Genomic DNA, 56,865 nt, shown 5'->3' with positions numbered 1-56,865 from the left:
CCCTGAGCGCCGTCCCGCTCACCGTGATGGGCGGCCAGGCCGGCATCCTGCAGGGCGAGCGCCGCTGGCTGCCGCTGGGGATGGTCTACCTCGGCATGGGCGTCCCGCGGGTGCTCGTCGGCACCCTGTGCCTCCTGGTCTCCCCCACCGAGACCGCGGCGATGCTCGGCGTGATGATCGCGATGTTCGTGCCGGCGGTCATCGGGTACGTCGCCCTGCGCCGCCCGCGCGAGGCGGGCAGCCACAGCGAGGCGCACACGCGGCGCCCCGTGGCCCGCGAGGCGGTCACCGCCTCGCTGGCCCTGCTGGCCTTCTTCGTGCTCTCCAACGCCGACATCGTGGTGGCCCGCAACGTCCTCGACGACCACGACGCCGGGCTCTACGCCGCCGGGCTGATCCTGACCAAGGCGGTGCTGTTCCTGCCCCAGTTCGTGGTGGTCGTGGCGTTCCCGTCGATGTCGACGGTCGAGGAGCGTCGCCTGGCCCTGCTGCGCAGCCTGGGCCTGGTCGCTGCCCTCGGGGTGGTCGCCACGCTGGGCGCCTGGCTGCTCAGCGGGCTGGCCATGGTCTTCGTCGGGGGCCAGGAGTACGCCGACGTGCAGTCGCGGCTGTGGCTCTTCGCGGTGGTCGGCACCCTGCTGGCGATGCTGCAGCTGCTGGTCTACTCGGTCCTCGCGCGCCGGGGCACCCGCTCGGCGTACCTGGTGTGGCTGGCGGTGCTCGTGCTGGTCGCCGCGGCGGCCGCCACCGCCTCGTTGAGCGCGCTGGTGCTCGTGGTGATCGCCGTCGACGCGACCCTCTTCACCGCCCTGCTGGTGCTGAGCCTGCACCGCCTGCGCGACCCGGCCTGAATCTCGCGCCGACCCGGCCCCAGCTTCGCGTCGAGCCGGCCCGGATCGGCGCCGTCGGTCAGTGCGCGGCCTCGTGCCAGCTGCGCCCGGTGCCGACCGACACGTCGAGCGGGACCGTCAGCTCGGCGGCGGCGCCCATCTCGGCGCGCACCAGCGCCTCGAGGGGCTCGCGCTCACCGGGGGCCACCTCGAGCACCAGCTCGTCGTGGACCTGCAGCAGCATCCGCGAGGAGAGCGACGACTCGTCGATGGCGCGCTGCACGCGCAGCATGGCGATCTTGATCAGGTCGGCGGCCGAGCCCTGGATCGGGGCGTTGAGAGCCATCCGCTCGGCCATCTCGCGGCGCTGGCGGTTGTCGCTGGTCAGGTCGGGCAGGTAGCGGCGGCGTCCCTCGATCGTCTCGGTGTAGCCGGTGCGCCGGGCCTCGTCGACGATCCCGCCCAAGTAGTCACGGATGCCGCCGAAGGTCTCGAAGTACTCGTCCATCAGCCCCCTGGCCTCGGCCGGCTCGATGCCCAGCTGCTGGCCCAGGCCGAAGGCCGAGAGACCGTAGGCCAGGCCGTAGTTCATCGCCTTGATCTTGGCCCGCTCCTCGGTGCCGACCTGCTCGGCCGGGATGTCGAAGACCCGGGCGGCGGTGATCGAGTGGAAGTCGCTGCCGGAGCGGAACGCCTCGATGAGCAGCGCGTCCTCGGAGAGGTGCGCCATGATCCGCATCTCGATCTGGCTGTAGTCGGCCGTCATCAGCGACTCGTGCCCCTCGCCCACCACGAAGGCCTCGCGGATGCGCCGGCCCTCCTCGGTGCGCACCGGGATGTTCTGCAGGTTGGGGTCGGTGCTGGACAGGCGCCCGGTGGCGGCGATGGTCTGGTTGAAGGTGGTGTGGATGCGACCGTCGGAGGCCACGGTCTTGAGCAGGCCCTCGATGGTCTGGCGCAGCCGGATGACGTCGCGGTGGCGCAGCAGGTGCAGCAGGAACGGGTGCTCGGTCTTGACGTAGAGCGCCTGCAGCGCGTCGGCGTCGGTGGTGTAGCCGGTCTTGGTGCGCTTGGTCTTCGGCATCGCGAGCTCGTCGAAGAGCACCACCTGCAGCTGCTTGGGCGAGCCGAGGTTGATCTCCTTGCCGATCACGGCGTACGCCGCGTCGGCGGCCGCGCGCACCTCGTCACCGAAGTGCGACTCCAGGGACTCGAGGTGCTCGGTGTCGACCGCGATGCCGGTCGTCTCCATGCGGGCCAACAGGTGCACCAGCGGGAGCTCGACGTGGGCGAGCAGCTCGGTGCCCCCGTGCTCGGCGACGGCGCCGTCGAGCGCCTCGGCCAGGTCGAGCACGGCACGCGCGTGCAGCATCGCGGTGCGCGCCGCCGAGTCGCCGGCACCCTCCAGACCGGAGTCGAGACCGGCGTCGAGGCTGTCGAGGCTGAGCTGGCCGTCGTCGCCGCCGCCCTGCTTGAGCTCGCGCTTGAGGTAGCGCAGCGTCAGGTCCGCCAGGTCGTAGGAGCGCTGGTCGGGGCGCACCAGGTAGGCGGCCAGGGCGGTGTCGGACTGCAGGCCCTCGAGCCGCCAGCCGCGCGCCGCCAGCGCCAGCATCGGGCCCTTGGCGTCGTGCAGCACCTTGGGGCGGTCGGGGTCGGCGAGCCAGGCCGCGACCGCGGCGTCGTCGTCGGGGGTGATCTCGGCGGCGTCGAACCAGGCCGCGGTGCCGTCGTCGGCGGCCAGCGCGAGCGAGTGCACCTCGCCCGTGCCCGCTCGCCAGGTGCCCTGCACGGTGACACCGACACGCTCCACGGCGTGCTGGGCGAGCCACGCGGCCACCTCGCCGGGAGCCAGCCGGGCGCCCTCGAGCTCGAAGCCGGAGCCGTCGACGACCTCCTCGGAGGTCAGCGTCTCGAAGAGCCGGTCGCGCAGCACCCGGAACTCCAGGCCGTCGAAGAGGGTGTGCACCTCCTGGCGGTCCCAGGGACGCAGCGCCAGGTCGGCGGGGCGCAGCTCGAGGTCGAGGTCGCGCACGAGGGCGTTGAGGCGCCGGTTGCGCATCACCTCGCCCAGGTGCTCGCGCAGCGCCTCGCCCTTCTTGCCGGTGATCTTGTCGGCGTGGGTGATGACGTTGTCGAGGCCGTCGTAGGTGTTGATCCACCGCGCCGCGAAGCCCTGGCCCACACCGGGCACGCCCGGGAGGTTGTCGGAGGTCTCCCCCACGATCGCGGCCAGCTCGGGGTAGCGCGCGGGCGGCACGCCGTACTTGGTCTCGACCGCCTCGGGGGTCATCCGGGCCAGGTCGGAGACGCCCCGCATCGGGTAGAGCACCGTGGAGCGCTCCGTCACCAGCTGCAGCGAGTCGCGGTCGCCGGTGAGGATCAGCACCTCCATCTCGGGGTCCTCGGCGAGGGCCTGGGTCACGAGGGTGGCGATGATGTCGTCGGCCTCGTAGCCCTCCTTCTTCAGGAAGGGGATGCGCAGCGCGTCGAGGACCTCCTCGATCAGCGGCAGCTGGCTGGAGAACTCCCCGGGCGTCTTCTGGCGCTTGGCCTTGTACTCGGAGTACTCGGCCATCCGGAACGTCTGGCGCGAGACGTCGAAGGCCACGCCCACGTGGGTCGGCTGCTCGTCGCGCAGCACGTTGATGAGCATCGAGGTGAAGCCGTAGACGGCGTTGGTGTGCTGGCCCGTGGTGGTGGAGAAGTTCTCGACCGGCAGCGCGAAGAAGGCCCGGTAGGCCAACGAGTGGCCGTCGAGCAGGAGCAGCCGCGGGCGGGTGGGGGCAGTCGTCTCGGGCACGCAGCGACCCTAACCGTTGGCGCCGACGACGCCTCGCTAGGTTGAGCCCATGAGCGAGATGGACGTGGAGCAGTACGTCGCCGCGATGCCGCAGGGCATGGGCGCACTGAACGAGAAGATGGGTGTCGAGCTGCTCGAGGTCTCCAGCGAGCGGGTGGTGGCCACGATGCCCGTCGAGGGCAACACCCAGCCCTACGGCCTGCTCCACGGCGGCGCCTCGGTGGTGCTGGCCGAGACGCTCGGCTCGATCGGCTCCGCGGTGCACGCCCACCCCGACCGGGTCGCGGTGGGCGTCGACATCAACGCCACCCACCACCGCTCGGCCACCAGCGGGACGGTGACCGGCGTCGCCACCCCCGCGCACCTGGGGCGCACGAGCGCCACCTGGGAGGTGGTGATCACCGACGAGCGCGGCAAGCGGGTGTGCACCTCGCGGATCACCTGCTCGCTGGTGCCCCGCGAGCGCGTGGGGCTCTAGCCGGCGCTCTGCTGGCGACGCAGCGAGCGTCGCGCCGCGAGCATCTGCCCGCGCGCCGAGCGGGGGCGCTCGGAGACCGGCCGCTGCGCCTCGACCTTCGCACGCACCGACGGCGTGGCCGCGACCCGCAGCACCGCCTGGGGGCGCAGGGCGAGCCGGGCCATGAACCGGTTGGCATCGCGCGAGGACGCGGAGGCCGCGGTCATCACGTGCGAGATGCCGAGGTCCTCCGCCCAGGCGACGGCCGCCTCGACCAGCGTGCGGCCGACGCCGTGCCGGCGCAGGTCGGGCACCACGGTCGGCGTGTAGCACTGGACCACGGGCTCGAGGTTGATCGGGCTCAGCGTCGCCACGCGCAGCAGCACCGCGCCGGCCGGCCGGCCGTCGTGCTCGGCGACCAGCAACCGCTGCTCCGACGAGAGCGCGGCCTCCTTGATCACCTGCTCGAGGTCGGCGACCTGCTCCTCGCGGTCGCAGCGGCGAAGGTGCTCGCTCCAGAGGTCGGCCAGGAACAGCGCGTCCTGCTCGCCCGCGCACCGCAGGCTCACCGAGCTCCGACTCATCGCGTGCGCCTTTCGGACCCCCAGCAGTGGTGCGCCCGCGTGGGCGCGTCCGTCCGGGCGAGACTACGCTCCTGCGCGCCGTGCTGTCGCATGGTCGAGACCACCTTTACCTCGCCCTCCGGGGCCGGACATCCTCGAGGAACCGTGAGCCCGCTGCTGCTGTCCCCGCCCCCGATGCTGGTGCCCGGTGTCGGCACGGCCGTCAACGTCACCACGGTGCTGCTCGGCTGCCTGCTGGGCGTGCTGCTGGGCCACCGCCTGCCCGAGCGCACCCGCGAGCTGGTCACCGACGGGCTCGGGCTGGTGACCCTGCTGATCGCGGCCACCGCCGCCGTCGAGGTGCTCTCACCGACGCTGGCCGACGAGGTCGGCGACAGCGCACCCATGCTGATCGTGCTGGGCTCGGTGCTGCTGGGCGGCATCACCGGGTCCCTGCTGCGTCTCGAGCAGCGCGTCGAGGGCCTGGGCCGGTTCCTGCAGCGCCGCCTGGCCGGCGGCGCCGGCTCGGTCGACCGCCAGCGCTTCGTCGAGGGCTTCGTCGTCGCCTCGCTGGTCTTCTGCACCGGACCGCTGACCATCCTGGGCTCGCTCAACGACGGCCTCGGCAACGGCGCCGACCAGCTGTTCCTCAAGTCCACGCTCGACGGCTTCGCCGCGATCGCCTTCGCCGCGTCCTTCGGGTGGGGGGTCGCGGCCTCGGTGCTGACCATCGTGGTCGTGCAGGGCGGCCTGACGCTGGCCGGCCTCGGCCTGGGCGACCTGCTGCCGGAGGCCCACCTGGCCGCGGTCACCGCGGTGGGCGGACTGGTGCTCGTCGGGGTCGCGCTGCGGCTGCTTCGGATCCGCGAGGTCGCGGTCTCCGACCTGCTGCCGGCGCTCGTGGTCGCCCCCCTGCTGGTGCAGCTGGTCGCCGTCCTCCGGTGACGGAGTTCCCGCGATCACGTCACGATTCGGCAACGCTCCCCCGGTGTGCCGCGTCTCACACCCCCTGAGGTCTACCGTGACCGTGCTACGCCAGACCTCCGGGGGTCGGGCACCGGTGAAGGCACCAACACCTGAGGAAAGGGTTCACCACGTGAATCGATCGACCACATCCCACTGGGTCAAGCTCATGGCCGGCACCGCCGCGCTCGGCCTGGTGCTGACCGCCTGCGGTTCGGAGGACTCCGAGCCCGAGGCCACTGACAACGAGCCCACCAGCGAGTCGAGCGAGTCGCCGGCGCCCGCCGACGACGAGTTCACCAACGACGAGTGCGCCGACGGCTCCTCGAACGCCGACACGTTCAAGGCCGGCGGCATCCTGCCGCTGACCGGCAACCTCGCGTTCCTCGGCCCGCCCGAGGTCGCCGGCGTCGGCATGGCCGTCTCCGACATCAACGCCGCCGGCGGCGTCAACGGCGCCCAGGCGTGCCACCAGATCGAGGACTCCGGTGACACCACCGACCTGTCCATCAGCACCGCCTCGGCGCGCAAGCTGATCCAGGACGAGGCCTCGGTCGTCATCGGCGCCGCGTCCTCCAGCGTCTCGCTGAACTTCGTGGACCGCCTCACCGCCGCCAAGGTCACCCAGGTCTCCCCCGCGAACACCGCGGTCGACCTGAGCGGCTACAGCGACTTCTACTTCCGCACCGCCCCGCCGGACGGCATCCAGGGCAACGCCCTCGGTTCGCTGATCTCCTCCGACGGCTTCCAGAAGATCGCCTTCATCGTCTTCTCCGACACCTACGGCACCGGCCTGCGTGACGTGGTCCAGGAGACCGTCGAGGCCGGCGGTGGCGAGTGCACCTACGGCTGCAAGGGCGACGGCGACGAGTTCCCGGCCGGTCAGACGACCTTCTCCTCCGAGGTCTCGGCTGCCACCAACTCCAACCCCGACGCCATCGTGATCCTCGCGTTCGACGAGACGAAGGCCATCGTGCCCGAGCTCGCCTCGACCGGGTGGGACATGTCGGCGACGTACTTCTCCGACGGCAACACCGCCGACTACTCGGAGGACTTCGAGTCGGGCACCCTGACCGGCGCCCAGGGCACCATCCCCGGTGCCGACGCGGCCCAGGACTTCAAGGACCGCCTGATCGCCTGGAACGAGTTCGCCTTCGGTGACGGCCTGACCGACTTCGCCTACGCGGCCGAGTCGTACGACGCCACCATCCTCGCGGCCCTGGCCGCCTACAAGGGCGGTGCGACCGACTCCGAGACGGTGCAGCAGAACTTCGCTGCGGTCTCCGGCGCCACCGACGGCGAGGAGTGCACCTCCTACGCCGACTGCACCGCCATGCTCGACGAGGGCAACGAGATCCGCTACGTCGGTCCCTCGGGCATCGGTCCCATCGACGAGGAGAACGACCCGTCCTCCGCGTTCGTCGGGATCTACACCTTCAACGACGACAACAAGAACGAGCTGACCGCCACGGTCGAGGGCCAGAAGCAGTCCTGACCCCCTGACGCTCGTCGACGAGGGCCCCGCACCGATCCTGGTGCGGGGCCCTTCGCCGTTCCCCCGGGGCGCGACGAGACGGTGGACGGGCGTCGCCTCGGACGACCACCGGCACACGCTGCCACCGGCACACGCTGTCACCCGGACATGCGTACGGCCCCGGACCACCAGGTCCGGGGCCGTGCGGCGTACGTCGCGCAGGTGGCGGCGTGGCTACTCCTTGCCGACCTCCTTGGCCAGCGTGCCCAGGTAGAGCTCGATGACCTTGGGGTCGTTGGCCAGCTCACGACCGCCGCCGGTGTAGGCGTCGCGTCCCTGGTCGAGGACGTAGCCGCGGTCGCAGACCTGCAGGCAGCGACGGGCGTTCTGCTCGACCATCACCACGCACACGCCGGTCTTGTTGATCTGGCGGGTGCGGATGAACGTCTCGTCCTGGCGCACCGGCGAGAGGCCGGCCGACGGCTCGTCGAGCAGCAGCACGGACGGCTCCATCATCAGCGCGCGAGCCATCGCCAGCGACTGACGCTCACCGCCCGACAGCGCACCGGCGCTGCGGTCCTTGCGCTCGTGCAGGTTGGGGAACAGGTCCCACATCGCGTCGAGGCGCTCCCGCAGCTTCTTGGGACGCAGGAAGAGCCCCATCCGCAGGTTCTCCTGGATGGACAGCGACGGGAAGACGTTCTCCGTCTGCGGCACGAAGCCCACGCCCATCTGGACCAGCTGGTTGGCGCGCATGTTGGTGATGTCGCGCTCACCCAGGTGCACGCTGCCGGAGTGGATCTTCACCAGCCCGAACATCGCCTTGAGCAGGGTGGACTTGCCGGCACCGTTGGGGCCGATGATGCCGATCATCTCGCCGGGGTAGGCGGTCAGGCTGCACCCGTTGAGGATGTTGACGCCCGGCAGGTAGCCGGCGACCAGGTCCTTGGCCTCGACCACGGGCCGCGAGCCGGCCGGGACGCCCGGCGGCAGCTCGGCGTTCGTCTGGGTGGTCATCGCTTCCCCTTCTCCGCGTCCCGTCGGGCCGCCTCTTCCTCGTCGGCCTCGTGGTGCAGCTCCTTGACGACCTCGTCGCTGAGCAGGTCGTCGTCACCCAGGTCGGTGTCGTGGTGCGCACCGAGGTAGGCGTCGATCACCGCGGGGTTGGCCATCACGGTGTCGGCCGGGCCCTCGGCGACGATGCGGCCCTCGGCCATCACCACGACCCAGTCGGAGATGTGCTGCACGACGTGCATGTCGTGCTCGACGAAGAGCACGGTCATGCCCTCGTCGCGCAGGCTCTGGATGTGGCCGAGCAGCGACTGGGTCAGCGCCGGGTTCACCCCGGCCATCGGCTCGTCGAGCATGATCATGGTCGGGTCGGTCATCAGCGCCCGGGCCATCTCGAGGAGCTTGCGCTGGCCGCCGGAGAGGCTGCCCGCGTAGTCGTCCTTCTTCTCCAGCAGCTTGAAGCGGGCCAGCAGCTCCTCGGCCTTGGCCCGCACCTCGCCCTCCTGGGAGTGCCACAGCGGCCTGAACATGGCCTTGGCCAGGCTCTCGCCGGTCTGGTCCTTGGCGCCCAGCATCATGTTGTCCATCACCGTCATCCGGCTCAGCGCCTTGGTGAGCTGGAAGGTGCGCACCATGCCGGCCTTGGCCACCTTGGGCGCCGAGGTCTTGTCGAGCTTGGCCCCGTTGAAGGACCAGTGCGCGCCCTTGCCGGCCGACGACGGCTTGTCGAAGCCCGTGATGAGGTTGAAGAACGTCGTCTTGCCGGCACCGTTGGGCCCGATCAGCGCGGTGATGAGGCCGCGCTGGACCTCGAGGTGCTCGACGTCGACGGCCGTGATGCCACCGAAGTGCCGGGTGATGCGGTCGACGGTCAGGATCGGCTCGGGCTTGGCCGCTCCCGGCTCCTGGACCACGCCCGCCATCAGTGCGCGACGCGCGGCGGGGTCGGCCAGGTCGCCCTGGCCGGCGGTCGTCGTGGTCCCGCTCGGGGTGCTCGGGGTCGTGGGCTCAGACATGGAAACGCAGCTCTCTCTTGTTGCCGAGGATGCCTTGTGGTCGGAAGATCACCAACAGGACCAGTGCCACGCCGACGACGACGTAGGAGAACTGCTCGGTCTGCTGGGTGCTCATGATGCTGTTGGGCACGTAGGCGCCGGACAGCTCGCGGACCAGGATGCGGGCGGAGAAGAAGATGATCGAGCCGAGCACCGGGCCGAAGATCGTGGCGGCGCCACCGAGCAGCAGCGCGGTGTAGGCGAAGAAGGTCAGCTGGCGCCCCATCGAGTCGGCCTGCACGGAGCCGGTCAGCACGTAGACCATGCCGCCGAGGGCGCCGAACATGCCACCGATGATCAGGGCCTGCATCTTGATGGCGAAGACGTTCTTGCCGAGGCTGCGCATCGCCTCCTCGTCCTCGCGGATGCCGCGCAGGAGTCGGCCCCAGGGGCTGCGCACCAGCAGGAAGACGATGACGCAGGAGACGCCCACCAGGGACCAGGCCACCACCCGGACCCACCAGCCGTCCACGCTGGTGCGCGGCTCGCTCTGGGGGAAGGAGAAGAACAGCGCCAGGAACAGCACGACGCTGAGCGCGGCGATCACGAGCTTGGGCGTGGCCGTCGTGCCCACCTTCGGCGGCTCGCCGTCGGCCGCCTTGGCCCGCTTGGCCACCACGACGATGCCCGCGATCGCGGCCACGGCGACCAGGAGGCCGACCACGCGCAGCGCAGCGCCACCGCCGGCGTCGAGGTAGTTCACCGGCAGCAGGTCGAAGCTGCCGCTGCCGAAGAACGACAGGTCCATGAACGGACCCTGGTAGTCCTTGCCGAAGATGCCCTGCGAGCCTCCGGTGAAGTCCTCGAAGGCGGCCAGACGACCGGTGTAGCGGATGATCTCCGCCGCCGAGATCGTCACGATGGCCAGGTAGTCGCCTCGTAGCTTCAGCGTGGGCAGACCCAGGATCAGCGAGAACAGCACCGAGACGACGAGCCCGATGAGCACGGCGACGGCCAGCGGGATGTCGTAGGTGATCGAGATGGCCATGCCGTAGGCCCCGAGCAGCATGTAGCCGGCCTGGCCGATGTTGAGCAGGCCGGTGAAGCCGAAGTGGATGTTGAGGCCGATGACGGCGATGGCGACCGCCGCGGTGTCGGGCGAGATGGCCTCGCCGACCACGGCGTCGAGGATTCCGAGGAACTCGTTCATCTGCAGGCTCCTTCTCAGCCGACTCGGACGGCGCGTCCGAGCAGGCCCTGGGGCCTGACCATCAGCAGCAGGATGAGGATGACCAGCGCCACCGCGTACTTGAGGTCACCGGGAGCGCCCAGCGGACCGGCGAGCTCCACGACGAGACCGATGATGATGGCGCCGACGAAGGCACCGAAGGCGGTGCCCAGGCCGCCCAGCGTCACGGCCGCGAAGAGCAGCAGCAGGATCTGCATGCCGGTGTCCCAGCGGATGCCGTTGCTGACCACCAGCGCGTAGAAGACGCCGCCGAGACCGGCCAGTGCCGTGGCTGCGATCCACACGAGGCGGATGATGCGGTCGACGTCGATGCCCGAGGCCGCCGCCAGCGCGGGGTTGTCGGAGACCGCGCGGGTGGCCTGGCCGACCCGGGTGCGCAGCAGCACGAAGCCGACGGCAGCGATCGCGACCAGCGCGACGCCCATCGCCACGAAGGACATGTCGGTCATCCGGACGGGGCCGATCTCGACCACGTCGAAGGTGCGCACGACGACCTTCTGCTGCGAGGCGCCGACGAAGAACTGGAAGGCGTACTGCGCCGCGAGCGCCAGACCGATCGTCACGATCATCATCTGGGTCAGGCCCAGTCCACGCCGTCGCAGTGGTTGCCACATCAGCCGGTCCTGCACGTAGCCCGTCGCGCCGCAGATGATGGTGGTGAGCAGGATGCCCACCCACAGGTTCATGCCCGCGACGTTGACCAGGCCGTAGGCGACCATGCCGCCCAGCGTCACCTGCTCGGCGTGGGAGAAGCTGGACAGGCCGGTGGTGCCGTAGATCAGGGAGAGTCCGACCGAGGCGAGCGCGAGCAGCAGCCCCAGCCGCAGGCCCTGCGCGACGCTCTGGACGATCTGCTCGCCGAACCCGGCGCCGTCGGCGTCGTAGTCGACCGAGCGGACCTCCAGGTCGGGGGCCACGGTGCGGCCGAGCTTGACCGGCACGCGGATGCTGCCGTCGTCCTCCTGGAACCGCGGCGCCGGCGGGATGATCTCGACGTCGTCGGGCAGCGACTCGGGGTCGACGAAGAGGAAGTAGTCGCCCGCCTCGTCCACCTGGAAGCTGTACTTGCCGTCGGGACCGGTGGTGAGCGCGTCGACCTCGGTGCCGGCGTCGTCGCGCAGCACCACGTCGGCGCCCTCGACCGGGTTGGTCCGGTTGCCGACGGTGCCGCTGACGCAGGCGGTCTGGCCGGGCTGCGCCAGGCAGAGGGTCGCCACGCCGGCGCTCGCCGGCGAGGCACCGAGGCCCAGAGCGAGGAGCGGGGCCAGCAGCATGCCCAAGAGGGCACCGACCACGGACGTTCGTCGTCGTAGGCCAGGTGGCCTGGGGCAAGCCTTCACGTGCGATCTCCTCTCGCGCGCCCGGCTGGGCGCCGCCCGGCAGTCTAGGGGCACAGTGAGACCTACCTCACCACAACGGCGTCAACTTCTCGTCGCGTCGTGGCGGGCTTTACCGGCTCGTGACCGAGCCGAGACCAAGAGAGGTGCTCAGCCACCCTGCGGCGACGAGTCCTCGCCGTCGCCGGCGGCGGATCCGGCGACGCCGTGCTCGACGACGCCGTCGGCGACCTGGCGCATCGAGAGCCGCAGGTCCATCGCGGTCTTCTGGATCCAGCGGAAGGCCTCGGGCTCCGAGACCCCCAGCTCGCGCTGCAGCACGCTCTTGGCGCGGTCGACGCTCTTGCGGGTCTCGAGCCGGTCGGTCAGCCCGGCCACCTCGGTCTCCAGCGCCTGCACCTCGGCGAACCGGCTCAGCGCCATCTCGATCGCCGGCACCAGGTCGGTGTGGCTGAACGGCTTGACCAGGTAGGCCATCGCGCCGGCGTCGCGGGCGCGCTCGACCAGCTCTCGCTGGGAGAAGGCCGTCAGCACGATGACCGGCGCGATCCGCTGGCCCGCGATCGCCTCGGCCGCCGCGATCCCGTCGAGGACCGGCATCTTGACGTCGAGGATCACCAGGTCGGGCCGGTGCTCCTGCGCCAGGCGTACGGCGCTCTCGCCGTCGCCGGCCTGGCCCACGACGTCGAAGCCCTCCTCGGCGAGCATCTCGGCGAGGTCCATGCGGATCAGCACCTCGTCCTCGGCGATGACGACGGTGCGGGAGGTCGCGGTCGGGTCAGTCACCCGCCCAGGCTAGCGACGCTCCCGCGTCGCCGCCCGTTCAGGGAGTCGGCTACCCTGACCGCGGCCCAGGCCGGGTTGGCGGAACGGCATACGCGGTGGTCTCAAACACCACTGTCCGCAAGGACTTGTGGGTTCGAATCCCACACCCGGCACCGAGTTCTCGGCCCTGCCATCTCTCGATCCACCGACTGTCGGTGGCAGCGTCCAGCATGAGCGGCATGACGCACGTCCGCCCCGAGAGCACCGTGCGCAGCGCCCTGGCCGCCGGTGCGGCCGGGGTCCCGGATCGGGAGAACGCCCTCATGCACGGGGTCGCCCTCTCCACCATCCGACGCTGGAGGCGGCTGTACCAGCAGGAGGGACGGGCACGCGGGCAGGACCACACGACGGCCCGGTGCCCTCGCTGCGACGGGGGCCGGCTCCACGAGCCGGCCTACGCCGAGCTCCTCGGCTGGTACCTCGGCGACGGGCACATCAGCGCAGGACGTCGAGGAGTCTGGAACCTGCACGTCTTCAACGACGTGAGCTACCCGGATCTCAACGACCGGATCGCCCTGCTGATGACCCTGGTGAAGCCGGGAGGGCGTCCGCACGTGCGGCTCAAGCCCGGGTGCGTCGTGACGACGGTCTCCTGGAAGCACTGGCCGTGCCTGTTCCCACAGCACGGTCCCGGCAAGAAGCACCACCGCGAGATCGCCCTGACCGACTGGCAGCACGACATCGTCGCCCGACGACCGGCGGCCCTCCTGGCGGGCCTGTTCCACTCCGACGGCTGCCGCGTCGCCAACTGGACCCACAAGCTCGTGGCCGGTGAGCTGAAGCGCTACGACTACCCGCGCTGGCAGTTCAGCAACAGGTCGGAGGACATCCTGGGTCTCTGCTGCTGGGCGCTCGACCTGGCGGGCGTGGCGTGGCGCCGGTCGGGGCCGAGCACCGTGAGCGTCTCGACACGCGCCGGGGTCGCCCGGCTCGACGAGCTGGTCGGGCCGAAGACCTGACCGGGGCGGGGCTCAGCCACGGCGGTAGGCCGGGGCCACCTCGTTGATGGCGTCGCCCATCTGGTGGATCCGCAGCGCGTTGGTGGACCCGGGGATGCCCGGGGGCGCACCGGCGATGATCACGACCAGGTCACCCTCGGCGACCCGACCGATCTTCAGCAGCTGCTCGTCGACCTGGCGCACCATCTCGTCGGTGTGCTCGACCTCGACGGTGCGGAACGTCTCCACGCCCCAGGTCAGGGAGAGCTGGGAGCGCACGATGTTCTCGGGCGTGAAGGCCAGCAGGGGCACCCGCCCCCGCAGCCGCGCCATCCGCCGGGCGGTGTCGCCGCTGGTGGTGAAGGCGACGACGTACTTCGCGTCGACGCGCTCCGCGACCTCCGCGGCCGCCTTGGCGATCACGCCGGAGCGCGTGTGCGGGTCCCAGTCGATGGTGGCCACGCCGGAGCCGTTGCTGGCCAGGGCGTGGTTCTCGGTGGAGGTGATGATGCGCGCCATCGTCTCGACGGTGGTGACCGGGTGGTCACCGACGCTGGTCTCGCCCGACAGCATCACCGCGTCGGCGCCGTCGAGCACCGCGTTGGCCACGTCGGAGGCCTCGGCCCGCGTCGGCGCCGGAGCGCTGATCATCGACTCCAGCATCTGGGTGGCGACGATGACGGGCTTGGCGTTGAGCCGCGCCTGCTCGATGATCCGCTTCTGCAGGAAGGGGACGTCCTCGAGGGGGCACTCCACACCCAGGTCACCCCGGGCGACCATGAAGCCGTCGAAGGCCGCGATGATCTCGTCGAGGTTGTCCATCGCCTGCGGCTTCTCGATCTTGGCGATGACGGGGACGAGCACGCCCTCCTCGCGCATGACCGCGCGCACGTCCTCGGCGTCGGCGGCGTCGCGCACGAACGAGAGCGCGACGAAGTCGACGCTGAGGCGCAGCGCGAAGCGCAGGTCCTCGATGTCCTTCTCGGACAGGGCCGGCACGGAGACCGCGACGCCGGGCAGGTTGATGCCCTTGTTGTTGCTGACCTTGCCGCCCACGACGACCCTGCAGCGCACGTCGGTCTCGTCGACCTCGAGCACCTCGAGGCGCACCCGCCCGTCGTCGATCAGCAGCGGGTCGCCCGGGGCCACGTCACCGGGCAGGCCCTTGTACGTCGTCCCGCAGATCTCGCCGTCGCCCGGCACGTCGCGCGTGGTGATCGTCCACTCCGCACCGACCTCGAGCCGCGCCGAGCCCTCGGCGAAGGTCTCGAGCCGGATCTTCGGGCCCTGGAGGTCGGCGAAGATCCCGACGCCGTGGCCGGTCTCGTCGGCGGCCTCGCGCACCAGGCGGTAGGTCTCGGCGTGGTCGGCGTGGCTGCCGTGGCTCATGTTGAGTCGGGCGACGTCCATGCCGGCGCTGACGAGGGCACGGATGCTCTCGCGCGAGGACGTGACGGGACCGAGGGTGCAGACGATCTTGGCTCTACGCACGCGCTCACCCTACCTGGACGTTGGAACGTTCAAACAGGGGTCACCGCAGCGCCGTCCCGTCGGGCCGGAAGCCAGCCCGACGGGACGCGCCTCAGGCCATCAGCGGGCGGTCGGTCGGCTTGACCGGCGCGGGGAGCGCGGTCTCCCCGGTCAGGTAGGCGTCGACGTACGACGCCGCAGCGCGGCCCTCGGCGATCGCCCACACGATGAGCGACTGGCCGCGACCGCAGTCGCCGGCCACGAAGACCCCCGGGCGTGAGGAGGCGTACGACGCGTCGCGCCGCACGTTGCCCCGCTCGTCGAGCTCGAGGTCGAGCTGCTCGACCAGGCCCTCGCGCTCGGGGCCGGTGAAGCCCATCGCGAAGAGCACCAGGTCGGCCGGGATCTCGCGGCTGCTGCCCTCGACCTCGGTCGGGCGCCCGTCCTCCAGGACGACGTCGACGAGCTCGAGGGCGCGCACGTGGCCGTCCTCGTCGCCGATGAAGCGCTTGGTGGACACGGCGTAGACCCGCTCCCCCGCCTCCTCGTGGGCCGAGGAGACCCGGAAGGTCATCGGGTAGGTCGGCCACGGCTGGCCCTCCGGGCGGGTGCCCGGCGGCTCCGGCATGATCTCGAGCTGGGTGATCGAGGCGGCCTTCTGGCGCGTCGAGGTGCCCAGGCAGTCGGCGCCGGTGTCGCCGCCGCCGATGATGACCACGTGCTTGCCCTCGGCGGTGACCTGGCCCTCCACGCTCTCGCCGACCGCGACGCGGTTGGCCTGCGGCAGGAAGTCCATGGCCTGGTGGATGCCGTCCAGCTCACGGCCCTCGACGCCGAGGTCGCGGGCCACGGTCGAGCCGGTGGCCAGCACGACGGCGTCGTACCGGTCGGCCAGGCGCTGCCCGGTCAGGTCGCCACCGACGTCGACGCCGGCGCGGAAGACCGTGCCCTCGCGGCGCATCTGGTCCAGCCGCCGGTCGAGGTGCTTCTTCTCCATCTTGAACTCGGGGATGCCGTAGCGCAGCAGCCCGCCGATCTTGTCGGCGCGCTCGTAGACCGCCACGGTGTGCCCGGCCCGCGTCAGCTGCTGGGCGGCGGCCAGGCCGGCGGGGCCCGAGCCGATCACCGCCACGGTGCGGCCCGAGAGCCACTCCGGCGGCTGGGGCCGCACGGTGCCGGACTCCCACGCCTTGTCGATGATCGAGACCTCGACGTTCTTGATGGTCACCGGGTCCTGGTTGATGCCCAGCACGCAGGCGGTCTCGCAGGGCGCCGGGCAGAGCCGACCGGTGAACTCGGGGAAGTTGTTCGTGGCGTGCAGCCGCTCGATCGCCCCCTCCCAGTCGTCGCGCCAGACCAGGTCGTTCCACTCGGGGATGATGTTGCCCAGCGGGCAGCCCTGGTGGCAGAACGGGATGCCGCAGTCCATGCAGCGTCCGGCCTGCGGGGTGATGATCGGCAGCAGGGCACGGCCGACGCCGTCGGGGTAGACCTCGTTCCAGTCCCCCACCCGCTCCTCGACCGGACGACGGGCCGCGACCTTGCGACCCTCCTTCAGAAAGCCCTTGGGGTCAGCCATGGAGCGCCTCCATCATCGCGTGAGCGGTCTCGTTCTCGTCGAGCCCGTCGGCCTCGGCCTTCGCCTTGGCCTCCAGGGAGATGCGGTAGTCGCGCGGCATCACCTCGGTGAAGCGGGCCAGCGACTGCGACCAGTCGGCCAGCAGCGCCTCGGCGACCTCCGAACCGGTCTCCTCGAGGTGGCTGCGCACCAGCGCCTCGAGCTCCTCGGCGGCCTCGCCCTCGACGGGCACCAGCTCGACGAGCTCACGGTTGACCCGCGCCTCGTCGAGGTCGAGCACCCAGGCCACGCCGCCGGACATGCCGGCCGCGACGTTGCGGCCGGTGGGGCCCAGGACGACCAGGCGGCCGCCGGTCATGTACTCCGCGGCGTGGTCGCCCACGCCCTCGGTGACCACCCGCGCGCCGGAGTTGCGCACGCAGCAGCGCTCGCCGACCCCGCCCCGGATGAAGACCGAGCCCGACGTCGCACCGTAGGCGATCGTGTTGCCGGCAATGGTCTGCTCGGAGGCGGTGAAGGTCGCGGCCCGGTCGGGGCGCACCACGATGCGCCCGCCCGAGAGGCCCTTGCCGACGTAGTCGTTGGCGTCGCCCTCGAGTCGCAGGGTGATGCCCTGCGGCACGAAGGCGCCGAAGGACTGCCCCGCCGAGCCGAGGAAGGTCAGGTCGATGGTGCCGTCGGGCAGGCCCTCGCCGCCGTAGCGCTTGGTGACCTCGTGGCCCAGGATCGTGCCCACCGTGCGGTGCACGTTGCGCACCGCGACCTGGGCCCGCACCGGCTCGCCGCTCTCGAGGGCCGGCTGGGCCAGCGGCACCAGCTCGGTCACGTCGAGCGACCTCTCCAGCCCGTGGTCCTGGCTCTTGGTGCAGCGCAGGTCCTGGTCGGGGAAGGCCGAGGCGTCGGGGCGGTGCAGGATCGGGCTCAGGTCGAGGCCCGCGGCCTTCCAGTGCTCCACCGCCGGGGCCACGTCGAGCACGTCGACCTGGCCGATCGCCTCGTCGAGGCTGCGGAACCCGAGCTCGGCGAGGAGCTCACGCACCTCCTCGGCGATGTAGGTGAAGAAGTTGACGATGTACTCGGCCTTGCCCGAGAACCGCTCGCGCAGCACCGGGTTCTGCGTGGCCACGCCCACCGGGCAGGTGTCGAGGTGGCAGACCCGCATCATGATGCAGCCCGAGACCACCAGCGGCGCGGTGGCGAAGCCGTACTCCTCGGCGCCGAGCAGCGCCGCGACGACCACGTCACGACCGGTCTTGAGCTGGCCGTCGGTCTGCACGACGATGCGGTCGCGCAGCCCGTTGAGCAGCAGCGTCTGCTGGGTCTCGGCCAGGCCGAGCTCCCAGGGCCCGCCGGCGTGCTTGAGCGAGGTCAGCGGCGAGGCGCCGGTGCCGCCGTCGTGGCCGGAGATCAGCACCACGTCGGCGTGCGCCTTCGAGACACCGGTCGCGACCGTGCCGACGCCGACCTCGGAGACCAGCTTGACGTGCACGCGGGCCGCGGGGTTGGCGTTCTTGAGGTCGTGGATCAGCTGCGCCAGGTCCTCGATCGAGTAGATGTCGTGGTGCGGCGGCGGGCTGATCAGGCCCACGCCGGGCGTGCTGTGCCGGGTCTTGGCCACCCACGGGTAGACCTTGTGGCCGGGCAGCTGCCCGCCCTCCCCCGGCTTGGCGCCCTGGGCCATCTTGATCTGGATGTCGTCGGCGTTGGTCAGGTACTCCGACGTCACGCCGAAGCGGCCGCTGGCGACCTGCTTGATCGAGCTGCGCCGCTCGGGGTCGTAGAGCCTCTCGGGGTCCTCGCCGCCCTCGCCGGTGTTCGACTTCGCGCCGAGCCGGTTCATGGCGATGGCCAGGGTCTCGTGCGCCTCGCCGCTGATCGACCCGTAGGACATCGCTCCGGTCGAGAACCGCTTGACGATCTCGGAGACCGGCTCGACCTCCTCGATCGGCACCGGGGCGCGCCCGGCCTGCTCGGCGTCCTTGAAGCGGAACAGCCCGCGCAGGGTCATCAGCCGCTCGGACTGCTCGTCCACGCGCTGGGTGTACTGCTTGAAGACGTCGTAGCGCCCGGTGCGGGTGGAGTGCTGGAGACGGAAGACGGTCTCGGGGTCGAACAGGTGCGGCTCGGCCTCCCCGTTGACGCTGCGGCGCCACTGGTACTCGCCGCCGATCTCGAGCTCGCGGTGACCGGGCATGATGCCGCCGCGCGGGTACGCCGTGCGGTGGCGGCGCGCGACCTCCTCGGCGATGGTGTCGAGCTCGATGCCGCCGAGCTTGGAGGTGGTGCCGGTGAAGTACTTGTCGACCACCGACTGCGAGAGGCCGAGGGCCTCGAAGATCTGCGCGCCGGTGTAGGAGGCGACCGTGGAGACGCCCATCTTCGACATCACCTTCAGCACGCCCTTGCCCAGCGCCTTGACCAGGTTGGCCACGGCCTGCTCGGGCTCGCTGGTGACGTAGTAGCCCTCGCGGGCCAGGTCCTCGGCGGACTCCATGGCCAGGTAGGGGTTCACCGCGGCCGCGCCGTAGCCGACCAGCAGCGCCACGTGGTGGGTCTCGCGCACGTCGCCGGCCTCGACCAGCAGGCCGACCTGGGTGCGGGTCTTCTCGCGCACCAGGTGGTGGTGCACGGCGGCGGTGAGCAGCAGCGACGGGATCGGGGCCAGCTCGGCGGTGGAGTGCCGGTCGGAGAGCACGATGATCCGTGCCCCCTCGGCGATGGCGGCGCTGACCTCGGCGCACACCTCGTCGATGCGCGCGGCCAGCGCGGCGCCGCCGCCCTCGACCTCGTACAGGCCACGGGAGACGTGGGTGATGAAGCCCGGCATGTCGCCGTCCCGGTTGACGTGGCGGATCTTGGCCAGGTCGTCGTTGGAGATCACCGGGAACGGCAGCACGACCTGGCGGCACGAGGCCGGGGTGGGCTCGAGCAGGTTGGACTCGGGCCCGATGGTGCCGCTCAGCGAGGTGACGAGCTCCTCGCGGATCGCGTCGAGGGGCGGGTTGGTGACCTGCGCGAAGAGCTGCGCGAAGTAGTCGAAGAGCAGGCGCGGCTTCTGCGAGAGCGCCGCGATGGGCGTGTCGGTGCCCATCGAGCCGATCGGCTCGGCGCCGGTGTTGGCCATCGGGGTGATGATGACCCGCAGCTCCTCCTCGGTGTAGCCGAAGACCTGCTGGCGCCGGGTGACGCTGGCGTGGGTGTGCACGATGTGCTCGCGCTCGGGGATGTCGTCGAGGTGGATCAGCCCGGCGTGCAGCCACTCCTCGTAGGGGTGCTCCCCCGCGAGGCCGGACTTGACCTCCTCGTCCTCGATGATGCGGTGCTCCTCGGTGTCGACGAGGAACATCCGGCCCGGCTGCAGCCGGCCCTTGCGCACGATCGTGGCGGGGTCGAGGTCGAGCACGCCGACCTCGGAGGCCAGCACCACGAGACCGTCGTCGGTGACCCAGTAGCGCGAGGGGCGCAGGCCGTTGCGGTCGAGCACCGCGCCGATCTGGTCGCCGTCGGTGAAGACGACGCAGGCGGGGCCGTCCCACGGCTCCATCATGCTGGCGTGGAACTCGTAGAAGGCGCGGCGGGCCGCGTCCATCTCGGCGTGGTTCTCCCACGCCTCGGGGATCATCATCAGCACCGAGTGGGGCAGCGAGCGCCCGCCCATGTGCAGCAGCTCGAGCACCTCGTCGAAGGAGGCGGAGTCGGAGGCGCCGTCGGTGACGATCGGGTAGAGCCGCTCGAGGTCGCCGGGGATCAGGTCGGAGTCGAGCAGCGCCTCGCGGGCCCGCATCCAGTTGCGGTTGCCCATCACGGTGTTGATCTCGCCGTTGTGGGCGATGTAGCGGAACGGGTGCGAGAGCGGCCAGCTCGGGAAGGTGTTGGTCGAGAAGCGCGAGTGCACCACGGCCAGCGCCGAGGCGACCCGCGGGTCGACCAGGTCGGGGTAGAACCGGTCGAGCTGGTCGGTGGTCAGCATGCCCTTGTAGGCCAGGGTGCGCGCCGACAGCGAGGGGAAGTAGACGTCGCTCTCGCGCTCGGCGCGCTTGCGCAGGCAGAAGGCCATCCGCTCCAGCGACATGCCGGTGACCCGCTGGGTCGCGCCGGCCACGAAGAGCTGGCGGAAGGTCGGCATCACGCCGAGGGCGGTGGCACCCAGGGTGCTGGGGTCGGTGGGGACCTCGCGCCAGCCGAGGACCGCGAGGCCCTCCTCGGCCGCGATCTCCTCGATGCGGGCGACGGTGGCACCCACGTGCTCGTCGTCACCGGGCAGGAACGCCGTGCCGACGGCGTACGCGCGCTGCGGCGGGAGCTCGATGCCGAGCTCGGCGGTCGCCTCGCGCAGGAACGCGTCGGGCACCTGCATCAGGATGCCGGCGCCGTCGCCGGAGTCGGGCTCGGCGCCCGCGGCACCACGGTGCTCGAGGTTGCGCAGGGCGGTGAGTGCCTGGGCCACGATGTCGTGGCTGGCGACGCCGGTCAGGGTCGCGACGAAGGCCACACCGCACGCGTCGTGCTCGTGGCGGGGGTCGTAGAGCCCTTGGGGCGGCGGGAATGCGTGCTGGTAGGGCACCGGGGTCTCCCGTCGTCGTCGCCGCCGGGGAACGGACCCTGGTCGAGCTGGTCCGGGACCGGCGACTGCGGTGGAGCGGATCTTGAGTCGAGCGCAGGGGACGACATTGGCCCACGCGAAGGCTCAGGCTAGCACCGGTGACCTGGGCGTCCGGCCCGCGCGGTCCCGGTCGCCGCCTGGTGAGACGGGCGCCGCCTCAGGCCGTGGCGTCCTCGACGGGCTCGCGGCCCGGCTCGTAGACCCGCTCCTCCCGATCGGGGTGACGACGGCGCGACCAGGCCAGGAAGGCCACCGCGGCGACGAAGAGCACGATCGAGGTCCAGACGTTGAAGCGCAGCCCGCCCACGTCGGAGAGCTCGACGTCGTCGATGCGCAGCGTCTCGATCCAGCCGCGCCCCAGCGTGTAGAGCGCGACGTAGGCCGCCAGCACCTGGCCGTGGCCGAGCCGGAAGCGCCGGTCGGCCCACACCAGCACGGCGAAGGCGGCCAGGCCCCACAGCGACTCGTAGAGGAAGGTGGGGTGGAAGGTCGTGCCCGGCTCGAAGCTGCGCCCGGGCGGCCAGTTGACCGGGTCGATCTCCAGGCCCCAGGGCAGGTCGGTGGGCCGCCCGTAGAGCTCCTGGTTGAACCAGTTGCCCCAGCGGCCGAGCGCCTGGGCCACGAGCACGCCGGGGGCCATCGCGTCGAGCACCGGCAGCAGCCGGATGCCCTTGAGGCGCGCACCGACGACGACGCCGACCGCGCCCAGCGCGATGCCGCCCCAGATGCCCAGGCCGCCCTTCCAGATGTAGAGGGCCTGCCAGGGGTTGCCGTCCTCGCCGAAGTAGCGGCTCGCGTCGGTGGCGACGTGGTAGGCGCGGGCGCCGACCAGGCCGAAGGGCACCGCCCAGATCGCGAGGTCCTGGATGTCGCCGGCGCGCCCGCCGCGGGCCACCCAGCGGCGCTCGCCGATCCAGATGGCGGCCACGATGCCGGCGATGATGCTCAGCGCGTAGCCGCGCAGCGGCAGCGGGCCGACGTACCAGGTGCCCTCGGAGGGGCTCGGGATCGACAGCGGCAGCACGGGGAGCCCGGCGAGCAGGTCGAGCACCATGCTCAGCCCCTCTCGAGCAGGGCGTGGATGTCGGCGGCGAACTGCGCCGACGACGTCTCCTGGCCCCAGTAGAGCGGGGCGTCGTCGCCGCCGTCGATGGCCACCACCTGGGTGCTGTGGGTGTTGGGGTCGTAGCCGCCGCTGGGCAGGCGGGTGCCGTCGGTGACGCCGATGGCGATCGACTCACCGACCTCCTCGATGTCGTCGAGGTCGCCGGTGAGCCCGGTGAAGTCGGGGTCGATGCGGTCGAGGTAGGAGCGCACCGTCTCGGCGTCGTCGCGGGCCGGGTCGCTGGTCACGAAGACCACCTCGACCTGCTCGCGGTCGGCCTCGTCGAGCCGGGTCATCGCGCTGGCCAGGTTGGTGAGCACCGCCGGGCAGATGTCGGGGCAGCGGGTGTAGCCGAAGAACACCAGCGTCAGGCGCGCGTCGGTGTCGTCGGTCAGCGAGAACGGCTCGCCATCGGTGTCGGTCAGCGGCGTCGAGGAGACGTCGAAGGGCGGGTCGACCACCTGCGCGCTGAGCTGGGCCGTCGAGGCCTCGCTGCCGCCCCCGCAGGCGCTGAGCAGCAGGGCGGCGGCCGCCAGCAGCGGCGCGAGCAGCCGGCGGGTCGAGCGGGTCGTCTCAGGCACGTCGGACGCCCTCCGCGAGGTCGTGGGTCAGCGCGCGCAGGGCCTCGAGGCCGGCGGCGCGGTCGTCGGGGTGGTCGAGCAGGGTGCGCACGAAGGCCGAGCCGACGATGACCGCGTCGGCGTACGACGCCACCTCGGCGGCCTGGTCGCCGTTGCCGACGCCGAGCCCCACGCCGACCGGCAGGTCGAGGCCGGCCTCGGCCACGGCCTGCTTGGTGCGGGCCACGAGGGGGCCGGCCAGGTCGCTGGTGGTCGTGCGTGCGCCGGTCACGCCCATCACGGCGGTGGCGTAGACGAACCCGCGGCTGGCGCGCACGGTCATCGTGACCCGTGCGGGCGTCGAGGACGGCGCCACCAGGAAGATCTTGTCGAGGCCGTGCCGGTCGGCGGCGGCGATCCACTCGGGGGCGAAGTCGGGGGTCAGGTCGGGGGTGATCAGCCCGGCTCCCCCGGCGGCCGCGAGCCCGGCAGCGAACCGCTCGACGCCGTAGCGCTCGACCGGGTTCCAGTAGGTCATCACCACGGTGGGCGTGCCGGTCGCGGCCACGGCCTCGACCGTGCGCAGCACGTCGTCGGTGCGGGCGCCGCGCTCGAGGGCCTGCTGGGCGGCGGCCTGGATGGTGGGGCCGTCCATCACCGGGTCGGAGTAGGGCAGCCCGACCTCGATGACGTCGCAGCCGGCCTCGACCATGACCAGCATCGCGTCGATGCCGCCCTGGACGTCGGGGAAGCCGGCGGGCAGGTAGCCGACCAGGGCCGCGCGGCCCTCCGCGCGCGCGGAGGCGAAGGCGGAGGCGACGGTGCGGTCGGTGCTGCTGGTGGGCGCGCTCATCCGACCGGCTCCTCGGTGATGTCGTCGTCGAGGTCGACCTTGGTCTCGCCGAGGCCGAAGTACTCGATCGCGGTGCCCATGTCCTTGTCGCCGCGCCCGGAGAGGCTGATCAGCACGGTGGCCTCGGGGCCCTTCTCGACCGCGAGCCGCTCCCCGACGCGGATCGCGCCCGCGACGGCGTGGGCCGTCTCGATCGCCGGGATGATCCCCTCGGTGCGGCTCAGCAGCGCCATCGCGCTCATCGCCTCGTCGTCGGTCACCGGCAGGTACGTCGCCCGCCCGGTCGCGGCGAGGTGGGCGTGCTGCGGGCCCACGCCGGGGTAGTCCAGCCCGGCGCTGATCGAGTGCGACTCGAGCGTCTGGCCGTCGGCGTCCTGCAGCACGTAGGTGCGGGCGCCGTGCAGCACGCCCCGGTCGGCGGCGTGGATGGTCGCGGCGTGGCGCGGGGTGTCCACGCCCTCGCCGCCGGGCTCGAAGCCGTAGATCGCTACGTCGTCGTCGAGGAACGCGGTGAACAGCCCGATCGCGTTGGAGCCGCCGCCGACGCAGGCCGCGATCGCGTCGGGCAGCACGCCGTACTGCTCGAGGCACTGGGCGCGGGACTCGTCGCCGATGCCGCGGGTGAAGTCGCGCACCATGCTCGGGAACGGGTGCGGTCCTGCGGCGGTGCCGAAGAGGTAGGCGGTGTGGTCGACCGAGGCGACCCAGTCGCGCAGCGCCTCGTTGATGGCGTCCTTGAGGGTGGCGCTGCCCGACTCCACCGGGATCACCTCGGCGCCCAGCAGGTGCATCCGAGCCACGTTGAGCGCCTGGCGGCGGGTGTCGACCGCGCCCATGTAGACGGTGCAGTCGAGCCCGAAGTACGCCGCCGCGGTCGCGCTCGCGACGCCGTGCTGGCCGGCCCCGGTCTCGGCGATGACCCGCTGCTTGCCCATCCGCTTGGTCAGCAGCGCCTGGCCCAGCACGTTGCGGATCTTGTGGGCGCCGGTGTGGTTGAGGTCCTCGCGCTTGAGCAGCACCCGGCACCCGACCTGCTCGCTGAGGCGGGTGGCGTGGAAGAGCGGGCTGGGCAGGCCGGCGTAGTCGCGCAGCACGTGCTCGAACTCCCCCACGAAGGCGGGGTCGGCCATCGCGCCGGTCCAGGCCTCGGTGAGCTCGTCGAGCGCGGCGATCAGCGCCTCGGGCATGAAGCGCCCGCCCCAGCCCTCCTCGGGCCCGCCGAACCAGCCCTGCGCGTCGGCGTCGAAGCGACCCGAGGACGGGGGGACGGGGCTGCTGGTGGTGCTCATGCCTGGACTCCTGTCATGGCGGCGACGGCGGCGCGGGGGTCGCCGTCCTTGACGAGCGCCTCGCCGACGAGCACCGCGCGGGCGCCCTCGCCGACGTGGCGACGGACGTCGTCGACGCCGACGACGCCGGACTCGGCGACCTTGACCACGTCGTCGGGGACCTGCGGGGCCAGCCGGGCGAAGGTGGCCGGGTCGATCTCGAGGGTCTTGAGGTTGCGAGCGTTGACGCCGACCAGCGGCGCCCCCAGGGCGACCGCGCGCTCGGTCTCGGCCTCGTCGTGCACCTCGACCAGCGCGGTCAGCCCCAGCTCACCCGCCAGGTCGTGCAGCCGGCGCAGGTCGTCGTCGTCGAGGGCGGCCACGATCAGCAGCGCCAGGTCGGCGCCGGCGGCCCGGGCCTCCCAGAGCTGGTAGTCGGTGACGATGAAGTCCTTGCGCAGCAGCGGGGTGTCCACCGCGGCGCGCACCGCGCGCAGGTCAGCCAGCGACCCGCCGAAGCGCCGCTGCTCGGTCAGCACGCTGATCGCGGCCGCGCCCCCGGCGGCGTACTCGCGGGCCAGGACCGTGGGGTCGGGGATGTCGGCGAGGGCGCCCTTGCTCGGGCTCCTGCGCTTGACCTCGGCGATGACGCTCGAGCCGGGGGCGCGCAGGTGCGGCATCGGGTCGCGCGGCGCGTCGACGTCGGCGAGCGCGGCACGCAGGTCGCTCAGCGACGTGGTGGCCTGGCGCTCGGCGAGGTCGACCCGGACGCCGGCGACGATGTCGTCGAGGACGGACACGGGGACTCCTGGAACGGTGGTGGGGACGACCCGAGTCTGTCACGCCCGTGGCTGGGCGCTCCTGGCGCGTCCGCCTGCGCGGGAGCCACCGGCGACGATATGTTCCGAGGACTCTGGCCCCACCACCTAGGAGCACCATGAGCTACAACGAGCCGCCTCCCCCGCCGCCGCAGTACGGGCAGCCCACCTACGGCGGCGACCAGCCCGTCGGCACCTCGAAGAAGGCCACCTGGTCGCTGGTCAGCGGCATCGTCTCGCTGCTGTGCTGCGGTCCACTGGGCATCCTGGCGATCGTGCTGGGCCGTCAGGCACAGGCCGAGATCGCCACCACCGGCCAGCAGGGCGCCGGCCTGGCCAAGGCCGGCTTCATCCTGGGCATCGTCGCCCTGGTCTTCCTCGTCGTGCAGATCATCGTCATCGCCAGCGGCGGCTTCAGCTTCGACTTCTCCACCAGCTGATCGCGAGCCGGCCCCGGGTCAGGGCGCCAGCCAGGTGCCCACCGGCAGCGGCAGGTTGCGCAGCAACGTGAAGGCGCCCACCACGACCAGCCCGGCCACCAGCACCACCGACGCCGCGCGTCCCCGCAGCCGGGGCGCGCGGCGTCCGTGCCAGCGCGAGAGCGCCCACGCGGCCAGCAGCGCCACGGCCACCGGCATCAGCACCACGAGCAGCAGGTTGCTCGAGGCCGCCGACGCGACGTCGCCGTGGGTGAGGTCGTTGACCGCCCGCAGGCCGCCGCAGCCCGGGCACCAGAAGCCCAGCGCCGCGGAGGGGCAGATGCCCCAGCTGCCGGCGACGTGCGGGTCGTGCAGCCGCAGGGCGACGGTGGCCAGTGCCAGGCCGCCGATGGTCAGCGCCGGCGCCCGCAGCCGCTCGCGCCGGGTGGGCGGCGGCGGTGCGACGGGGGCCAGGACGCTCATCGCGGCGGGGTGCTCAGTGCCCGGCCTCCTCGTGCAGGCCCATCTTGGCCATCACGAGGAAGACGATGCCGGCGGCGACGGTGATCGCCACGCCGATCCAGAAGACCGTGAAGCTCACGGGGCTGAAGAGCAGGCCCACGCTGCCGACGGTGAAGCCGAGGAGTCCCACGACCACCGCGGTCCAGGCTGCGGGGGTGTTGCCGTGGTTGTTCGACATGTCGCTGCTCCTCGGGTGTACGTCGATCGGTGCGGCCGAGTGTAGTGGCGCGCCGGGCTCAGCCCGCACCCCGGTCCGGCCCCGACGTGTCGTCGTCGGTCGGGTCGTGGCCCTCGTCGATGGCGCGCCACAGGTCGAGGCCGGAGAGCTCCTCCACCGGGCGGGTGGGCGCGGCCGGCCGGGCGCCGGCCGCCTGGCCCGTCGGGGCGTCGTACCGGCTGCCCATCTCGGGCCAGTGCGGCACCAGCCGCAGCGCCGCGCCCGAGGCGAGCACCAGCAGCAGCGAGCCGACCACCGCGGCGGCGTACCAGCCGGTGCGCGTGACAGCGGTGTCGCCGGCGCCCACCTGCTCGAGCGCGGTGCGCAGCTCGTCGGGCAGGCTGCCCCAGGCGGCCAGCGCGGCCACGAGGGCCCCCACCGACCCGAGGAGGCCCACCGCGACGACGACGCGACGCACCCGACCGCGGGTCACGAGGACCACGCCCCAGGCGGCCAGCGCCACCAGGGCGAGCGAGGTGACCAGCGGCAGGTCGTAGGCCGCCTCGGGGCCGCCGAGACCGACCGAGGCGGTGACGCCGGAGCCCGGGTCGCCCACGACGTCGACGCCCGGCCGGGTGCCGGCGACGGCCGTCAGGGTGCCCGCGGCCAGGCCCAGCAGCACGACCGGGGCGAAGGTGCGCCGCGCGCGGTGGGGCTCAGCCACGCTCGGGGCCACCCAGCGGCAGCAGGTCGGCGTCGAAGCAGGTGTGCTCGCCGGTGTGGCAGGCGGCGCCGACCTGGTCGACCTTGACCAGGATCGTGTCGCCGTCGCAGTCGAGGCGGACCTCGACGACGTGCTGCACGTGGCCCGAGGTGTCCCCCTTGACCCAGTACTCGCCCCGGCTGCGCGACCAGTAGGTGGCCCGGCCGGTGGACAGGGTGCGGGCCAGCGCGGTGTCGTCCATCCAGCCCAGCATCAGCACCTCGCCGGTGTCGTGCTGCTGGGCCACGGCCGGCACCAGCCCGTCGCTGGTGCGCTTGAGGCGTGCGGCCACGTCGGGGGCGAGCTGGTCGGTCATGGCCCCATCATCCCCCGGAGGGGCGGGCGGGGCTCAGCGCCCCTGCTGGGCCACCCACGACGCGTGCAGGCCCGCGTAGACCGATCCCGGCTGGGCGACGAGGTCGGCGTGCGGCCCGCGCTGCACGATGCGGCCGGCGTCGACGACGACCACCTCGTCGGCGGCCTCGGCCGTCGACATCCGGTGCGCGATGGTGACCGAGGTGCGACCGCTCATCAACCGCTCGAGGGCACGCCCGATCCGCATCTCCAGCGACGGGTCGACCGCGCTGGTGGCCTCGTCGAGCACCAGCAGGTCGGGGTCGGCCAGGTGCGCGCGCAGCAGCGCCACGAGCTGGCGCTCACCGGCCGACAGCGAGTCGCCGCGCTGGCCCACGCGGGTCTCGAGCCCGGCCGGCAGCCCCGCCAGCCAGTCCCCCAGGCCCAGCTCCTCCGCGCTGGCCCAGATGTCGGCCTCGGAGGCGTCGAGGCGGCCGTAGCGCACGTTGGCGGTGATGGTGTCGTCGAAGAGGAACCCCTCCTGCGGCACCAGCACGACGCTGCGGCGCAGGGTGGCCTGGGCGATGTCGCGCACGTCGACCCCGTCGAGCAGCACGGCGCCCTCCGAGGGGTCCATGAGCCGGGTCAGGAGCTTGGCGAAGGTCGACTTCCCCGAGCCCGTCTCCCCCACGATCGCCACCCGGCGACCCGCGTCGATGGACATGTCGACGTCCCGCAGCACCGGCGGGCCGCCGGGGTAGGCGAAGGTGACGTCCTCGAAGCGCACGTCGATCGGGCCCGGCGGCAGGTCGTGGCCCTCGGGCCCGGGGTCGACGAGGTCGGCGGGGGTGTCGAGGATGCCGATCACCCGGCGCCAGCCCGCGATCGCGAGCTGGGCGTCGGTGAGGATCTGGGTGCCCATCTGGACCGGTCCCACGAAGAGCGTGACCAGGAACGCGAAGGCGAGGATCTCGCCGGCGGTGATGTCGCCGTCCAGGCCCAGCAGCACGCCCACCACGATGACGCCGGCGTTGGCCAGCCCCGCCGAGACGCCGCCGAGCGAGAAGGAGAAGGCCGTGAAGCCCTGGGCACGGGTGCTCGCGACGCGGTGCGCGTCGACGGCCTCGTCGATGCGGTCCTGGGTGCGCGACTGCACGGCGTACGACCGGACCACCGCGGCGCCGACGACCGGCTCGGAGATGGCCGAGAGCATCACGCCGACCTGGCGGCGCACGGTGCCGTAGGCCTGCGACAGCTTGCGCTGGAAGTACTTCAGCGAGGCGAACAGCGGTGCGAAGCACAGCCACACCACCAGCGTGAGCTGCCAGGAGTAGACGAGCATCACCGCGGTCGCGATCACGACCTGCCCGATGCTGACCACGAACAGCAGGCCGCCGAAGACCAGGAACTGGCTGACCTGGTCGACGTCGCTGGTGACCCGGGCGACCAGGGCGCCGCGGCGCTCGGTGTTCTGGGTCAGCAGCGGCAGGTCGTGGACGTGGCGGAAGGCCTTGGTGCGCAGCGTGGCCAGCCCGCCCTCGGCGGTGCGGAAGAGCCGGCTGGTCATCTTGTACGACGCCCACGACGTCAGCACGATGGCCAGCGCGGCCAGCACCCCCATCCAGGCGGTGAAGGCGAGGTCGGGGCCGCCCTCGGCGCCGAGCCCGCGGTCGAGGGTCTGCTGGACCGCGACCGGCACCACGACCTGGCCCGCCGAGGCGAGCACGGCGTAGGCCAGGGTCGTGCGGATGCCGACGGTCAGCTCGGGCGAGTGGTGCAGTCCGCGGCGGATCGTCTCGATCGCGCGCATCTCCTCGCCGGTGTCGAGCGCGGTGCCCGAGGTCGAGGCGGCACGGACGGCACTCATGACGGCTCTCCTGCGGTGCTGGTGCCGGTGGTGGTGGCGCTGGTGGCTCCGACGCCGTCGGGGCCGGCCTCGTCCTCGTAGGCGTTGACCAGCGCGGCGTAGGAGGGGTTGCGCGCCAGCAGCTCGTCGTGGGTGCCGCGGTCGACGACGCGCCCGCCCTCCAGGTGCACGACCTCGTCGGCCAGCCCGATCGTGGCCTTGCGGTAGGCCACGACCAGCAGGCTCGGGCGCTCGGCGCCGTCGGCACCCGAGCGCAGCGCCGCCAGGATGCGTGCCTCGACCTCGGGGTCGACCGCGGACGTCGCGTCGTCGAGCACCAGCAGCCGGGGCCGGCGCACGAGCGCCCGGGCCAGCGAGATCCGCTGGCGCTGACCGCCGGAGAGCGAGGTGCCGCGCTCGCCGAGCCGGCTGTCGAGGCCGTGCGGCAGGGCGGCGACGAACCCGTCGGCCTGGGCCGCGCGCAGCACAGACCACACCTCCTCGTCGCTGACGTCGGCCCCCAGGGTGATGTTGCCGCGCACGGTGTCGTCGAAGAGGAAGGCGGTCTGGGCCACCAGCGAGACGGCCCGGGCCAGCTGGCCGGGCGCGAGGTCGCGCACGTCCTGGCCGTCGAGGAGGATCCGGCCGGCGTCGGGGTCGACCAGGCGGCTGACCAACGAGGTCAGGGTGCTCTTGCCGGAGGCGGTGGCTCCCACCAGCGCCACGGTGCGCCCCGGCTCGACGCTGAAGCGCAGGTCGTCGAGGAGCCGTTGGCCGGGGACGTGGGAGTAGCTCAGGCCGTCGATCTCGAGGTGCGCGCCGCCGCGGCCGGTGCGCGCCAGCGCCGCGTGGCCGTACGGCATCTCGCCGGTGGCCTCGAGCACGCTGGTGACCCGCCGGAAGCCCACGACGCTGCGGGGGAACTCCCCCAGCAGCCAGCCGATCGAGCGGATCGGGAAGGAGACGATGGTCAGCAGGTAGGCCACCTGCACGACGTTGCCGGGGTCGGTGGCACCGCTCTGCACCCGCGCGACCCCGACGGCCAGCACGACCAGCACGCCCAGGTTGGGCAGCGCCGCGAGGGAGGGGTCGAAGGCCGCTCGGATGCGCCCGGCGCGCACCAGCACCCCGCGCAGCTCCTGGGCCTTCGCCGAGAACCGGGCGGTCTCCTCGCCCTCGCGGCCCAGGGTCTTGACGACCATGGCGCCGTCGAAGGACTCGTGGGCGACCTCCGAGAGCTCCGCGCGCAGCTGCTGCGCCCGGGTCATCAGCGGCGAGCTGAGGCGCTGGAAGACGACGTTGGCGGCGATCACCGCGGGGAAGACGAGCAGCCCGACCACGGCCAGCACCAGGTCGGCGACGAGCATCTGGACCACCGCGATGACCATCATCGCGACCGTGCCGACCGCCATCGGCAGCGGCGCGACCGGGCCCCAGGCGGCCTCGACGTCGGAGTTGGCGTTGGAGAGCAGCTGCCCGGTCGGGTGGCGCTGGTGCCACTCCATCGGCAGGGCCAGGTACTGGCGGGTCACGGCACGGCGGGTGTGCGCCTGCATCCGGTACTGCATGATGCCGGCGCCCAGGCGCCGCGCGACGATGCCGACCGCGCGCAGGATGGCCACGCCCAGGAAGAGCGCCAGCACCGCCCACAGCATCCCCGCACCGACCTCGCCGGTCTCGAGGGCGGGCAGCACGACGTTCTCCGTCGACCAGCCCAGCACCCACGCGTCGGCCACCGTCAGGGCACCGAAGAGCACGCTGCCCAGCGCGGAGACCGCGAAGACCCACGGCTCGCGCTTGATGGCGACCCACAGCACGGCGAACCCGTCGCGAGTGGTCGTGGCCCGGCTCGCTGCCGCCCGGTCCGACCCTGCCTGCTGGCTCACCGTTCCCCCCGTCTCGTCGCACGCTCGACCGGTCTGCCCGGACCGCGGGCCAACCCCGCGGCACCCGAGGCTATTCCTGCTCGGCCCCGCAGCCCCGCTCACCCCACCCACCCTGATCACCCCTGATCACCCCCGCTCACCCGCCCCTACAGTGACGCCATGGACGCCCCCGCCCCCTCCGCCCGGGCCCGCCGCACCGTGCTGCGCGGCGCCCGGCTCCTCGACCCGACGACGCCGGCCCGGCCCGGCGGGGGCCCCACGGCCCTCGCGGTCGAGGACGGCCGGGTGGTGGCGCTGGGCAGCGAGGACGACGCCGACGCGTGGGCCGGCACCGGCGACGGCGCCCCGCAGGTGGTCGCGCTCGACGGCGCCCTGGTCACCCCTTCCTTCGTCGACAGCCACGTGCACACCGTGCGCACCGGCTTCGCGCTGACGGGCCTCGACCTCTCCGGGCCGACGTACGCCGCCGCCACCGGGCTCGACGACGTCCTCGACGCGCTCGCCCGGCACGCGCGGCGCCACCCCGACGACGCGGTGCTGGTCGGCCAGGGCTGGGACGAGACGCCGTGGCGCGCAGGCCGCCCGCCCACCGGCGACGAGCTCGAGCGGGCCGCGCCGGGCCGGCGCACCTACCTGACCCGCGTCGACGGGCACTCCTCCGTCGTCTCCCCCGCGCTCGCCTCGCTGGTGCCGGGCCTGCCCGACCTGCAGGGCTGGACGCCCGACGGCCGTGTCGAGCGCGACGCCCACCACGCCGTGCGGCACACCCTCGAGAACCTGATCGGCGACGTCGAGCGCCTCGACGCGGCGCGGGCGGCCTGCCACGCGATGGCCGGCGCGGGCATCGCCGGCTTCCACGAGAACGCCGCCCCGCACATCGGCCCCGAGGCCGAGATCGCCCTGGTGCGCCAGGCGGCCGACGAGGTCGGGCTCGCCGCGACCGTCTACTGGGGCGAGCTGATGGCGGTCGAGACCGCCGCGCGGCTGGGGGTGGCCGGCCTGGCCGGCGACCTCGTGGCCGACGGCGCGTTCGGCTCGCGCACCGCCGCGCTGGGAGCGGCGTACGCCGACGCGCCGACCTGCGGGCACGCCTACGTCGACGCCGCGCAGGTGCACGAGCACGTCGTGGCGTGCACGCGCGCGGGGCTGCAGGCCGGCTTCCACTGCATCGGCGACGCGGCGCTCGACGCGATCGGCGAGGGGTTCGCGGCCGCGGCGGCCGAGCTCGGCGACGACGCCGTCCGGGCCGGGAGGCACCGCCTCGAGCACGTCGAGATGCCCTCGGCGGCCACCATCGGCGTGCTCGGACGCCTGGGCGTCACCGCCAGCGTGCAGCCGATGTTCGACGGCCTGTGGGGCGGGCCCTCGGGCATGTACGCCGCCCGCCTCAGCGAGCGCTGGCGCGAGACCAACCCCTTCCGCGACCTGGCCGCGGCCGGGGTGCCGCTGGCGTTCGGCTCGGACTCACCCGTCACGACGCTGGGCCCGTGGGCGGCCGTGCGCGCGGCGGTGCACCACCGCGTCCCCGGCCAGGGGCTGGCGCCGCTGGCGGCGCTGGCCGCCCACACCCGCGGCGGCTGGCTGGCGGCCGCGCAGGACCACCGGGGCCGGCTGGCCCGGGGCTGGGTGGCCGACCTGGCCGTGTGGGAGACCCCGTCGGGCGTCGACGCCGACGGCGTGCCCGTGCTCGAGCCCGGCGCCGAGCTGCCCCGGCTGCTGCGCACCCTGGTGGCCGGGCGCACCGTCCACCAGGCGGTGTGAGCCGGGTCTACCAGCGGCCCGGCTCGACGGTGGCGCGCTCGCCCGGCGGCAGCGCGTTGTAGAGCCGCATCGAGCCGCGGGCCGCACCGTCGGCGGCGGGGTCGGCGTAGAACGACAGCACCGTGACCGAGGCCGGCGAGAGCTCCATGCGGTAGACCGCCTCGAGGGGAGCGCCCAGCGCGTGGGCCACGAGCGTCTTGATGGGGGTCACGTGGCTGACCACGACGACGGTGCGCCCGGTGTGCTCGGCCAGCACCCGGTCGAGGCCCGCGAGCACCCGCTCCCGCACGGTGCCGAACGACTCGCCGCCGGGCGGCGGCGTGTCCATGGAGCCCAGCCAGGCGTCGAGGCCCTCGCGGTCGCGCTCGGCGACCTCGGCGAAGGTCAGCCCGTCCCACTCGCCGAACTCCATCTCGGCGAAGCCGGGCTCGATCTCCACGGTGCGCTCGAGCCGGGCGGCGACCACCTCCGCGGTCTCGCGGGTGCGGCGCACCGGCGACGAGACGACCGCGTCGACCCGCTCGCCCAGCCCGGTGAGCCAGTCGGCGGTGTCGCGGGCCTGGGCCAGGCCCTCGTCGCTCAGGGCCGGGTCGTCGCCCCCGAGGCCGCCCGAGAAGCGCTTGGCCGCGGTGTGGCGGGTGACGCCGTGGCGCACCAGCACCAGCGTGGTGGGCGGCGCCGACGGGCCGCTCCAGCCGCGGTGCCCGGCCTGGTCGCGCGGCTGGTCGCCGCGCGCGGCGCCCGGCGACTCGATCTCCTCGATCAGCGAGTCCTCGTCGGGCACCTCCTCCTCGGGGGCGGGCTCGGCACCGGCCACCGTCACGCCCTCGCGCACCCCGTCGAGCGCCTCGTTGGCGAGGCGGTCGGCGTGGGCGTTGCGGGCCCGCGGGATCCAGGTGTACGTCGTGCCGTCGGGCGCGACCTCCCCGGCCTCGGCGGCCAGCACCTGCATGTCGGGGTGCTTGATCCTCCAGCGCCCCGACATCTGCTCCACGACGAGCTTGGAGTCCATCCGGACCTCCACCTCGGCGCCCGGCGCGTGCTCGACGGCCAGGCGCAGCCCCGCCACCAGCCCGGAGTACTCGGCCACGTTGTTGCTGGCCACCCCGATGGTGCGGGCGTCCTCGGCGATGACCTCGTCGCTGGCGGCGTCCTTGAGCACGGCGCCGTACGCCGCCGGGCCGGGGTTGCCGCGCGAGCCGCCGTCGGCCTCGACGACGACGCGCGAGGTCACAGGCCCGACTCCGCGGTGCGCACCAGGATGCGCGTGCACTCCTCGCAGCGCACCACGAGGTCGGCCGGGGCCGCACGGATCACGGAGAGCTCGGCGTTGTCGATGCTGAGCTGGCAGCCGGTGCAGCGGCGCTGGTGCAGCATCGCCGCGCCCACCCCGCCCTTGGCGGCGCGCAGCTTCTCGTAGAGCGCGAGCAGGTCCTCGGGCAGCCCCTCGACCGACGGGCCGCGCTGGGCCTCGACGTCGACGAGCTGGGCGTCGATGGCCGCGACCTTCTCGTCGCGCGCCGCGATCAGCTCGCCGAGCCGCACGTCGGCCTGCTCCAGGAGCGTGGTGACCGAGTCGAGCACCGACTGGGCCTCCTCGAGACGCTCCATCACCTCGATCTCGTCGTCCTCGAGGCTGCTGATGCGTCGCTCCAGCGACTCGAGCTCGTGGCCCAGGCGCTCGAGGTCCTTGGGGTTGCCGACCTTGCCGGTGTCCATCCGCTCCCGGTCGCGGGCCCGCCGCGCCTTGACCTGCTCGACGTCGGCGTCGACCTTGGCCTGCTCGACGGCCAGGTCGTCGACGACGATGCGGGCGTCACGGGCCTGGTCGTCGAGCTCGTCGCGGTGGGTCTGCAGCTCGGTGATCTCGGCGATCTCGGGCAGGGTGCGGCGCTGGTGGCGCAGCTGGTCGGCCCGGGAGTCGAGCTCCTGGACCTCGAGCAGGGTGACCTGGGCGTTCGGATCGGCTTTCAGCGGTCTCTCCTGGCTGTGGGGTGTGCGGTGTGTGCATCGGGGCGGAACGTCCACGGGTCGGTGCACCGGGTGCTCACGCGGGTCTCCACCGTAGCGCCCCGCTCGCCCGCCAGCGCCGCCCGGAGTCGCGCCTCGAGCACCGGCAGCCAGGTCCACTCCGCCGCCCAGTGCGCGACGTCGACCAGCGCGGGCCCCTCGTGCTCGAGGAACTCCGAGGCCGGGTGGTGACGCAGGTCGCTCGTGACGTAGACGTCGACCTCCGCCGCGCTCCCCGTGCCGAGCACCGTGTCGAGCAGGAAGTCACCGGCGCCGCCGCAGACCGCGACCCGCCGCACCTCGCGGTCGGGGTCGCCGCCGACCCGCACGCCGTGCACCGTCGGGGGCAGCACCTCGGCGACCCGGGCGGCGAAGGCGGCCAGCGTCATCGGCTCCACCGTGCCGACCCGACCGGTGCCGGTGCTCGACAGGCCGGGGTCGGCGAGCTCCACGACGTCGTACGCCGGCTCCTCGTAGGGGTGCACCGCCAGCAGCGCCCGCACCACCTCGGCCCGGCGCGAGCGCGGGGCGACGACCTCGACGCGCACCTCGGGCACCTCCTCGAGGTCACCGACCGTGCCGATCGTCGGGGTGGCCCCGGGCAGCGGGCGGAACCGGCCGACGCCCTCGACGGTGAACGAGGCCGACTCGTAGTCGCCCAGGCGCCCGGCGCCCACCTCGGCGAGGGCCGCCCGCAGCCGGTCGGCGTCGGCCACGGGCACCAGCACCCCGAGCTTGTCGAGCGCCGGACGCGGAGCGGGCAGGATCGGGCGCAGGTCGTCGAGCCCGAGCGCCAGCGCGAGGGACTCCGAGACGCCGCCCTCGGCCTGGTCGGCGTTGGTGTGGGCGGCCAGCAGCGCGCAGCCGGCCCGGGCCAGCGTGTGCAGGGTGCGCCCCTTGGGGGTCTCGGTGGTGAAGCCGTGCACGCCCTTGAGGAACAGGGGGTGGTGCACCACCAGCAGGTCCGCGCCCCAGTCGGCGGCCTCCTGCGCCACCGCCGGCGAGGGGTCCACGGCCATCATGATCCGGCGTACCGGCTGGGCGGGGTCGCCGTGCACCAGCCCCACGCGGTCCCAGGAGTCGGCGGTGCCGGGCGGGTACCACCCGTGCACCAGGTCGACGACGTCCCTCAGCGTGGGCTCGGTGCTCGTGTGCATGGCAGGAGGCTATCGGCGCCGGTGCCGGCGTCGGGGCCGGCGCCTAGGGTGGCGTCATGCCCGTCGTGAAGATCAACGCCATCTCCGTCCCGCCCCAGGCCGGCCCCGAGCTCGAGAAGCGCTTCGCCGCGCGTGCCGGCGCCGTCGAGGGCTCCCCCGGGTTCCTGGGCTTCCAGCTGCTGCGCCCCACCGCCGGCGAGGAGCGCTACTTCGTGGTCACGCACTGGGAGGACGAGGAGTCCTTCGCGGCGTGGCGCGACGGCGGCGCCCAGGCCGCGCACGCCGGCGAGCGGGCCAAGCCCGTCGCCAGCGGCGCCGACCTGCTGGAGTTCGAGGTCGTCATGGACGTCCGTCCCTCCTGAGCATCCCCGCGGGTCAGTTGACCTGTCGCTGCTGGCCCTCCCAGTAGGGCGCTCGCAGCTTGAACTTCTGCAGCTTGCCGGTGGCGGTGCGGGCCAGCTCGTCGCGGATCTCGACCGACGTCGGGGCCTTGTAGCCAGCGGCGCGCTCCTTGCACCAGGCGATCAGCTCGGCCTCGGTGGCCTCGGTGTCGGGCGCCAGCACGACCAGTGCCTTGATGGTCTCGCCCCACTTCTCGCTGGGCACGCCGATCACGGCGACCTCGGCGACCGCGGGGTGCGAGAAGAGCACGTCCTCGACCTCGATGGAGGAGACGTTCTCGCCGCCGGTGATGATCACGTCCTTCTTGCGGTCGCTGATGGTCAGGTAGCCGTCGTCGCCGATCACGCCCCCGTCGCCGGTGTGGAACCACCCGCCGGCCAGGCAGCGCTCGCTCTCCTCGGGCTGCTCCCAGTAGCCCTCGAGGCAGACGTTGGAGCGGGCCAGCACCTCTCCCTGGTTCTCCGGCTCCTCCGAGGTCGCGAGGCGCACCCCGAGCGCCGGGGCGCCGGCGCGGGTCAGCCTCGCGGCCCGCTCCTCGGGCTCCAGGTCGTCCCACTCGGCACGACCGCGGTTGATGGTCAGCAGCGGGGAGGTCTCGGTGAGGCCGTAGATCTGGATGAACTCCCAGCCCAGCTCCTCCTCCACCCGCACGACGGTCTTCGTCGGGGGCGGCGCGCCGGCCATGATGATGCGCACCCGGTCACGCCCAGGGATCGGGCCGTCCCACTCCTGGGCCGCCTCGAGCACGGCCGCCGCGACCGCCGGGGCCGCGCACATGACGGTGACCCCGTGCTCCTCGACGCGGCGCAGGATCTCGGCGCCGTCGATCTTGCGGATCACCACGTGCTTGGCGCCGGCCTGGGTGGCCACGAAGGGCCAGCCCCAGCCGTTGGCGTGGAACATCGGCAGGGTGTGCAGGTAGACGTCGCGGTCGCTGACCCCCGCGTGCATGCCGAAGGTCACCGCGTTGGTCCAGATGTTGCGGTGGGTGATCTGCACGCCCTTGGGTCGCGCCGTGGTGCCGGAGGTGTAGTTGATGGTCGCCGTGGCGTTCTCGTCGGGCTCCCACGGCTGCGGCACGCTGCCCTCGGGGGCGTAGATGAGGTCGTCGTCGCCGATCACGAAGCGGTGCTCGGCGGTGACGTCGCGCAGCTCCTCGTCGATCTCGGGGTCCACCACCAGCACCCGCGCGCCGGAGTGGTCGACGATGTACTGCACCTCCTCGGGGCGCAGCCGGAAGTTCACCGGCACCAGCACCCGCCCGTAGCCCGCGACCCCGAAGAACGAGGTGAGCAGCCGTGCGCTGTTGTGGCTGACGACCGCCACGCGCTCGCCGACCCCGATGCCGAGCTCGTCGAGCCGCGCCGCCTGGCGCGCCGCCAGCTGCGCCATCTCGCGGTAGGTCAGCCGGCCCTCGTCGCCCAGCGGCTCGGCGGGCTGCTCCGGCTCGTCCACCACCCCGACCCGGTCGCCGTAGACCTGCACGGCGCGGTCGATGAAGTCCGAGACGCTGAACGGGACGATCATGGGGCTCCTCCAGTCAGTGGTGTGACGCCGCCCACTCTAGGCAGGCGCCGGGCAGCGCGCCGTACGCCGCCCTCGCCCGTACGCCGAGCGGTGCGGGCGCGGCGACGAACGGTCCGCGCCGACCTCGCCGGCTGTAGCCTGGGCCCACCCGACCACCACCCCACCACCACCGCCAGCACCGCCAGCCCCGGAGACCGACCATCACGCGCGAGCAGCAGCCCACCCGGCCCACGAGCCTGCTCGTGTGGCTGCGGGCAGCCGTGCTCGGTCCGGTGGTGCTGCTCTCGGGCGCCGTGTCCCACGTGGCCGCCGACGGCCTGCTCCCGTCGCCGGTGGTGATGGCCCTCGTGCTGGTGGCCTGCACCGCGCTGAGCGCGGCCTTCCTGCGCTCGCGGGCCTCCGCGCTGCGGCTCGTGGCGCTCGTCGTCGGCGGGCAGGCCGCCACCCACCTGCTGCTCTCGGCCACGGCCGGCCACCAGGACGCCGCGTCGGCCGCGGCCCCCACGACCGGGCCCTCGGCGGGCCCCGCCCTGCAGGCCGTCGCCGACGACGCAGGGCGCCGCGTCGGGTCGCTGTCCGACCACTTCGACGCGGCCTCGGCCGCCGGGGGGCGGGCCGGCGAGGCCGTGACCGCCGGACCGACCAACCAGGTCCTGGGCCACCTGGTCGACCACACGCTCGCCCAGGGGCCGCTCATGCTCCTGGCCCACACCCTGGGCGCCGTCGCGCTCGGACTGTGGCTGGCGGCCGGCGAGTCGGCGCTGTGGCACCTGCTCGTCCTGGCATCGGTGCGGGCACGGGTCGCCGTGACCCTGCAGGTCGCGCTGCTGCCGCTGCGCGCCTCCGCCCTCGGCGGCCTCGACGCCGCCCGCCGGCTGCCCGTCCCGCCGCTGCTGCTCCTGTCGCTGGAGCGCACCCTGCCCCACCGTCTCGTCACCCGTCGCGGTCCTCCCTTCCTCCTCGCCGCCTGACCCGCACCGCCCGCCGGCGGTGCTTCCCCGCGCGCTCGCGCGCGCCCCCGTCGTACGAGGAGAACCCCGATGACCCGCACCACCCGCACCACCCCTGCCCGCGGCCGCGCCCGCCGGCTCGTCCCCGCGGCCGCCCTGGCCCTCGCCCTCGGCGCCGGCCTGGCGGCCTGCGGCGACGAGGAGCCCACCGGCTCAGCGGACACCGCGTCCGCGGCCACCGAGCAGGCCGGCTCCGTCACGATCGGCGACCCCTGGGTGCGCGCCACCGTGGGCGCCGAGGACACCTCCATGTCGGCCGCGTTCATGACCCTCGACAACGACGGCGACGAGGACGTCACGCTTGTCGGCGCCAGCACCGAGGTCGCCGGCATGGTCGAGATCCACGAGATGTCGATGGTCGACGGCGCGATGGCGATGCAGGCGGTGTCCGACGGCCTCGTCGTCGAGGCCGGCCGCGGCAAGGTCCTCGAGCCCGGCGGCTACCACGTCATGCTGATGGACCTGCAGGGCGAGCTCGCACCCGGCGACGAGGTCGAGCTGACGCTGGAGTTCTCCGACGGCAGCGAGCAGGGCCTGACCGCCCCCGTGAAGGAGTTCACCGAGGAGGAGGGGCACTACCACGAGCCCGGCACCGGCGAGCACGACCACTGATGAGCCCGGCTCCACGCGTCAGCCGTCGGCGGCTCCTGGGGTACGTCGGCAGCACCGGCGTGGGCGCCGCGGCCGGCGCGGGAGCGGTCCTGGCCGTCGGCGCCGAGGACGCGGCCCCCGCGTCCACGGCGCCGGCACCGGCCGTCCCCGGCCGCACCATCGAGCCCTGGGGAGCCCACCAGCCCGGGGTCGCCGCGCCGCAGGCGGCGGTGAGCGAGCTGGTCGCCCTCGACCTGCTGCCCGGTGTCGACCGCGACGCCCTGGGCAGGTTGATGCGTCTGTGGACCGGCGACGTCGAGGCCCTCGCCGCGGGTCGCGGCGCCCCGGGCGACCCGGCCCCCTGGTTGTCCCAGCCGGCCTCCGACCTGACGATCACGGTCGGGGTCGGCCCCGGGGCCTGCCGCCCGGGCCTCTTCGGCGCCGGTCCCCCGGGCTTCGGCGACGTGCCGCCGATGCGTCACGACCGGTTGCAGCAGCGCTGGAGCGGCGGCGACCTGGTCGTGCTGGTCGCCGGCCGCGACGGCACCACCGTCGCCCACGCCGTACGCCGCCTGGTCGCCGACGCGGCGCCCTTCGCGCGGGCACGGTGGCGCCAGGTCGGCTCGTGGAACCCGACCGACCCCTCCGGCCGCCCGCAGACCGGGCGCAACCTCTTCGGCCAGGTCGATGGCTCCGGCAACCCCCAGCCCGGCACCCCGCTCTTCGACGCCACGGTGTGGGTGGACGAGGGGCGCTGGGCCGGGGGCAGCAGCCTCGTGGTGCGCCGCATCCGGATGGACCTCGACACCTGGGACGAGCTGACCCGCGACGAGCAGGAGCGCTCGGTCGGGCGCGCCCTGGCCGACGGCGCACCGCTGACCGGCGGCCCCGAGCTCGCCGACCTCGACCTCGCGGCCCGGTCGCAGGGCAGGCTGGTGGTGCCGGCCGACGCCCACGCCCGACGGGCGCACCCCAGCCTCAACGGGGGCCGCCGGATGTTCCGCAAGGGCGCCAACTACACCCGCGAGGTCGAGACCGAGCAGGGCGTCGAGGTCGAGAGCGGGCTGGTGTTCCTGGCCTTCCAGGCCGACCTGGCCGACCAGTTCGTGCCGGTGCAGCAGGCGCTCGACGAGTCCGACCAGCTCAACGAGTGGACGACGGCGATCGGCTCGGCCAGCTTCGCGGTGCTGCCGGGCTTCGAGCAGGGCTCCTGGCTGGGCGAGCAGCTCCTCGCCTGACCCGCCGAGCCGGCGCCAGTTCCGCGCGAGCCGGCGCCAGTTCCGCGCGAGCCGGCGCCAGTTCCGCGCGAGCCGGCGCCAGTTCCGCGCCGTACGCCGCCGTACGCCGGGAACTCACGCCGGCTCGCCAGGAAGTCATGCCGGCTCGCGGAACCCGAAATGCACTCGAGCCGGCTCGCCGATGACGAGCCGGCTCAACGCAGGCGAAGCACCAGGTGCCGTGCGGCCGCCGCTCCCTCCGCGGCGGCCACACGTGTCTCCGGCTCGGGGCCGGAGCGATCAGGGTCAGCGGGCCTCGGCGGCGCGCTGGGTGGCGTCGAAGACGAACTTCACGGTGTCGGTCTTGAGCTGGAAAGTGTTGTCGGCCGCCTGGGGCAGGGCCAGGGTGATCCGCAGGTTCGAGACCTTCGCGGAGCCGTTCAGCGCCGCGGTGACCTGGGCCAGGTCGCGGTTCGCACCGATCACGGGCACCGACGCGACGATCGAGGTGATCGGGCCGGCGCAGGTCATCTTCTTGGAGTCAGCGACCTTGACCCACGGCGTGGCGCACTGGTCGATGGACATCTGCAGACCGTTCTTGGCGTCGCTGGTCAGGATCGAGGGCGCCGTGGCCGCCGAGGTCGTGGTCAGCACGACCGACCCGAAGCCCTCGGTGGTCCCGGCGCGGGTCAGCTGCACCGCACGCTCCACGGTGTCGCCGGGGACCAGACCGACCGCGGCCATGTCCAGGCCCTGCGTGCCCTGACCGGCCAGCTCGATCTTGGTCTCGCCCGACGCAACGGCCTCGGTCGCCTCGGTGCTGGAGGTGAACGAACCGAACGTGCCCAGACCCGCCACCGCGGTCGCACCGGCGACCAGCGCCACCGAGGCGACGACACGAGTGAGGGACTTGCGCGAGGAAGAGGTGCTGTTCGAGGCCATGAGGGAGGTCCTTGTCTAGAGGCCGGCGACAGTGCCGGTCCGGGGGCGATGAACCAAACTCTGCAGCCCCCACCTCAAGCCACCACCAGGCAAAGACCCCCCGTTCCCACAAGCAACCCGCAAGACCACAAGACCAGCCCGCGACCCGGCCGGTTCGAACCAGCCGACTCGCGGCGTACCCCGCCGTACACCAGGAACTCACGCCGGCTCGGCGAGGAACTCGTGCCGGCTCGGCAGGAACTCGTGCCGGCTCGGCAGGAACTCGCGCCGGCTCGCGGGTCAGCGCTGCCAGACCCGCCGACGGGGACCGGTGGGCGGGTCCGCGGCCGGCGACTCGGTCTGGGCCCACACCCGCCGCCAGGTCGCCACGTCGGGGCCACCGGGGTCGGGGGTCGAGCCCGTGGCGCGCCGGCGCTGGGCCTCCCACCAGGTGCTGCTGTCCTCGTCGAGCAGCGCCGCGACGGCCTCGCGCACCCGTGGGGCGTAGTCGCGCACCGACTCGCCCCCACGTGCGCGCAGCGGCTCGCCGAACCGTACCGTCAGCTGCCGCCGCCCGCCGGCGTCACGCCCGGGCCACCCGGCCCCGCGCGGCATCGCGGCGAAGGTCCCGCGGTGGGCCACCGGCACGATCGGCACGTCGTGGGTGTGCGACAGGTAGGCCGCGCCCATCCGGAAGGTGTGCATCCAGCCGTCGCCCGAGCGGGTGCCCTCGGGGAAGATCACCAGGCTCCAGCCGTCGGCCAGCACCTCCCCCGGCGTCGCCGACATGGAGCCCCCGCGACGGTCGATGGGGAAGGTGTTGAACAGCAGCGACGAGCCCACCGCCCGCCACCAGGTGTCGAAGAAGTAGTCGGCCGCGGCGGCCACGGCCGTGCGCCGGCGCCACTCGTCGGGCAGCGCGAGCAGCAGCAGCGGGGTGTCGAGGTGGGAGGCGTGGTTGGCCACGAAGATGACCGGACCCTCGACCCGGTCGAGCACGTCGAGTCCCTCGACCCGGGTGCGCACCTGGGAGCGGAAGACGGGCTCGAGGCCCACCTTCTGGGCCACCTCGCGCGCGGCGAGGGCCGGGCGACGCCGCGCCCAGTCGGAGCCGAAGACCTGCGTGCGCACCGGCTCGACGTACGGCTCGGCCGAGCGCGGCACCTGCGAGCGCCGTCCCCACCGCCAGCCGCGAGCGGTGCGGCGCACGTCGTCGACGCCCTCGCGCAGGAACCCCATCCGTGCCCCCTCAGACCCGCACGTCCGCCAGCAGGTGCGGCGGGTTGTGCAGGTAGGTGATGGAGGGGCTGGTGCCGACGGTCCCGGAGGCCATCTCGAGGGCGTCGGCCAGCGTCGAGGCCGCCCGGAAGCCGAGCCGGGCCGCCGCGCGCCGGTCGCCGCCGACCCAGATGACGTCGCCGACGTGGTCCATCGCGTGCGCCGCCCAGTACCACATGTAGAAGGGGTGCACCCCGTGGTAGGCGTGCGAGGTGCGGTAGAGGTGGCGGTACCACGGGTCCTCGGCGAACTGCCGCTCGTACTTCTCGCCGATGACCGCCGGGTCGGTGGTCTCGGCCAGCACCTCCTCGTAGAAGTCGACGTACGACGGGTGGTGCAGCTGGTTGAAGCCCTCGTCGAGCGGGTGGTAGAGGATCACGGCGCCACCGCGGCGCACCACCGGGTGCCCACGGTAGGAGTTGAAGTAGTAGCCCAGCCCCATGCAGGTGGCCAGCACCGGGTTCATCGAGCTGTTGACGTTGTAGGGACCCAGGTAGGGCACGCCCATCACCAGCACGTCGGAGGTGCCCTGCACCTCGACCAGCTGCTGGCGGTGCACCCGGGCGAGGGTCTGCTCGTGCACGGCCTCGACCTCGCCGGCGGCGATGCCGGTCAGCCCGTAGGGCGCCCGCAGGTCGTGGAAGATCTTGTGCCGCAGCTTCTGCGGCGCCAGCGCGAGCCCGCGCCGGGCCGCGAGCATGGAGGCCTGGTCGCGCACCGACCACTCCCACTCGCGCTTCATCAGGAACTCGTAGGGGCGCGGGAAGACGTCGTTGTTGAGCGTGGTCTCGACCTGGAAGACCGGCACGGTGTCCTTGATGACCCGCCCGATCCGCCACGCCGACTGGTGCATCGCCGACTTCTGGTGGTCCATGAAGGAGCGCGAGTGCACCATCGTGTGCGCGTTGTGGTGGTGGCGCAGGCTCTTGTACGACGCCAGCCCGATGCCGACCGACTTGTGCCCGCCGTCCATGGCGACCAGGTTCACGTTGACGTAGACCAGCAGGTCGGACTCGGCCGCCCGCTTGCTGATCTCGATGTCCTCGCCGCGCTCGGTGGTGCCGAGGTGGCTCAGGGCGTCGCGGTCCTCGGCGTCGAAGTTGTAGAGCTTGCCCTGGGGGTGGAAGGAGCGGAAGACGCGCTCCCCGACGATGTGCTCGAGCTCGGCGGTGGTCATCCGGCGGTGCAGCGCGTTGGCGGCGATGATCTCGACGTCGTCGACCCCGGCCTCGGCGGCCATGGTCAGCACCTGCTCGATGATGCGCTGGCGGATGTCGGGGCGGCGCATGCTGGGCAGCGGCAGCGAGACGTCGTCGAAGGCGATGGTCAGCCGCATCCCGGCGAAGAGCCGCTCGGGCAGCGGGTCGCTGTCGACCGGGTGCAGCAGGGCGTCGCGCACGGCGCCCTCGACGTCGGCGATGCCCGGCAGCGACTCGGGCGGGTAGATCACCCGGGTGCCGAGGGGGAAGTCCTCGAGGCGGAAGCCGAGGCCCTCGTGGACCACCAGCGGCGGGGTGCGGTCGTCGACCTCGAGCACGAAGCCTGGTCGGGTCACTGGGTGCTCCTCGCCCTGGTCGTGGTGGTCGTCCTGCCTGTGCTCACTGCGTTCTCCTGGGGTCGAAGGCCACCTTCACGGTGCCGAGGCGTCCGGTGGAGTGGGCGTGGTCGAGGGCCTCGCGCCAGCGGTGCAGCGGGTAGGCCGCCACCCCGTCGGCGACGCTCGCGAGCGCGTCGTGCCCGGCCAGCTCGAGAGCGGTCTCGAAGGCGCTGCGCCCGCCCGGCTCGACGCGGGCCGAGGCGTAGCTGCCGACCACCTCGAGCTCGCGGAACCAGGCGGCCGACAGGTCGGCGGGGCGCGGCATCCCCGACAGCACCACCCGGCCGCCGGCCCGGGTCGCCTGCAGCGAGGTCTCGAGCGAGGCCTTGCTGCCGACGGCGTCGAGGGCCACGTCGACCCCGCCGAGCAGGTACGCCGACGACAGCTCGGGGTGCAGCTGGAAGGCGCCGGTGGCGCGGCGTACCCGACGCAGCACCTCGTGCGGGGCCACCACCTCGCTGGCACCGAGAGCCATGACCAGCTCGCGCTGGTGCGCGTGCTTGGCCACGACCAGGATCTCGCCGGCCGGGGTCAGCTCGCGCAGCGCCAGCGTCACGAACAGGCCCACGGCACCCGCGCCGCTGACCAGCACCCGGTCGCCGGCCGCGACCCCGGCGCGCAGGGCGGTGTGCACCGCGCAGGCCAGCGGCTCGGCGAGCAGGGCCTGCGCGTCGGTGAGCGACTCGGGCACCGGGTGCAGCTGGCTGCGGTGCGCGCTCAGCTGCTGTCCCCAGCCGCCGCCGGTGTCGTGGCAGAACCCGGTCTGCAGGCCCGGCGAGACGTCGCCGACGGTGATCCGCGAGCAGCGGTTGGTCGCGCCCGCGGCGCAGCCCTCGCAGGGCTCGACCCCGCGTGCGGCGCAGGCCAGCACGGGGTCGACCACGACGCGGGTGCCGGCGGGCAGGTCCTCGCAGTCCTCGACCAGCTCGGCGACCACCTCGTGGCCCGGCACGAAGGGCAGCGAGACCAGGGCGGAGAAGTAGAGGCTGGTGCTGCCCGAGAGCATCGACAGGTCGGAGCCGCAGATGCCGGAGAGCCGGGTGCGCAGCCGCGCCCAGCCGGGGTGGCGCACGACCGGGGCCTCGAGGGTGGCCAGCCGCAGCGGCGCGGCCACACCGGAGAGCAGCCCGGGCATCCGCGTGCCGACCGCCCGCCCGACCACGGTGCGCGGCAGCGAACGGAACATCTCCAGCGCGAGCATCATCGGCGGGCTCCTGCCGGGTTGAGACCGCGGCTCGCCGAGGGCGGGCTGGCCCAGTCGACGATCGTCCAGTGGTGCCGGCGCGCGTGGCGGTAGAGCGAGACGTCGGGGCGCACCGCCACCGGGTGCCCGGCGGCCGCGAGCAGCGGGAGGTCGGAGTGCGAGTCGGCGTAGGCGTAGGAGCGGCCCAGGTCGACGCCGTTGCGGGCGGCCCAGTCGCGCATGAAGGCGGCCCGCGACTCCCCCACCAGCGGCGAGCCGGCCAGGTGCCCGGTGCAGGTGCCCGCCCCGTCGACGGCCAGCTCGGCGGCCTCCACGTGGTCGAAGAGCGGCGCCAGCGGGCGGGTCAGCGGGCGCACGGCCCCGGTGATCAGCACCGTGCGGTGCCCGGCGCGCCGGTGCTCGCGCACCCGTCGTACGGCGGCCGGGGCCAGGCGCGAGAGCACGTGGTCGCTGAGCATCTCGTCGACCACGGCATCGAGGTCCTCGAGGCGGGCGCCGGCGTACTCGCGGTAGACCGCGCGCAGGAAGGCGCTGCGCTCGCGGCGCTCGGCGCGCACCAGCGAGGGCACCCGGCCGGCGACCCGCGCCAGCTCGGCGAAGCGGCCCGCCCCGTCGAGCTCCTGCAGCCGAATCCACAGGTAGGTCTCGATGACGTTGGAGGACAGCAGCGTGCCGTCCATGTCGAAGAACGCGGCCACCTCGCTCGGGCCGGCGTCCTGCGCCCCCGCCCGGCCGGTCACCTCGGGCAGGCGCGCACCGCCCGCGCTGCGCCCGGCCGAGCCCTGGCGGCGGGCCCGCAGCTCGTCGAGGCGGCGCACCGGCGCCGTCACGGCCGGGCAGTGGATCTCGCGCAGGTAGACCGGCCAGTCGATGGCGGCGGTGTCGAAGGCGAAGGTGCGCTGGTCGTCGGGCGAGAGCCGTTCGCGCAGCGCCGTGGTGGCGTCGTCGGAGAAGCGCAGCTCCGCCTGCGCGTACTCCTGGTAGAGCGTCAGGTAGCGGCGCAGGAACTCCAGGCGCCGCCCCCGCCGGTCGAGCTCACGGGCCACCTGGCGGGTGCGGTCGCTGCGAGGGGCGTGCCCGACGACGTAGTCGGCGACCTTGAAAGCCCGCTCGCTGGTCGTCAGCAGCCGGTCGACCGAGGCCGCGCCGGGGAAGCGCCAGTCGGGCAGCCGGGCCGCGCCGCGGGCGCCGACCTGGAAGGGGTGCTCGTCGAAGTAGGCGCGCACGTGGGAGTAGAGCTCGCCGAAGGTCAGCGGGTTGCGATCGCCCGAGCACACGTGCAGGTACGCCGCCTCGCCGGGCTCGGGCGGGTGCGCCAGGGCCGCGACGATCGCCGAGGCCACGTGGTCGACCGGCACGATGTCGACGATCGTGTCGGCGGCGGCGGGGAACTCCGGCAGCTCGCCGCGCCCGTAGGCCAGGATCAGCGGCTCGGCCATCTTGAACCCCTCGATCCAGCCGGCGTGCGGGCGCTCGAGGGCCGACTCGATGATGCTCGGGCGCAGCACCGTGACCCGGTGACCGGCCCGTGCGTGCGCCTCCACCACCCGCTCGCCGAGCGCCTTGGTGAAGGTGTAGCAGTCGGTCCAGCCCAGGCTGCGCGCCCGCTCGGTGCCGACCTTCACCAGCTCGGCGGAGACCCAGTCGCGGCGCGCCTGCTCGGTCGCCGTCGCCGCCGTCAGCAGGCCGGCGCGCGAGTGCGCCTTCTCGGCCCTGCGCCGCGCGGCCTCGAGCACCTCGGCGCTGCGGCTGCGGTGCTCGGTGTCGCGGCGCTGGGCCAGGCCCCACGCCAGCTCGGCCTCCAGGTCGACGTCGTGCTCGACCGGCGCCTCCGGCACGTGACCGCGGCGTCTCCCGGCGACGTACGCCGTCGAGACGTGCAGGTAGTGCACGTCGCGGCCGGCCTCTCGTCCCGCCTCGACCACCCGCGCGAGCAGGTCGCGGGTGCCCACGACGTTGGTGGTGAAGGCCTCGTCGACCGGTGGGTCGAAGCTGACGTCGCCGGCGCAGTGCACCACCGCGTCGAGGTCGGCGGGCAGCGCCGGCACGTCGGCCAGGTCCCCCTCGACCACGCCCAGCCGCGACTCGAGCAGGGCCTCGACGCCGCCGGCGTGGGCCACCGCCTGCTCGAAGACCGGCTTCTCCAGGAGCTTGGCGATCCGCGCCGCACCGCCGGTCGAGCCCTTGGGCCGGACCAGGAGGCTGACGCGCACGTCGGGCACCTCGTGCAGCAGCAGGTGCAGCAGCGCCTCGCCGACGAACCCGGTGACCCCGGTGAGCAGCAGGTGCCGGCCCGCGAGCCTGCCGGCCACCGACCCGGACGGTGCCTGCGTCATGCGTCCTCCTCGCCGCGGGCTGCACGACCCGCACGCGCAGCACCGTACAGACGTACGGCGCTGCGCGGGAGGGGGGCTCAGGACGGCCAGGTGGCCCAGGTGACCTCTCCGCCCCGCACCACGACGTCGAGGACGACGTCGTCGGTGCCGGGCGCGTAGAGCAGGTAGCCGCCCTCGTGCAGGTCGGGGAAGACCACCGAGGGCGCGATGCCCGCGGGGGTACGGCGCGGCACCACCGCGACGTGCCGCCGGTGCCCGTGGTCGTGCCCGTGGTCGTGCGAGTGCTCGTGCGGGTGCTCGTGGCGGTCGCGACCGTCCACGGGGTCGATCTCGACCTCGTGGCCGACCAGTGCCGCGGGCATGTCGACGACGAGGGCCCCCACGTCGCCCCCGATGTCGAGCAGCACCGAGCCCTCGCCGGCCCACGGGTTCTCGTCGAGGTTCGCCTGCAGATCACTCGGCAGGCTCGTCTCGTCAGGACCCGCGGTGCCGCTCCCCGGGACGGTCGCGACCCCGGTCACGACGCCTGCGTCGTGCCGGGCTCGGTCTGGTATCCGCCACCGGGCAGACCGAGGTAGGGGAACTCGCCCAGCAGCGGCGAGTTGGTGTACTCCGAGCCGTCCTCCACCGCGGCGGCGGCGTCGTCGGGCGTGTAGGACGGGTCCACCAGCGGGATGGTCAGCCCGGCGATGGCCCGCAGCTCGATCGTGGTCACGTTGTCCTCGAGCCGGCGTCCGTTGGGGAAGCCGGCCGGGTCGCCGCCCACCAGGCCCAGCGGGTTCGGGTCGTTGCTCGGCGGGATGGCCACGTTGAGGCGCAGCATGTCGGAGGGCACCGGGCCGGTGTAGTTCTGGAAGCCCGGCACGACCCCCTCGGGGATGCCCGTGAGCAGGATCGCGTGCAGGTCGGCGCGGCGCTTGTCGTAGGCCTCCAGGTTCGGGAAGACCCCCGGGTAGAGCACCGGCAGCAGCCCGCCGAGCTCGGGCTTGTAGACGAACTTCTGGTACTTGCTGTCGCCCGAGGGCTCGCGGCTGTTCCAGAGGTCCTTCTCGGCCATCGGCACCACGACCTCGTTGAAGAGCGGGTTGCCCAGGCGCGAGACCTGGCGCCACTTGCCGAAGTCGCGGTAGGTGCCGGTCTTCTTGTTGAAGACCCTCGAGGTGCGGCGGCTGGCGGTGGCCCACACGCCGATGGTCGAGGTGGCCGACATCGGGTCGGAGGGCGTGGAGCCGTCCCGGGTGAGCTCGTCGATCGGCACCTCGATGGCGATGGTGTGCACGTTGTAGGACTGCACCGAGTTGATGCCGTCCATCGCGCCCATCGGGATCAGGTGCGCCTCGTTGAAGGGGCGCAGCGCGCCCAGGTCGAAGATGGAGCCCAGGTCGACCCAGAACGCGTCGGCCCGCTGCCCCGCGAAGACCTTGCGCCCGCGCGGCAGCTGGTGCACCGCCTGGTCGGCGAGGGCCGCGTAGTCGGGGGTGGAGCGCTTGCCGACGTTGACCGGCGGGCAGGGCAGGTTGCTGCCCAGCGTCGTGGTGTCGTTGCCCTTGACCCTCTTGACCGAGTAGCTCTGCGGCCGGTTCCAGGTCTCGTCGTCGATGTCGTTGATCGGACCGGTGTTGTAGAGGAAGGTCCGGTCGTTGCGCACCGTGGTCTTGAACTTGAACTGGTAGCTGACGTCGGCCTGGGCCGTGCCCTTGTTGGAGACGTGGATCTCGTAGAGCACGTCGTCGCCGAACTCGAAGAAGTTCGGGCCCGAGTCGGGCTTCTGCAGCGGGATGAAGTTGGCGATCAGGACGACGTTGCCGGGGTTGGCGGGGCTGCGGAACGCGTAGACGTCCGTGCTGTCGGCCACGGGGTCCTTGGAGATCTCCGGTGCTTCGCGGTGGGACGACATCTCACTTGCCTCCCATCGCGGCGAGCAGGCGGGTCACGAGGTCGCGGTCGCGCACGACCACCTCGTCCTCGCCGATCATCAGCGTCACCCGGTCGGAGCGGTGGTCCTCGACGTAGGCGACGAGCGGCTCCTGGGCGCTGATCCGGTTCGGGCGGGAGGCCGCCGAGGCCGCTCCCCCACCGATGAGTGCTGCTGCTCCGACCGCGGCGCCGGCACCTGCCACCGCGATCACGTTCCGTCTGCTGGTCTCGCTCATCCGAGTTGCCTCCACGGGTCTGCGACCGCCCCTGGTGAGGCGGGTCACAGGTGCTTCGGCGCGACCACCCTCCCGGATGGGACCTCGCGACAAATACTTTCGCCGGCTGTCGCGGTGGTGGGCGCAGAGGGGATCGAACCCCCGACCACCTCGTTGTAAGCGAGGTGCTCTACCGCTGAGCTATACGCCCCGGAGCCCGCACGGAGCGCACCGCGGGCGGGCCACAGACTAGACGCTCACGCACGCGGGTCGGAAATGAGTCGAACCGCTGGCGTCTCGGGTCACCAGCGGTTCGACACCACCTAGGTTACGTGCCGCTCCCGACGAGCGTGACGACTCTCGAGGATTCCGCGTGGATTTTGCCCAGGATGGTCCAGACCGGGCCCGTGGGCCGGCCCCGGACCGGCTCAGGCCAGGGCCGTGAGCTGGCGCAGGTGCTCATCGAGGTCGCGGCCGTCCGGGTTCGCGTTGTGCACCGCCCAGCGCACCAGGCCCTGCTTGTCCACCACGTACGACGAGCGGCGTGGCGCCCCGACTGCCTCGTCGAAGACGTCGTAGGCCCGCGAGACCTGCCCGTGCGGCCAGAAGTCGGAGAGCAGCGGGAAGTTCAGCCCGTCGGCGTCGGCGAAGGCGCGCAGCGCGAACATCGGGTCGCAGGAGATGGCGAGGACCTCGGTGTCGAAGGTCATGAACTCCGCCAGCCGGTCGCGGACCCCCGCCATCTCGCTGGTGCACACCCCGGAGAAGGCGTAGGGGTAGAAGAGGATCGCCACCGCCTTCACCCCGCGGTACGACGACAGGGTGACGTCCTGGCCGAACTGGTCGCGCAGCGTGAAGTCGGGCGCCGGGCCGCCCAGGGTCAGGCCGCGCTCCTCGGTGTGGTGCTGGCTCACGCGTCCTCGCCCCGCAGCTCTCGCTTGAGCACCTTGCCGGTGGCGTTGCGCGGCAGCTCGTCGAGGAAGACCACCTCGCGGGGCACCTTGTAGCGCGCCAGGTGCTGCTTGACCCAGCCCTGCACGGCCTCCTGGTCGAGCCCGGCGCCGTCGCGGAGCACCACGAAGGCACGCAGCCGCTGGCCGAAGTCGTCGTCGTCGACACCGACCGCCGCCACCTCGGCGACGTGGTCGTGGCGGGCGATGCAGTCCTCGACCTCCTTGGGGAAGACGTTCTCGCCGCCCGAGACGATCATGTCGTCGTCGCGTCCCTCGACGTAGAGCCGTCCGTCGTCGCCGATGCGGCCGACGTCGCCGGTGGCCATCAGCCCGTCGACGACCTCCTTCGAGCCGCCACCGGTGTAGCCCTCGAAGAGCAGCGTGTTGCCGACGAAGATCCGTCCGGCCTGCCCGGTGGCCACCTCCTCGCCGGTCTCGTCGAGCACCTTGAGCACCGTGGCGTACGGCGCCCGGCCGGCCGTCGAGGGCGCCTCGCGCAGGTCGGCGGGCCCGGCGACGGCGGCGTAGGCGACCTCGGTGGAGCCGTAGGTGGAGTAGAGGTTGTCGCCGAAGCGGTCCATCCAGGTCAGCGCCAGGTCGCCGGGCAGCGCCGAGCCCGACGACGCGACCACCTCGACCCGGGACAGGTCGTGGGCGTCGAGGACCTCCGCAGGCAGCGCGAGGATGCGCTGCAGCATCACCGGGATCACCGCCACGCTCTCGCAGCGCTCCTCGGCGATCGTGCGCAGCGCCTCCTCCGGCTCGAAGCGGCGCCGCAGCACGAGCGTGGTGCCCAGGAGCATGGCCAGGGCCATGTGGGCGAAGCCCCACGTGTGGAAGAGCGGCGCGGCCACGTGGCAGCGCCAGCCGTGGCGCAGCGGCATCGCCGAGAGCAGCGCCACGGCGGCGTCGACGCCGGCCTCGCTGCGCGGCGCCCCCTTGGGGGTGCCGGTGGTGCCGGAGGTGAGGATCACCGTGCGTCCGTGGCGGGCCGGCGGCTCGAGGTCACCGTCGTCGTGGACCGCGACGAGCCGTTCGACGGTGTCGGCACCCTCGGGCAGCTCGCGCTCGTCGTCGACCCAGGCCACGACGCGCAGCGGCACCTCGGCCTCGGCCAGCAGGTCGTGGAACTCCTGGTCGTGCACCACCACGGCGGGGCGGTCCCGGCCCAGCACCTCGACCAGCTGGGGGCCGGCGAAGGCGGTGTTGAGGTAGAGGGCGTCGGCGCCGAGCTTGGCCGCGGCGCAGGTCACGTCGAGGAAGAAGCGGTGGTTGCGGCACATCACCGCGACGGCGTCGCCCTCGCCGATGCCGCGCTCGCGCAGGGCCCGGGCCAGCGCGTTCGAGCGGGCGTGCAGCTGGGCCCAGGTGAGCTCGCCGAGCTCGTCGACGACACCGACCTCGCCCGGGGCCCGCACGGCCAGGGAGGCGAAGCCGCCGGCGGGACCGGTGCCCCAGTCCTTGAGCACCTTGGCCAGCCTCGCCAGGACCACCGGGGAGTAGGGGCGCAGCACCCCGGCGCGCGTCAGCACCCGGAGGCTGGTGCCGACCGTTCCGGCGCTGGTGAGCAGCGTGGAGATCATGACGTCCGATCTGCCGTGGCCGCCCCGCAGCCCGCGACGGGAGGGGGCAGGTGTGGCCGGGTCTGGCCGGGCCTGGGTCAGGCCGGGGTCTTGGGGGTGACCAGGCGCGTGGCGGCCCAGTCCTTGCTGACGGTGGCGGTGGTGGTCTGCGCGAGGCCGGCCACGGGAGCGGCCTCGGCGACGTCGGCGGGGTCGACCGACCCGGGGCGCCCGATGCGCGGGGTGAGCAGCCAGATGGCGCCGCCGCCGACCAGGTCGGTCAGCGCGTCGACCAGCGAGTCGACCAGGTCACCGTCGTCGTCGCGGTACCAGAGCACGACGGCGTCGACGACGTTGCCGTAGTCACCGTCGACCATGTCGGCGTCGATGGCGTCCTCGATGGCCACCCGCAGGGTGTCGTCGGTGTCGTTGTCCCACCCGAGCTCCTGGACCACCATTCCCTTGCCGAGGCCGAGGCGCTCGGCCGGGCCTGAAGGGGTGCCTGTCTGGGTGGACCCGCCACCCGCGGTCGAGCTCACTGAGACCTCCACGTCGTCACACCCGCGGCACTGCGCCGCAGGGTAGTGCGGACAGTCCAGCGGAGTTGGGCGGACGACGCAACCTCCCGCGCGGGTGGCGAGACGCCCGCGCGGGCGTTGGCGTACCCGCCTCGAGGTCGTTCGGGACCCCTCTCAGGACGCCTGCGACCGGATACAGGACATACCGGCCGGTAGATTTCGGTTCGTCGACCTGCGTGCCACGATGGACGAGTGACCGACGACTCATCTCCTGCAGCAGGCACCGCCGCCGACGCCACCGAGCCCACCGGCTCCCAGGGCGTCGAGAGCACGCCCACCCCGCGTGGCAGCGCGAAGACCTCGGTGATCCACGAGGGCCTGCCCACCCAGCTGCCAGACATCGACCCCGACGAGACGCGCGACTGGATCGAGTCCTTCGACTCGATGCTCGCCGAGCGGGGCCGCGACCGCGCCCGCTACGTGATGCTGCGCCTGCTCGAGCGCGCCCGCGAGACCCAGGTCGGGGTCCCGGCGCTGCGCAGCACCGACTACATCAACACCATCCCGCCCGAGCGCGAGCCGTGGTTCCCCGGTGACGAGGACGTCGAGCGCCGCATCCGCGCCTTCATCCGGTGGAACGCCGCGGTGATGGTCTCCAGCGCCAACCGCAAGGGGCTCGAGGTGGGCGGTCACATCGCCACCTACCAGTCCTCCGCCAGCCTCTACGAGGTCGGCTTCAACCACTTCTTCCAGGGCAAGGACGCCCCCGGCGGCGGCGACCAGATCTACATCCAGGGCCACGGCTCCCCCGGCGTCTACGCCCGCGCCTTCCTCGAGGGCCGTCTCGAGGAGCAGCAGCTCTACCGCTTCCGCCAGGAGGTCCAGCACGGCACCGGCGCCGGGCTGCCCTCCTACCCGCACCCGCGCCTGATGCCGGACTTCTGGGAGTTCCCCACGGTCTCGATGGGCCTGACCGGCATCAACTCCATCTACCAGGCGCGCTTCAACCGCTACCTGCACAACCGCGGCATCAAGGACACCGACCAGCAGCACGTGTGGGCCTTCCTCGGCGACGGCGAGATGGCCGAGCCCGAGTCGCTGGGCGCCATCGGCGTCGCGGCCCGCGAGGAGCTCGACAACCTGACCTGGGTCATCAACTGCAACCTGCAGCAGCTCGACGGCCCGGTGCGCGGCAACGGCAAGATCATCCAGGAGCTCGAGTCGACCTTCCGCGGCGCCGGCTGGAACGTCATCAAGGTGGTCTGGGGCCGCGAGTGGGACGACCTGCTGGCGCGCGACGTCGACGGCGTCCTGGTCAACCAGATGAACACCACCCCCGACGGCGCCTTCCAGACCTACTCCGTCGAGGACGGCGCCTACATCCGCGACAGCTTCTTCGGCGGCGACCCGCGCCTGCGCAAGATGGTCGAGCACATGAACGACCGGCAGATCCAGAAGCTGCCGCGCGGCGGCCACGACTACCGCAAGGTCTACGCCGCCTTCGACGCCGCCAAGAAGCACGTCGGGCAGCCGACGGTGATCCTGGCCAAGACCGTCAAGGGCTGGACGATCGACGCCCTCGAGGGCAAGAACGCCACCCACCAGATGAAGAAGCTGACGCAGGACGACGTCAAGAAGTTCCGCGACCGCCTCTACCTGCCGATCTCCGACCGCGACCTCGAGCGCTCGTACGACGAGACCGGCGCCGCGCCGTTCTTCCACCCCGGCGCCGACGCACCCGAGATCGAGTACATGATGGAGCGCCGCAAGGCCCTCGGTGGGGCCGTCCCCCGCCGGGTCAACCGGGCCAAGGCGCTGAAGCTGCCCGGCGACAAGGTGTACTCCGAGCTCAAGCAGGGCTCGGGCAAGAACTCGATCGCCACCACGATGGCCGTCGTGCGCCTGCTGCGCGACTGGATGAAGGACCCCGAGATCGGCCAGCGCCTGGTGCCGATCGCCCCCGACGAGTACCGCACCTTCGGCATGGACGCGATGTTCCCCTCGGCCAAGGTCTACAACCCGCAGGGCCAGCTCTACGAGTCCGTCGACCGCAAGCTGCTGCTCTCCTACAAGGAGTCCCAGCAGGGCCAGATGCTCCACGAGGGCATCTCCGAGGCCGGCGCGATGGCCTCGGCCACCGCCGCGGGATCGGCGTACACCACGCACGGCGAGCACATGATCCCGTTCTACATCTTCTACTCGATGTTCGGCTTCCAGCGCACCGGCGACTCGATCTGGGCGATGGCCGACCAGCTGGCCCGCGGCTTCCTCATCGGCGCGACCGCCGGTCGCACCACGCTGACCGGCGAGGGCCTGCAGCACGCCGACGGCCACTCCCCGCTGCTGGCCGCCACCAACCCGGCGGTCGTGCACTACGACCCGGCCTTCGCCTACGAGATCGGGCACATCATGCGCTCGGGCCTCGAGCGGATGTACGGCACCAGCGAGGAGCACCCCGACGGCGAGAACGTGATCTTCTACATCACGGTCTACAACGAGCCGGTGCACCAGCCCAAGGAGCCCGACGACGTCGACGTCGAGGGCATCCTCAAGGGCGTGCACAAGGTCTCCACGGCCGACGGCGAGGGCCCCCGGGTCCAGCTGCTGACCTCGGGCGTGGGCTTCCCGTGGGTCGAGAAGGCGCGCCAGCTGCTCGCCGAGGAGTGGGGCGTGCAGGCCGACACCTGGTCGGTGACGTCGTGGAACGAGCTGGCCCGCGACGCCGTCGCGTCGGAGGAGCACAACCTGCTCCACCCCACGGACGAGCCCCGCACCCCCTTCGTCACCACCGCCCTGTCCGGCCACGACGGCCCGTTCGTCGCGGTCAGCGACTACATGACCGCGGTGCCGATGCAGATCGCGCGCTGGGTCCCGGGCGACTACTGCGTGCTGGGTGCCGACGGGTTCGGCTTCGCCGACACCCGCCCCGCGGCCCGGCGCTTCTTCCACATCGACGCCGAGTCGGTCGTGGTCCGCTCGCTGCAGGCGCTCGCCGACGCCGGCGAGATCGACCCGAGCCTGGTGGAGAAGGCGTTCTCGAAGTACCGCATCGACGACCCGACCGCCGTGAGCGGGGTCAAGCAGGAGGGCGGCGACGCCTGAGC

48 protein-coding genes and 2 tRNA genes (1 of these 50 only partly in view) are annotated in these 56,865 nt (G+C 72.9%); 13 read left to right on the top strand and 37 right to left on the bottom strand.

Annotated features, from left to right (window positions below; all coding sequences use genetic code 11):
• Window positions 1–851, top strand: the 3' portion of a protein-coding gene (locus JOE61_RS19780) for an MATE family efflux transporter (RefSeq protein WP_193670273.1). It extends 424 nt beyond the left edge of the window; 851 of the gene's 1,275 nt are visible here — the last part of the coding sequence; its start codon lies beyond the left edge, outside the window; its stop codon occupies window positions 849–851.
• Window positions 852–909: 58 nt separating this feature from the next.
• Here the strand turns inward: JOE61_RS19780 and polA are convergent, their stop codons facing one another.
• A complete protein-coding gene (gene polA, locus JOE61_RS19775; protein ID WP_193670272.1) occupies window positions 910–3,630 on the bottom strand; it encodes a DNA polymerase I in 2,721 nt (906 codons plus the stop codon).
• Between the two features lie 58 nt (window positions 3,631–3,688).
• Between polA and JOE61_RS19770 the strand changes: the two genes are divergently transcribed.
• The gene (locus JOE61_RS19770) at window positions 3,689–4,108 is read left to right on the top strand and encodes a hotdog fold thioesterase (protein WP_227492141.1); all 420 of its coding nucleotides are present in this window, start codon (window positions 3,689–3,691) and stop codon (window positions 4,106–4,108) included.
• Here the strand turns inward: JOE61_RS19770 and JOE61_RS19765 are convergent.
• Window positions 4,105–4,671, bottom strand: coding sequence for a GNAT family N-acetyltransferase (locus JOE61_RS19765; RefSeq protein ID WP_193670270.1), 567 nt, complete (start codon window positions 4,669–4,671; stop codon window positions 4,105–4,107). The two genes, JOE61_RS19770 and JOE61_RS19765, sit on opposite strands and share 4 nt — an antisense overlap.
• 144 nt (window positions 4,672–4,815) lie before the next feature.
• Here JOE61_RS19765 and JOE61_RS19760 point away from each other — a divergent pair, with 144 nt between their 5' ends.
• Together JOE61_RS19760 and JOE61_RS19755 are read left to right on the top strand one after the other, a co-directional pair.
• Window positions 4,816–5,595, top strand: a complete 780-nt coding sequence (locus tag JOE61_RS19760; RefSeq protein ID WP_307823115.1) for a DUF554 domain-containing protein — start codon at window positions 4,816–4,818, stop codon at window positions 5,593–5,595.
• A gap of 151 nt (window positions 5,596–5,746) precedes the next feature.
• A complete protein-coding gene (locus JOE61_RS19755; protein WP_204797321.1) occupies window positions 5,747–7,108 on the top strand; it encodes an ABC transporter substrate-binding protein in 1,362 nt (453 codons plus the stop codon).
• A 213-nt stretch (window positions 7,109–7,321) separates the two neighbouring features.
• Here JOE61_RS19755 and JOE61_RS19750 read toward each other — a convergent pair whose 3' ends face one another.
• From JOE61_RS19750 to JOE61_RS19730, 5 genes are all read right to left on the bottom strand, one after another.
• A complete protein-coding gene (locus tag JOE61_RS19750) occupies window positions 7,322–8,104 on the bottom strand; it encodes an ABC transporter ATP-binding protein (RefSeq protein WP_193670269.1) in 783 nt (260 codons plus the stop codon).
• A complete protein-coding gene (locus JOE61_RS19745; RefSeq protein ID WP_193670268.1) occupies window positions 8,101–9,114 on the bottom strand; it encodes an ABC transporter ATP-binding protein in 1,014 nt (337 codons plus the stop codon). Before JOE61_RS19745 ends, JOE61_RS19750 begins: the two co-directional genes overlap by 4 nt.
• The gene (locus JOE61_RS19740) at window positions 9,107–10,303 is read right to left on the bottom strand and encodes a branched-chain amino acid ABC transporter permease (RefSeq protein ID WP_193670267.1); all 1,197 of its coding nucleotides are present in this window, start codon (window positions 10,301–10,303) and stop codon (window positions 9,107–9,109) included. The genes JOE61_RS19745 and JOE61_RS19740 overlap by 8 nt, the downstream gene beginning before the upstream one ends.
• Before the next feature lie 14 nt (window positions 10,304–10,317).
• On the bottom strand, window positions 10,318–11,616 hold the full coding sequence (locus JOE61_RS19735; protein ID WP_193670266.1) for a branched-chain amino acid ABC transporter permease: 1,299 nt from the start codon (window positions 11,614–11,616) through the stop codon (window positions 10,318–10,320).
• Window positions 11,617–11,829: 213 nt separating this feature from the next.
• Window positions 11,830–12,465 (bottom strand): ANTAR domain-containing response regulator, encoded by a 636-nt coding sequence (locus tag JOE61_RS19730; RefSeq protein ID WP_193670265.1) that lies wholly within the window; start codon window positions 12,463–12,465, stop codon window positions 11,830–11,832.
• A gap of 69 nt (window positions 12,466–12,534) precedes the next feature.
• Here JOE61_RS19730 and JOE61_RS19725 point away from each other — a divergent pair.
• Window positions 12,535–12,617, top strand: a tRNA-Leu gene (locus JOE61_RS19725).
• Between the two features lie 66 nt (window positions 12,618–12,683).
• The gene (locus tag JOE61_RS19720) at window positions 12,684–13,463 is read left to right on the top strand and encodes a helix-turn-helix domain-containing protein (RefSeq protein ID WP_193670264.1); all 780 of its coding nucleotides are present in this window, start codon (window positions 12,684–12,686) and stop codon (window positions 13,461–13,463) included.
• A 12-nt stretch (window positions 13,464–13,475) separates the two neighbouring features.
• Here the strand turns inward: JOE61_RS19720 and pyk are convergent, their stop codons facing one another.
• From pyk to trpC, 8 genes are all read right to left on the bottom strand, one after another.
• On the bottom strand, window positions 13,476–14,933 hold the full coding sequence (gene pyk, locus JOE61_RS19715; RefSeq protein WP_193670263.1) for a pyruvate kinase: 1,458 nt from the start codon (window positions 14,931–14,933) through the stop codon (window positions 13,476–13,478).
• Window positions 14,934–15,024: 91 nt separating this feature from the next.
• On the bottom strand, window positions 15,025–16,491 hold the full coding sequence (locus tag JOE61_RS19710; protein WP_193670262.1) for a glutamate synthase subunit beta: 1,467 nt from the start codon (window positions 16,489–16,491) through the stop codon (window positions 15,025–15,027).
• Window positions 16,484–21,055, bottom strand: a complete 4,572-nt coding sequence (gene gltB / locus JOE61_RS19705) for a glutamate synthase large subunit (RefSeq protein WP_193670261.1) — start codon at window positions 21,053–21,055, stop codon at window positions 16,484–16,486. The genes JOE61_RS19710 and gltB overlap by 8 nt, the downstream gene beginning before the upstream one ends.
• 196 nt (window positions 21,056–21,251) lie before the next feature.
• Window positions 21,252–22,148, bottom strand: coding sequence for a prolipoprotein diacylglyceryl transferase (lgt, locus tag JOE61_RS19700; protein ID WP_193670260.1), 897 nt, complete (start codon window positions 22,146–22,148; stop codon window positions 21,252–21,254).
• 2 nt (window positions 22,149–22,150) lie between these two features.
• Window positions 22,151–22,780 carry an SCO family protein gene (locus JOE61_RS19695; RefSeq protein ID WP_307823114.1) on the bottom strand — a complete coding sequence of 210 codons (630 nt, stop codon included), beginning with the start codon at window positions 22,778–22,780 and terminating at the stop codon, window positions 22,151–22,153.
• Window positions 22,773–23,612, bottom strand: a complete 840-nt coding sequence (gene trpA, locus JOE61_RS19690; RefSeq protein WP_193670259.1) for a tryptophan synthase subunit alpha — start codon at window positions 23,610–23,612, stop codon at window positions 22,773–22,775. Before trpA ends, JOE61_RS19695 begins: the two co-directional genes overlap by 8 nt.
• Window positions 23,609–24,901, bottom strand: coding sequence for a tryptophan synthase subunit beta (gene trpB, locus JOE61_RS19685; RefSeq protein WP_193670258.1), 1,293 nt, complete (start codon window positions 24,899–24,901; stop codon window positions 23,609–23,611). The genes trpA and trpB overlap by 4 nt, the downstream gene beginning before the upstream one ends.
• On the bottom strand, window positions 24,898–25,680 hold the full coding sequence (gene trpC / locus JOE61_RS19680; protein ID WP_193670257.1) for an indole-3-glycerol phosphate synthase TrpC: 783 nt from the start codon (window positions 25,678–25,680) through the stop codon (window positions 24,898–24,900). Before trpC ends, trpB begins: the two co-directional genes overlap by 4 nt.
• A 137-nt stretch (window positions 25,681–25,817) precedes the next feature.
• Between trpC and JOE61_RS19675 the strand changes: the two genes are divergently transcribed.
• A complete protein-coding gene (locus JOE61_RS19675) occupies window positions 25,818–26,138 on the top strand; it encodes a DUF4190 domain-containing protein (protein ID WP_193670256.1) in 321 nt (106 codons plus the stop codon).
• Window positions 26,139–26,156: 18 nt separating this feature from the next.
• Here JOE61_RS19675 and JOE61_RS19670 read toward each other — a convergent pair whose 3' ends face one another.
• Genes JOE61_RS19670 through JOE61_RS19645 form a run of 6 tightly spaced genes read right to left on the bottom strand, consistent with a single transcriptional unit; the run spans window position 26,157 to window position 31,585 of the window.
• Entirely contained in the window at window positions 26,157–26,600 is a 444-nt protein-coding gene (locus JOE61_RS19670; protein ID WP_193670255.1) for a DUF2752 domain-containing protein, read from the bottom strand.
• A gap of 13 nt (window positions 26,601–26,613) precedes the next feature.
• Window positions 26,614–26,817, bottom strand: a complete 204-nt coding sequence (locus tag JOE61_RS19665) for an HGxxPAAW family protein (protein WP_193670254.1) — start codon at window positions 26,815–26,817, stop codon at window positions 26,614–26,616.
• 58 nt (window positions 26,818–26,875) lie between these two features.
• Window positions 26,876–27,520 (bottom strand): Trp biosynthesis-associated membrane protein, encoded by a 645-nt coding sequence (locus JOE61_RS19660; protein ID WP_193670253.1) that lies wholly within the window; start codon window positions 27,518–27,520, stop codon window positions 26,876–26,878.
• Complete coding sequence (gene hisI, locus JOE61_RS19655) at window positions 27,513–27,875, bottom strand: phosphoribosyl-AMP cyclohydrolase (RefSeq protein ID WP_193670252.1); 363 nt, start codon at window positions 27,873–27,875, stop codon at window positions 27,513–27,515. The genes JOE61_RS19660 and hisI overlap by 8 nt, the downstream gene beginning before the upstream one ends.
• A 33-nt stretch (window positions 27,876–27,908) precedes the next feature.
• On the bottom strand, window positions 27,909–29,720 hold the full coding sequence (locus tag JOE61_RS19650) for an ABC transporter ATP-binding protein (RefSeq protein WP_193670251.1): 1,812 nt from the start codon (window positions 29,718–29,720) through the stop codon (window positions 27,909–27,911).
• Window positions 29,717–31,585, bottom strand: a complete 1,869-nt coding sequence (locus JOE61_RS19645; RefSeq protein ID WP_193670250.1) for an ABC transporter ATP-binding protein — start codon at window positions 31,583–31,585, stop codon at window positions 29,717–29,719. The genes JOE61_RS19650 and JOE61_RS19645 overlap by 4 nt, the downstream gene beginning before the upstream one ends.
• Window positions 31,586–31,744: 159 nt before the next feature.
• On the opposite strand from JOE61_RS19645, the gene JOE61_RS19640 reads away from it, so the two are divergent.
• Window positions 31,745–33,346 (top strand): amidohydrolase, encoded by a 1,602-nt coding sequence (locus JOE61_RS19640; RefSeq protein ID WP_193670249.1) that lies wholly within the window; start codon window positions 31,745–31,747, stop codon window positions 33,344–33,346.
• 7 nt (window positions 33,347–33,353) lie between these two features.
• Here the strand turns inward: JOE61_RS19640 and JOE61_RS19635 are convergent, their stop codons facing one another.
• From JOE61_RS19635 to JOE61_RS19625, 3 genes are read right to left on the bottom strand one after another with little or no spacing between them, the layout of a single operon-like run.
• Window positions 33,354–34,580, bottom strand: coding sequence for a bifunctional RNase H/acid phosphatase (locus JOE61_RS19635; RefSeq protein WP_193670248.1), 1,227 nt, complete (start codon window positions 34,578–34,580; stop codon window positions 33,354–33,356).
• On the bottom strand, window positions 34,577–35,374 hold the full coding sequence (locus JOE61_RS19630; RefSeq protein WP_307823113.1) for a zinc ribbon domain-containing protein: 798 nt from the start codon (window positions 35,372–35,374) through the stop codon (window positions 34,577–34,579). Before JOE61_RS19630 ends, JOE61_RS19635 begins: the two co-directional genes overlap by 4 nt.
• On the bottom strand, window positions 35,317–36,513 hold the full coding sequence (locus JOE61_RS19625; RefSeq protein WP_193670247.1) for a Nif3-like dinuclear metal center hexameric protein: 1,197 nt from the start codon (window positions 36,511–36,513) through the stop codon (window positions 35,317–35,319). Before JOE61_RS19625 ends, JOE61_RS19630 begins: the two co-directional genes overlap by 58 nt.
• A 56-nt stretch (window positions 36,514–36,569) precedes the next feature.
• Between JOE61_RS19625 and JOE61_RS19620 the strand changes: the two genes are divergently transcribed.
• A complete protein-coding gene (locus JOE61_RS19620; RefSeq protein WP_193670246.1) occupies window positions 36,570–36,875 on the top strand; it encodes an antibiotic biosynthesis monooxygenase family protein in 306 nt (101 codons plus the stop codon).
• A 13-nt stretch (window positions 36,876–36,888) separates the two neighbouring features.
• On the opposite strand, the gene JOE61_RS19615 is transcribed toward JOE61_RS19620, so the two are convergent.
• Window positions 36,889–38,442: an AMP-binding protein gene (locus tag JOE61_RS19615; protein ID WP_193670245.1), complete on the bottom strand. Its 1,554-nt coding sequence runs from the start codon at window positions 38,440–38,442 to the stop codon at window positions 36,889–36,891.
• 242 nt (window positions 38,443–38,684) lie between these two features.
• Between JOE61_RS19615 and JOE61_RS19610 the strand changes: the two genes are divergently transcribed.
• The 3 genes from JOE61_RS19610 to JOE61_RS19600 all read left to right on the top strand — a co-directional run bounded on the left by JOE61_RS19610 (window position 38,685) and on the right by JOE61_RS19600 (window position 41,281).
• The gene (locus JOE61_RS19610) at window positions 38,685–39,413 is read left to right on the top strand and encodes a hypothetical protein (protein WP_193670244.1); all 729 of its coding nucleotides are present in this window, start codon (window positions 38,685–38,687) and stop codon (window positions 39,411–39,413) included.
• Between the two features lie 69 nt (window positions 39,414–39,482).
• A complete protein-coding gene (locus tag JOE61_RS19605; RefSeq protein ID WP_193670243.1) occupies window positions 39,483–40,064 on the top strand; it encodes a copper chaperone PCu(A)C in 582 nt (193 codons plus the stop codon).
• Window positions 40,064–41,281: a Dyp-type peroxidase gene (locus JOE61_RS19600; RefSeq protein ID WP_193670242.1), complete on the top strand. Its 1,218-nt coding sequence runs from the start codon at window positions 40,064–40,066 to the stop codon at window positions 41,279–41,281. The genes JOE61_RS19605 and JOE61_RS19600 overlap by 1 nt, the downstream gene beginning before the upstream one ends.
• Window positions 41,282–41,566: 285 nt before the next feature.
• Here the strand turns inward: JOE61_RS19600 and JOE61_RS19595 are convergent, their stop codons facing one another.
• The 12 genes from JOE61_RS19595 to JOE61_RS19540 form a co-directional block, all read right to left on the bottom strand.
• Entirely contained in the window at window positions 41,567–42,202 is a 636-nt protein-coding gene (locus JOE61_RS19595; RefSeq protein WP_193670241.1) for a hypothetical protein, read from the bottom strand.
• Window positions 42,203–42,481: 279 nt separating this feature from the next.
• The gene (locus JOE61_RS19590) at window positions 42,482–43,420 is read right to left on the bottom strand and encodes a lysophospholipid acyltransferase family protein (protein ID WP_193670240.1); all 939 of its coding nucleotides are present in this window, start codon (window positions 43,418–43,420) and stop codon (window positions 42,482–42,484) included.
• A gap of 10 nt (window positions 43,421–43,430) precedes the next feature.
• Window positions 43,431–45,014, bottom strand: a complete 1,584-nt coding sequence (larAH, locus tag JOE61_RS19585; RefSeq protein ID WP_204797320.1) for an NPN-dependent hydroxyacid isomerase, LarAH14/15/16 family — start codon at window positions 45,012–45,014, stop codon at window positions 43,431–43,433.
• 43 nt (window positions 45,015–45,057) lie between these two features.
• Complete coding sequence (locus tag JOE61_RS19580; RefSeq protein WP_193670239.1) at window positions 45,058–46,260, bottom strand: zinc-dependent alcohol dehydrogenase; 1,203 nt, start codon at window positions 46,258–46,260, stop codon at window positions 45,058–45,060.
• Window positions 46,257–48,596, bottom strand: a complete 2,340-nt coding sequence (locus JOE61_RS19575) for an HAD-IB family hydrolase (RefSeq protein ID WP_193670238.1) — start codon at window positions 48,594–48,596, stop codon at window positions 46,257–46,259. The genes JOE61_RS19580 and JOE61_RS19575 overlap by 4 nt, the downstream gene beginning before the upstream one ends.
• Window positions 48,597–48,673: 77 nt before the next feature.
• A complete protein-coding gene (locus JOE61_RS19570) occupies window positions 48,674–49,117 on the bottom strand; it encodes a hypothetical protein (RefSeq protein ID WP_307823112.1) in 444 nt (147 codons plus the stop codon).
• Complete coding sequence (locus JOE61_RS19565; RefSeq protein WP_193670237.1) at window positions 49,114–50,493, bottom strand: DUF4331 domain-containing protein; 1,380 nt, start codon at window positions 50,491–50,493, stop codon at window positions 49,114–49,116. The genes JOE61_RS19570 and JOE61_RS19565 overlap by 4 nt, the downstream gene beginning before the upstream one ends.
• Window position 50,494: 1 nt before the next feature.
• Entirely contained in the window at window positions 50,495–50,749 is a 255-nt protein-coding gene (locus tag JOE61_RS19560) for a hypothetical protein (RefSeq protein ID WP_193670236.1), read from the bottom strand.
• 115 nt (window positions 50,750–50,864) lie between these two features.
• A tRNA-Val gene (locus tag JOE61_RS19555) sits at window positions 50,865–50,939 on the bottom strand.
• Between the two features lie 217 nt (window positions 50,940–51,156).
• The gene (locus tag JOE61_RS19550) at window positions 51,157–51,642 is read right to left on the bottom strand and encodes a peroxiredoxin (RefSeq protein WP_193670235.1); all 486 of its coding nucleotides are present in this window, start codon (window positions 51,640–51,642) and stop codon (window positions 51,157–51,159) included.
• Window positions 51,639–53,264 (bottom strand): AMP-binding protein, encoded by a 1,626-nt coding sequence (locus JOE61_RS19545; RefSeq protein ID WP_193670234.1) that lies wholly within the window; start codon window positions 53,262–53,264, stop codon window positions 51,639–51,641. The genes JOE61_RS19550 and JOE61_RS19545 overlap by 4 nt, the downstream gene beginning before the upstream one ends.
• 77 nt (window positions 53,265–53,341) lie before the next feature.
• Window positions 53,342–53,782, bottom strand: a complete 441-nt coding sequence (locus tag JOE61_RS19540; RefSeq protein WP_193670233.1) for a DUF3052 domain-containing protein — start codon at window positions 53,780–53,782, stop codon at window positions 53,342–53,344.
• Window positions 53,783–54,124: 342 nt separating this feature from the next.
• Between JOE61_RS19540 and aceE the strand changes: the two genes are divergently transcribed.
• Window positions 54,125–56,863, top strand: coding sequence for a pyruvate dehydrogenase (acetyl-transferring), homodimeric type (gene aceE, locus JOE61_RS19535; protein WP_204797457.1), 2,739 nt, complete (start codon window positions 54,125–54,127; stop codon window positions 56,861–56,863).
• Window positions 56,864–56,865: the final 2 nt, after the last annotated feature.

The sequence above is a fragment of the Nocardioides salarius genome (genome assembly GCF_016907435.1).
Classification (GTDB): domain Bacteria; phylum Actinomycetota; class Actinomycetes; order Propionibacteriales; family Nocardioidaceae; genus Nocardioides; species Nocardioides salarius.
This window is presented reverse-complemented; position numbering and strand designations above follow the sequence as displayed.

What these genes read in the sequence shown, in the direction of transcription:
- JOE61_RS19770 (WP_227492141.1), top strand. Translation starts at nt 3,689, where the DNA reads ATGGACGTGGAGCAGTACGTCGCCGCGATGCCGCAGGGCATGGGCGCA.
- JOE61_RS19765 (WP_193670270.1), bottom strand. Translation starts at nt 4,671, where the DNA reads ATGAGTCGGAGCTCGGTGAGCCTGCGGTGCGCGGGCGAGCAGGACGCG.
- JOE61_RS19750 (WP_193670269.1), bottom strand. Translation starts at nt 8,104, where the DNA reads ATGACCACCCAGACGAACGCCGAGCTGCCGCCGGGCGTCCCGGCCGGC.
- JOE61_RS19745 (WP_193670268.1), bottom strand. Translation starts at nt 9,114, where the DNA reads ATGTCTGAGCCCACGACCCCGAGCACCCCGAGCGGGACCACGACGACC.
- JOE61_RS19740 (WP_193670267.1), bottom strand. Translation starts at nt 10,303, where the DNA reads ATGAACGAGTTCCTCGGAATCCTCGACGCCGTGGTCGGCGAGGCCATC.
- JOE61_RS19735 (WP_193670266.1), bottom strand. Translation starts at nt 11,616, where the DNA reads ATGCTGCTGGCCCCGCTCCTCGCTCTGGGCCTCGGTGCCTCGCCGGCG.
- JOE61_RS19720 (WP_193670264.1), top strand. Translation starts at nt 12,684, where the DNA reads ATGACGCACGTCCGCCCCGAGAGCACCGTGCGCAGCGCCCTGGCCGCC.
- JOE61_RS19710 (WP_193670262.1), bottom strand. Translation starts at nt 16,491, where the DNA reads ATGGCTGACCCCAAGGGCTTTCTGAAGGAGGGTCGCAAGGTCGCGGCC.
- lgt (WP_193670260.1), bottom strand. Translation starts at nt 22,148, where the DNA reads ATGGTGCTCGACCTGCTCGCCGGGCTCCCCGTGCTGCCGCTGTCGATC.
- trpA (WP_193670259.1), bottom strand. Translation starts at nt 23,612, where the DNA reads ATGAGCGCGCCCACCAGCAGCACCGACCGCACCGTCGCCTCCGCCTTC.
- trpB (WP_193670258.1), bottom strand. Translation starts at nt 24,901, where the DNA reads ATGAGCACCACCAGCAGCCCCGTCCCCCCGTCCTCGGGTCGCTTCGAC.
- JOE61_RS19675 (WP_193670256.1), top strand. Translation starts at nt 25,818, where the DNA reads ATGAGCTACAACGAGCCGCCTCCCCCGCCGCCGCAGTACGGGCAGCCC.
- JOE61_RS19670 (WP_193670255.1), bottom strand. Translation starts at nt 26,600, where the DNA reads ATGAGCGTCCTGGCCCCCGTCGCACCGCCGCCGCCCACCCGGCGCGAG.
- JOE61_RS19665 (WP_193670254.1), bottom strand. Translation starts at nt 26,817, where the DNA reads ATGTCGAACAACCACGGCAACACCCCCGCAGCCTGGACCGCGGTGGTC.
- hisI (WP_193670252.1), bottom strand. Translation starts at nt 27,875, where the DNA reads ATGACCGACCAGCTCGCCCCCGACGTGGCCGCACGCCTCAAGCGCACC.
- JOE61_RS19650 (WP_193670251.1), bottom strand. Translation starts at nt 29,720, where the DNA reads ATGAGTGCCGTCCGTGCCGCCTCGACCTCGGGCACCGCGCTCGACACC.
- JOE61_RS19640 (WP_193670249.1), top strand. Translation starts at nt 31,745, where the DNA reads ATGGACGCCCCCGCCCCCTCCGCCCGGGCCCGCCGCACCGTGCTGCGC.
- JOE61_RS19625 (WP_193670247.1), bottom strand. Translation starts at nt 36,513, where the DNA reads ATGCACACGAGCACCGAGCCCACGCTGAGGGACGTCGTCGACCTGGTG.
- JOE61_RS19620 (WP_193670246.1), top strand. Translation starts at nt 36,570, where the DNA reads ATGCCCGTCGTGAAGATCAACGCCATCTCCGTCCCGCCCCAGGCCGGC.
- JOE61_RS19615 (WP_193670245.1), bottom strand. Translation starts at nt 38,442, where the DNA reads ATGATCGTCCCGTTCAGCGTCTCGGACTTCATCGACCGCGCCGTGCAG.
- JOE61_RS19605 (WP_193670243.1), top strand. Translation starts at nt 39,483, where the DNA reads ATGACCCGCACCACCCGCACCACCCCTGCCCGCGGCCGCGCCCGCCGG.
- JOE61_RS19600 (WP_193670242.1), top strand. Translation starts at nt 40,064, where the DNA reads ATGAGCCCGGCTCCACGCGTCAGCCGTCGGCGGCTCCTGGGGTACGTC.
- JOE61_RS19595 (WP_193670241.1), bottom strand. Translation starts at nt 42,202, where the DNA reads ATGGCCTCGAACAGCACCTCTTCCTCGCGCAAGTCCCTCACTCGTGTC.
- JOE61_RS19590 (WP_193670240.1), bottom strand. Translation starts at nt 43,420, where the DNA reads ATGGGGTTCCTGCGCGAGGGCGTCGACGACGTGCGCCGCACCGCTCGC.
- JOE61_RS19580 (WP_193670239.1), bottom strand. Translation starts at nt 46,260, where the DNA reads ATGATGCTCGCGCTGGAGATGTTCCGTTCGCTGCCGCGCACCGTGGTC.
- JOE61_RS19575 (WP_193670238.1), bottom strand. Translation starts at nt 48,596, where the DNA reads ATGACGCAGGCACCGTCCGGGTCGGTGGCCGGCAGGCTCGCGGGCCGG.
- JOE61_RS19565 (WP_193670237.1), bottom strand. Translation starts at nt 50,493, where the DNA reads ATGTCGTCCCACCGCGAAGCACCGGAGATCTCCAAGGACCCCGTGGCC.
- JOE61_RS19560 (WP_193670236.1), bottom strand. Translation starts at nt 50,749, where the DNA reads ATGAGCGAGACCAGCAGACGGAACGTGATCGCGGTGGCAGGTGCCGGC.
- JOE61_RS19545 (WP_193670234.1), bottom strand. Translation starts at nt 53,264, where the DNA reads ATGATCTCCACGCTGCTCACCAGCGCCGGAACGGTCGGCACCAGCCTC.